Source organism: Paenibacillus xylanivorans (assembly GCF_001280595.1).
GTDB lineage: Bacteria > Bacillota > Bacilli > Paenibacillales > Paenibacillaceae > Paenibacillus > Paenibacillus xylanivorans.
Window position 1 is genome coordinate 102,235 of record NZ_LITU01000040.1, and the last position, 57,671, is coordinate 159,905.

At 43.8% G+C, this 57,671-nt stretch carries 62 protein-coding genes and 3 pseudogenes (1 of these 65 running past the window's edge); 6 read left to right on the plus strand and 59 right to left on the minus strand.

Features of this window, described 5'->3' with window-relative positions; translation table 11 throughout:
* The 10 genes from AMS66_RS06100 to AMS66_RS06145 all read right to left on the minus strand — a co-directional run.
* Window positions 1–1,018 (minus strand): lactate utilization protein B (locus AMS66_RS06100; protein ID WP_236703233.1); only part of this gene is annotated, 1,018 nt, incomplete at its 3' end.
* Entirely contained in the window at window positions 1,015–1,743 is a 729-nt protein-coding gene (locus AMS66_RS06105; RefSeq protein ID WP_053779939.1) for a (Fe-S)-binding protein, read from the minus strand. The genes AMS66_RS06100 and AMS66_RS06105, both read right to left, overlap by 4 nt.
* A 68-nt stretch (window positions 1,744–1,811) precedes the next feature.
* The gene (locus AMS66_RS06110; protein WP_053779940.1) at window positions 1,812–2,573 is read right to left on the minus strand and encodes a DeoR/GlpR family DNA-binding transcription regulator; all 762 of its coding nucleotides are present in this window, start codon (window positions 2,571–2,573) and stop codon (window positions 1,812–1,814) included.
* A 1-nt stretch (window position 2,574) separates the two neighbouring features.
* Window positions 2,575–4,068, minus strand: coding sequence for a rhamnulokinase (locus AMS66_RS06115; RefSeq protein ID WP_053779941.1), 1,494 nt, complete (start codon window positions 4,066–4,068; stop codon window positions 2,575–2,577).
* A 240-nt stretch (window positions 4,069–4,308) separates the two neighbouring features.
* A complete protein-coding gene (locus tag AMS66_RS06120; protein ID WP_236703234.1) occupies window positions 4,309–4,824 on the minus strand; it encodes a DUF2500 domain-containing protein in 516 nt (171 codons plus the stop codon).
* A gap of 108 nt (window positions 4,825–4,932) precedes the next feature.
* Complete coding sequence (gene pepF, locus AMS66_RS06125; protein WP_053779942.1) at window positions 4,933–6,735, minus strand: oligoendopeptidase F; 1,803 nt, start codon at window positions 6,733–6,735, stop codon at window positions 4,933–4,935.
* Between the two features lie 395 nt (window positions 6,736–7,130).
* Window positions 7,131–7,490 (minus strand): winged helix-turn-helix transcriptional regulator, encoded by a 360-nt coding sequence (locus AMS66_RS06130; protein ID WP_053779943.1) that lies wholly within the window; start codon window positions 7,488–7,490, stop codon window positions 7,131–7,133.
* Between the two features lie 258 nt (window positions 7,491–7,748).
* On the minus strand, window positions 7,749–8,312 hold the full coding sequence (hxlB, locus tag AMS66_RS06135; protein ID WP_053779944.1) for a 6-phospho-3-hexuloisomerase: 564 nt from the start codon (window positions 8,310–8,312) through the stop codon (window positions 7,749–7,751).
* 5 nt (window positions 8,313–8,317) lie between these two features.
* On the minus strand, window positions 8,318–8,950 hold the full coding sequence (hxlA, locus tag AMS66_RS06140; RefSeq protein WP_053779945.1) for a 3-hexulose-6-phosphate synthase: 633 nt from the start codon (window positions 8,948–8,950) through the stop codon (window positions 8,318–8,320).
* A 359-nt stretch (window positions 8,951–9,309) separates the two neighbouring features.
* Window positions 9,310–10,392 (minus strand): lactonase family protein, encoded by a 1,083-nt coding sequence (locus AMS66_RS06145; RefSeq protein ID WP_053779946.1) that lies wholly within the window; start codon window positions 10,390–10,392, stop codon window positions 9,310–9,312.
* A 214-nt stretch (window positions 10,393–10,606) separates the two neighbouring features.
* Between AMS66_RS06145 and AMS66_RS06150 the strand changes: the two genes are divergently transcribed.
* Window positions 10,607–11,536, plus strand: a complete 930-nt coding sequence (locus tag AMS66_RS06150) for an AEC family transporter (RefSeq protein WP_053779947.1) — start codon at window positions 10,607–10,609, stop codon at window positions 11,534–11,536.
* Here AMS66_RS06150 and AMS66_RS06155 read toward each other — a convergent pair.
* The 5 genes from AMS66_RS06155 to AMS66_RS06175 form a co-directional block, all read right to left on the minus strand.
* Complete coding sequence (locus AMS66_RS06155) at window positions 11,514–12,104, minus strand: DUF2062 domain-containing protein (RefSeq protein WP_053779948.1); 591 nt, start codon at window positions 12,102–12,104, stop codon at window positions 11,514–11,516. The two genes, AMS66_RS06150 and AMS66_RS06155, sit on opposite strands and share 23 nt — an antisense overlap.
* A gap of 58 nt (window positions 12,105–12,162) precedes the next feature.
* Window positions 12,163–12,621: an OsmC family protein gene (locus tag AMS66_RS06160; protein ID WP_053779949.1), complete on the minus strand. Its 459-nt coding sequence runs from the start codon at window positions 12,619–12,621 to the stop codon at window positions 12,163–12,165.
* 19 nt (window positions 12,622–12,640) lie between these two features.
* Window positions 12,641–13,408: a DeoR/GlpR family DNA-binding transcription regulator gene (locus tag AMS66_RS06165; RefSeq protein ID WP_053779950.1), complete on the minus strand. Its 768-nt coding sequence runs from the start codon at window positions 13,406–13,408 to the stop codon at window positions 12,641–12,643.
* Between the two features lie 151 nt (window positions 13,409–13,559).
* A complete protein-coding gene (locus AMS66_RS06170) occupies window positions 13,560–14,690 on the minus strand; it encodes an NADH-dependent flavin oxidoreductase (RefSeq protein ID WP_053779951.1) in 1,131 nt (376 codons plus the stop codon).
* Between the two features lie 206 nt (window positions 14,691–14,896).
* Complete coding sequence (locus AMS66_RS06175; protein WP_053779952.1) at window positions 14,897–15,574, minus strand: SOS response-associated peptidase; 678 nt, start codon at window positions 15,572–15,574, stop codon at window positions 14,897–14,899.
* 232 nt (window positions 15,575–15,806) lie between these two features.
* Here AMS66_RS06175 and AMS66_RS06180 point away from each other — a divergent pair, with 232 nt between their 5' ends.
* Window positions 15,807–16,328, plus strand: a complete 522-nt coding sequence (locus AMS66_RS06180; protein ID WP_053779953.1) for a zinc metalloprotease — start codon at window positions 15,807–15,809, stop codon at window positions 16,326–16,328.
* A 43-nt stretch (window positions 16,329–16,371) separates the two neighbouring features.
* Complete coding sequence (locus AMS66_RS06185) at window positions 16,372–17,046, plus strand: hypothetical protein (protein ID WP_053779954.1); 675 nt, start codon at window positions 16,372–16,374, stop codon at window positions 17,044–17,046.
* Window positions 17,047–17,432: 386 nt separating this feature from the next.
* On the opposite strand, the gene AMS66_RS06190 is transcribed toward AMS66_RS06185, so the two are convergent.
* From AMS66_RS06190 to AMS66_RS06205, 4 genes are all read right to left on the minus strand, one after another.
* The gene (locus tag AMS66_RS06190; RefSeq protein ID WP_144424425.1) at window positions 17,433–19,397 is read right to left on the minus strand and encodes an AraC family transcriptional regulator; all 1,965 of its coding nucleotides are present in this window, start codon (window positions 19,395–19,397) and stop codon (window positions 17,433–17,435) included.
* Between the two features lie 146 nt (window positions 19,398–19,543).
* Window positions 19,544–22,093: a beta-mannosidase gene (locus tag AMS66_RS06195; protein WP_053779956.1), complete on the minus strand. Its 2,550-nt coding sequence runs from the start codon at window positions 22,091–22,093 to the stop codon at window positions 19,544–19,546.
* 248 nt (window positions 22,094–22,341) lie between these two features.
* On the minus strand, window positions 22,342–23,373 hold the full coding sequence (locus AMS66_RS06200; protein WP_053779957.1) for a LacI family DNA-binding transcriptional regulator: 1,032 nt from the start codon (window positions 23,371–23,373) through the stop codon (window positions 22,342–22,344).
* A 199-nt stretch (window positions 23,374–23,572) separates the two neighbouring features.
* The gene (locus AMS66_RS06205; protein ID WP_053779958.1) at window positions 23,573–24,520 is read right to left on the minus strand and encodes a DMT family transporter; all 948 of its coding nucleotides are present in this window, start codon (window positions 24,518–24,520) and stop codon (window positions 23,573–23,575) included.
* Window positions 24,521–24,685: 165 nt separating this feature from the next.
* Here AMS66_RS06205 and AMS66_RS06210 point away from each other — a divergent pair, with 165 nt between their 5' ends.
* Window positions 24,686–25,561: a LysR family transcriptional regulator gene (locus tag AMS66_RS06210; RefSeq protein ID WP_053780033.1), complete on the plus strand. Its 876-nt coding sequence runs from the start codon at window positions 24,686–24,688 to the stop codon at window positions 25,559–25,561.
* A 20-nt stretch (window positions 25,562–25,581) separates the two neighbouring features.
* On the opposite strand, the gene AMS66_RS06215 is transcribed toward AMS66_RS06210, so the two are convergent.
* The 6 genes from AMS66_RS06215 to AMS66_RS06240 all read right to left on the minus strand — a co-directional run bounded on the left by AMS66_RS06215 (window position 25,582) and on the right by AMS66_RS06240 (window position 30,504).
* Window positions 25,582–26,064, minus strand: coding sequence for a tetratricopeptide repeat protein (locus AMS66_RS06215; RefSeq protein WP_053779959.1), 483 nt, complete (start codon window positions 26,062–26,064; stop codon window positions 25,582–25,584).
* A gap of 191 nt (window positions 26,065–26,255) precedes the next feature.
* Window positions 26,256–27,113, minus strand: a complete 858-nt coding sequence (cyoE, locus tag AMS66_RS06220; protein ID WP_053779960.1) for a heme o synthase — start codon at window positions 27,111–27,113, stop codon at window positions 26,256–26,258.
* Between the two features lie 155 nt (window positions 27,114–27,268).
* The gene (locus tag AMS66_RS06225) at window positions 27,269–27,832 is read right to left on the minus strand and encodes a hypothetical protein (RefSeq protein ID WP_053779961.1); all 564 of its coding nucleotides are present in this window, start codon (window positions 27,830–27,832) and stop codon (window positions 27,269–27,271) included.
* Between the two features lie 237 nt (window positions 27,833–28,069).
* On the minus strand, window positions 28,070–28,423 hold the full coding sequence (locus AMS66_RS06230; RefSeq protein WP_053779962.1) for a DUF3243 domain-containing protein: 354 nt from the start codon (window positions 28,421–28,423) through the stop codon (window positions 28,070–28,072).
* Window positions 28,424–28,552: 129 nt separating this feature from the next.
* Window positions 28,553–29,107: an MFS transporter gene (locus AMS66_RS06235; protein ID WP_053779963.1), complete on the minus strand. Its 555-nt coding sequence runs from the start codon at window positions 29,105–29,107 to the stop codon at window positions 28,553–28,555.
* Complete coding sequence (locus AMS66_RS06240; RefSeq protein WP_236703235.1) at window positions 29,104–30,504, minus strand: FAD-binding oxidoreductase; 1,401 nt, start codon at window positions 30,502–30,504, stop codon at window positions 29,104–29,106. Before AMS66_RS06240 ends, AMS66_RS06235 begins: the two co-directional genes overlap by 4 nt.
* Window positions 30,505–30,678: 174 nt before the next feature.
* On the opposite strand from AMS66_RS06240, the gene AMS66_RS06245 reads away from it, so the two are divergent.
* Window positions 30,679–30,867 (plus strand): hypothetical protein, encoded by a 189-nt coding sequence (locus AMS66_RS06245; RefSeq protein WP_053779965.1) that lies wholly within the window; start codon window positions 30,679–30,681, stop codon window positions 30,865–30,867.
* 131 nt (window positions 30,868–30,998) lie between these two features.
* Here AMS66_RS06245 and AMS66_RS06250 read toward each other — a convergent pair whose 3' ends face one another.
* The 21 genes and pseudogenes from AMS66_RS06250 to AMS66_RS06355 form a co-directional block, all read right to left on the minus strand.
* Window positions 30,999–31,928 carry an NAD(P)/FAD-dependent oxidoreductase gene (locus tag AMS66_RS06250; protein ID WP_053779966.1) on the minus strand — a complete coding sequence of 310 codons (930 nt, stop codon included), beginning with the start codon at window positions 31,926–31,928 and terminating at the stop codon, window positions 30,999–31,001.
* A gap of 197 nt (window positions 31,929–32,125) precedes the next feature.
* Entirely contained in the window at window positions 32,126–33,754 is a 1,629-nt protein-coding gene (locus AMS66_RS06255) for an S-layer homology domain-containing protein (RefSeq protein WP_236703237.1), read from the minus strand.
* A 150-nt stretch (window positions 33,755–33,904) separates the two neighbouring features.
* Window positions 33,905–34,507 carry a nitroreductase family protein gene (locus AMS66_RS06260; protein ID WP_053779967.1) on the minus strand — a complete coding sequence of 201 codons (603 nt, stop codon included), beginning with the start codon at window positions 34,505–34,507 and terminating at the stop codon, window positions 33,905–33,907.
* Between the two features lie 130 nt (window positions 34,508–34,637).
* Window positions 34,638–34,883, minus strand: coding sequence for a hypothetical protein (locus tag AMS66_RS06265; protein ID WP_082350589.1), 246 nt, complete (start codon window positions 34,881–34,883; stop codon window positions 34,638–34,640).
* 181 nt (window positions 34,884–35,064) lie between these two features.
* Window positions 35,065–35,835, minus strand: a complete 771-nt coding sequence (locus AMS66_RS06270) for an acyl-[acyl-carrier-protein] thioesterase (RefSeq protein ID WP_053779969.1) — start codon at window positions 35,833–35,835, stop codon at window positions 35,065–35,067.
* 55 nt (window positions 35,836–35,890) lie between these two features.
* Window positions 35,891–36,751 carry an AraC family transcriptional regulator gene (locus tag AMS66_RS06275; protein WP_053779970.1) on the minus strand — a complete coding sequence of 287 codons (861 nt, stop codon included), beginning with the start codon at window positions 36,749–36,751 and terminating at the stop codon, window positions 35,891–35,893.
* A gap of 158 nt (window positions 36,752–36,909) precedes the next feature.
* Window positions 36,910–37,458: a glutathione peroxidase gene (locus AMS66_RS06280; protein ID WP_053779971.1), complete on the minus strand. Its 549-nt coding sequence runs from the start codon at window positions 37,456–37,458 to the stop codon at window positions 36,910–36,912.
* Between the two features lie 305 nt (window positions 37,459–37,763).
* The gene (locus AMS66_RS06285) at window positions 37,764–38,294 is read right to left on the minus strand and encodes a DUF6886 family protein (protein ID WP_236703238.1); all 531 of its coding nucleotides are present in this window, start codon (window positions 38,292–38,294) and stop codon (window positions 37,764–37,766) included.
* Window positions 38,291–38,788: a GNAT family N-acetyltransferase gene (locus tag AMS66_RS06290; RefSeq protein ID WP_236703239.1), complete on the minus strand. Its 498-nt coding sequence runs from the start codon at window positions 38,786–38,788 to the stop codon at window positions 38,291–38,293. The genes AMS66_RS06285 and AMS66_RS06290 overlap by 4 nt, the downstream gene beginning before the upstream one ends.
* 59 nt (window positions 38,789–38,847) lie before the next feature.
* Window positions 38,848–39,483, minus strand: a complete 636-nt coding sequence (locus AMS66_RS06295; RefSeq protein ID WP_053779974.1) for a hypothetical protein — start codon at window positions 39,481–39,483, stop codon at window positions 38,848–38,850.
* A 53-nt stretch (window positions 39,484–39,536) separates the two neighbouring features.
* A complete protein-coding gene (locus AMS66_RS06300) occupies window positions 39,537–39,980 on the minus strand; it encodes a GNAT family N-acetyltransferase (RefSeq protein ID WP_053779975.1) in 444 nt (147 codons plus the stop codon).
* Between the two features lie 511 nt (window positions 39,981–40,491).
* Complete coding sequence (locus AMS66_RS06310; RefSeq protein ID WP_053779977.1) at window positions 40,492–41,133, minus strand: FusB/FusC family EF-G-binding protein; 642 nt, start codon at window positions 41,131–41,133, stop codon at window positions 40,492–40,494.
* Window positions 41,134–41,399: 266 nt separating this feature from the next.
* Entirely contained in the window at window positions 41,400–42,257 is an 858-nt protein-coding gene (locus AMS66_RS06315) for an MBL fold metallo-hydrolase (RefSeq protein ID WP_053779978.1), read from the minus strand.
* A gap of 158 nt (window positions 42,258–42,415) precedes the next feature.
* Window positions 42,416–42,862 (minus strand): hypothetical protein, encoded by a 447-nt coding sequence (locus AMS66_RS06320; RefSeq protein WP_053779979.1) that lies wholly within the window; start codon window positions 42,860–42,862, stop codon window positions 42,416–42,418.
* Between the two features lie 62 nt (window positions 42,863–42,924).
* Window positions 42,925–44,391: an amidase family protein gene (locus tag AMS66_RS06325; protein WP_053779980.1), complete on the minus strand. Its 1,467-nt coding sequence runs from the start codon at window positions 44,389–44,391 to the stop codon at window positions 42,925–42,927.
* 56 nt (window positions 44,392–44,447) lie between these two features.
* Window positions 44,448–44,863 (minus strand): annotated as a pseudogene (locus tag AMS66_RS06330) (DinB family protein).
* 557 nt (window positions 44,864–45,420) lie between these two features.
* The gene (locus AMS66_RS06335; RefSeq protein ID WP_053779981.1) at window positions 45,421–46,479 is read right to left on the minus strand and encodes an alpha/beta hydrolase; all 1,059 of its coding nucleotides are present in this window, start codon (window positions 46,477–46,479) and stop codon (window positions 45,421–45,423) included.
* A gap of 144 nt (window positions 46,480–46,623) precedes the next feature.
* A pseudogene (locus tag AMS66_RS06340) lies at window positions 46,624–47,046 on the minus strand (pyridoxal-phosphate dependent enzyme); the annotation flags it as partial.
* 77 nt (window positions 47,047–47,123) lie between these two features.
* Window positions 47,124–47,600: a GNAT family N-acetyltransferase gene (locus AMS66_RS06345; RefSeq protein ID WP_053779982.1), complete on the minus strand. Its 477-nt coding sequence runs from the start codon at window positions 47,598–47,600 to the stop codon at window positions 47,124–47,126.
* 62 nt (window positions 47,601–47,662) lie between these two features.
* A complete protein-coding gene (locus tag AMS66_RS06350) occupies window positions 47,663–48,217 on the minus strand; it encodes a GNAT family N-acetyltransferase (protein WP_053779983.1) in 555 nt (184 codons plus the stop codon).
* A gap of 223 nt (window positions 48,218–48,440) precedes the next feature.
* Window positions 48,441–48,977 carry a GNAT family N-acetyltransferase gene (locus AMS66_RS06355; RefSeq protein WP_053779984.1) on the minus strand — a complete coding sequence of 179 codons (537 nt, stop codon included), beginning with the start codon at window positions 48,975–48,977 and terminating at the stop codon, window positions 48,441–48,443.
* A 315-nt stretch (window positions 48,978–49,292) separates the two neighbouring features.
* On the opposite strand from AMS66_RS06355, the gene AMS66_RS06360 reads away from it, so the two are divergent.
* Window positions 49,293–49,640, plus strand: a complete 348-nt coding sequence (locus tag AMS66_RS06360) for a hypothetical protein (protein ID WP_053779985.1) — start codon at window positions 49,293–49,295, stop codon at window positions 49,638–49,640.
* A gap of 288 nt (window positions 49,641–49,928) precedes the next feature.
* Here AMS66_RS06360 and AMS66_RS06365 read toward each other — a convergent pair whose 3' ends face one another.
* From AMS66_RS06365 to AMS66_RS06430, 13 genes and pseudogenes are all read right to left on the minus strand, one after another.
* Window positions 49,929–50,387 (minus strand): GNAT family N-acetyltransferase, encoded by a 459-nt coding sequence (locus AMS66_RS06365; protein ID WP_330219292.1) that lies wholly within the window; start codon window positions 50,385–50,387, stop codon window positions 49,929–49,931.
* Between the two features lie 26 nt (window positions 50,388–50,413).
* Complete coding sequence (locus AMS66_RS06370) at window positions 50,414–50,860, minus strand: hypothetical protein (protein WP_053779987.1); 447 nt, start codon at window positions 50,858–50,860, stop codon at window positions 50,414–50,416.
* Window positions 50,861–50,942: 82 nt separating this feature from the next.
* Window positions 50,943–51,740, minus strand: coding sequence for a phosphotransferase (locus AMS66_RS06375; protein WP_053779988.1), 798 nt, complete (start codon window positions 51,738–51,740; stop codon window positions 50,943–50,945).
* A 12-nt stretch (window positions 51,741–51,752) separates the two neighbouring features.
* Window positions 51,753–52,031, minus strand: a complete 279-nt coding sequence (locus AMS66_RS06380) for a hypothetical protein (protein WP_053779989.1) — start codon at window positions 52,029–52,031, stop codon at window positions 51,753–51,755.
* A 65-nt stretch (window positions 52,032–52,096) separates the two neighbouring features.
* Window positions 52,097–52,903 (minus strand): N-acetyltransferase, encoded by an 807-nt coding sequence (locus AMS66_RS06385; RefSeq protein ID WP_053779990.1) that lies wholly within the window; start codon window positions 52,901–52,903, stop codon window positions 52,097–52,099.
* A 153-nt stretch (window positions 52,904–53,056) separates the two neighbouring features.
* Window positions 53,057–53,611 (minus strand): GNAT family N-acetyltransferase, encoded by a 555-nt coding sequence (locus tag AMS66_RS06390; RefSeq protein WP_053779991.1) that lies wholly within the window; start codon window positions 53,609–53,611, stop codon window positions 53,057–53,059.
* 153 nt (window positions 53,612–53,764) lie between these two features.
* Window positions 53,765–54,163 (minus strand): NUDIX hydrolase, encoded by a 399-nt coding sequence (locus tag AMS66_RS06395; RefSeq protein ID WP_053779992.1) that lies wholly within the window; start codon window positions 54,161–54,163, stop codon window positions 53,765–53,767.
* Between the two features lie 40 nt (window positions 54,164–54,203).
* On the minus strand, window positions 54,204–54,605 hold the full coding sequence (locus AMS66_RS06400) for an NUDIX hydrolase (RefSeq protein WP_053779993.1): 402 nt from the start codon (window positions 54,603–54,605) through the stop codon (window positions 54,204–54,206).
* A gap of 123 nt (window positions 54,606–54,728) precedes the next feature.
* Window positions 54,729–55,616, minus strand: a complete 888-nt coding sequence (locus AMS66_RS06405; RefSeq protein ID WP_053779994.1) for a class I SAM-dependent methyltransferase — start codon at window positions 55,614–55,616, stop codon at window positions 54,729–54,731.
* A gap of 18 nt (window positions 55,617–55,634) precedes the next feature.
* The gene (locus tag AMS66_RS06410; protein ID WP_053779995.1) at window positions 55,635–56,066 is read right to left on the minus strand and encodes a GNAT family N-acetyltransferase; all 432 of its coding nucleotides are present in this window, start codon (window positions 56,064–56,066) and stop codon (window positions 55,635–55,637) included.
* A gap of 33 nt (window positions 56,067–56,099) precedes the next feature.
* Window positions 56,100–56,522: a DUF1801 domain-containing protein gene (locus AMS66_RS06415; protein WP_053779996.1), complete on the minus strand. Its 423-nt coding sequence runs from the start codon at window positions 56,520–56,522 to the stop codon at window positions 56,100–56,102.
* A gap of 245 nt (window positions 56,523–56,767) precedes the next feature.
* A pseudogene (locus tag AMS66_RS34505) lies at window positions 56,768–57,007 on the minus strand (GNAT family N-acetyltransferase); the annotation flags it as partial.
* 236 nt (window positions 57,008–57,243) lie between these two features.
* A protein-coding gene (locus AMS66_RS06430) for a hypothetical protein (protein ID WP_053779998.1) crosses the window boundary here: on the minus strand, window positions 57,244–57,671 show its 3' portion. The gene runs 13 nt beyond the window's last position; only the last 428 of its 441 coding nucleotides appear in the window; the start codon falls outside the window, past its right edge — the gene reads right to left on this strand; it ends in the stop codon at window positions 57,244–57,246.

The following is a 57,671-nucleotide window of genomic DNA, read 5'->3' on the forward strand; positions in this document are numbered from 1 at the left end:
TGTACGTTCCACCGTAGGCATGCCCGCCGATATGACGATACACTGGACAAGCGTTCAGACAGGCACCGCAGCGAATACAGTTCAACAGCTCCTGGAATTCGGGATCACCCAACTGAAGCGAACGTCCATTATCCACGATAATAATGTGCATTTCGTCTGGCCCGTCCCCGTCTTCTGTTCGACGAGGGCCGGTTATGCCTGACATATACATCGTCAATTTTTGACCTGTCGCAGAACGTGGCAGCAGGGTTGCCATCACCTCGAGATCCGTCCAGGATGGAATGATACGCTCCATGCCCATTAAGGTAATTTGTGTTTTTGGCACGGTGGACACCATGCGGGCATTGCCTTCATTTTCAAATAGGACCATGGAACCCGTCTCCGCAATCGCAAAATTGCAGCCTGTCATACCGATATCTGCTTCGAGAAACTTCTCGCGCAGCTTTTTACGTACAAATCCCGCAAGTACGGTGGTGTCTGGTTCCAGGATTTCACCCGCTTCCTTGGACAACAGCTCCGCAATCTGGTAACGGTTCTTGTGAATAGCCGGAATGACGATATGAGATGGGGCTTCACCTGCCAATTGAATGATGTATTCACCCAGATCGGTCTCTATCGCTTCAATGCCTGCGGACTCCAATACATGGTTGAGATGCACTTCCTCAGATACCATCGATTTGGATTTCACCACGGTGGAAGCCTGCTTGTGGGCCGCAATATCCAGTGCAATCGCCGCTGCCTCTACCGAAGTATCGGCAAAATGAATATGAACCCCATTGGCACGTGCATTATTGACGAATTCATTCAGGTAATAATCCAGATGTGCGATCGTATGCAGACGAATCTGACGTCCACGTTCACGCCATTCTTCCCAGTTTCCATGTTCTTCGGATGCAGACTTCTTGCCATTACGCAATCGCTCTGTCGTAAACTTGACGGCTTTGCGCAGGAAATCATCATTCAATGCCAATTCTGCACGTTCTTTGACGGTAACATCCATTACACCGGGTTGACTCATCCTGTTTGCACCCCCTCATACAGCAGTTCGGCCAAATGCATCACACGCACCGGTTCATTCCGATACCGCAGATTGCCCGCAATATTCATTAGACAAGCCATATCCAGTCCTACCAATACTTCAGCTTCCGTCTCTTTGATATGATCCACTTTCTCCGTGACCATGGCACCGGAAATATCCGCCATTTTAATGGCAAAGGTACCGCCAAAGCCGCAGCAATCCTCTCCGAAAGGAAGGGGAACAAATTGTAAACCTTTCACAGCCGACAGTAATGCCATAGGTTCATCCTTTACGCCCAACAAACGGCTGCCGTGGCAGGAGGGGTGGTATGTAACCTTATGCGGAAAATGGGCACCCAAATCCGTGATGCCGAGCACCTGAACGAGAAACTGAGTGAACTCGTAAGCTTTGGCTTCCAAACGTTTGGCCTTCTCCAACCATACAGGTTCATCGGCAAACAGCTCGGGATAATGATGAATCATGTACGTACAGGAGCCCGAGGGACAAACGACAAAATCACTGTCATCAAAGGCTTCCAGAATCGTTTTGGCGGCTACTCGTGTTTCATCCCAATACCCGCTGTTGTAGGAAGGCTGACCGCAGCAGGTCTGCACGGGCGGGAATTCCAACCGAACGCCATAAGCGGCGAGCAATCTTACCATCGCCTCTCCCACACGGGGATATATGGCATCGCTGAGGCAGGTAATGAATAAGGAGACCTTCATGATTACACGCTCCTATAACTGAGGAATTGTTGTTATAACGCATATAAATAACGAATACCGGTTTGTTTTTATACCCTTGTGATTTGGATATCATAGCTGTTCAGACGTTCTATCAAATCATTATCAAGCGACTGATCCGTGATCACCGCATGAACCGCATTTAACCCGGTTACCCGTGCAAATGCACGAACCCCAAACTTGCTCGTATCTGCAAGCAAAATAACCTGGTCGGATATGCTGACCATTTTCTGCTTCAACCGGGCCTGAAGCTCATTGGATTCACTGATTCCGCCGCCTTCCAGATGCACACCTTTACAAGACAGGAACAATTTATCGACATGATATGTTTCCAGGGAACGTTCGGCGAGCGGTCCAACAAAAGACAGAGACCGCTGGGCCAGCTGGCCTCCAGTCGAGATGACTTCAATCTTGTCCCTGCTGCTCAGTTCAGTGGCTACCTGTATGGAGTTGGTCAATACAGTCAATGGCATATCCGGCATATTGGCCGCCATGTACCCTGCTGTCGTGCTGGCATCCAGTAGAATTCGATCACCCGGACGAATCATGGATAGAGCCGACTGGGCGATTCTTTTCTTTTCCTCTGCATGTGTTGTTTCCCTTACCCGGTATGGGATCTCCGGCTGCTCTTCCCTCACACTGACAGCGCCACCATGGGAACGACGCAGTCTCCCTGCCTGTTCCAGCCGGTCCAGATCACGCCGAATGGTCTCTTCTGTTACCCGGCAGTGCTCACTGAGCTCGGATACACGCATGCTGCCCTTTACATTAACCATCTCCACAATCCGGTCATAGCGTTCTGCTGCCAGCATGTTACACCTCGCTCCCGGCTTGTGATTCCGATGATGCGGTCAACCTTAGAAATCTGCCGTATGTTTCTTCCCAGATCGTTCTGTCCTTTGGCTCATAATCAGTAACTGGGAATGAATCGCGAATGACCTTGCGGGCTTCCCATATATCCTTGAAGGCTCCACTTGCCATCCACTGTACAGCCATGTTCCCGATCGCACTGCCTTCTGCCGGACCCGCCCATACCGGTTTGCCGATGGAGTTGGCCGTCCACTGACACAACAGACGATTCTGGATGCCACCACCGACCATATGCAATCCATTAAAAGATTGTCTGGACAGTTGTTCCGTCCACTCCAGCACTCTTCGATACTTCAGTGCAAGGCTCTCCAGAATGGAACGGGCAATGGCCCCCTGATCTTGCGGCTCAGCCTGCCCTGTATCACGGCAATACTGTTGTATACGAGTGGTCATATCCCCAGCTGGCATAAACCGCTCATCATCAGGATCAAACAAGCTTGCAAATGGAGGAGCAAGTTCAGCCCTGCTCAGTAACTCCGCATAATTGGTTCCCTGTCCCTTCCGTTCCCATTCACGCATGCATTCCTGCAAAATCCACAGGCCCATGATGTTCTTGAGCAAACGGAACGTACCTCCTGCCCCGCCCTCATTCGTAAAGTTAAGCGCCAGACTCTCGGAACTGATGGCAGGGTGATCAATCTCCGTGCCCATAAGCGACCAGGTTCCACAGCTCAGATAAGCAAATGAACGTTCTGTTGCGGGAACAGCCACGACCGCTGAAGCTGTATCATGCTCGGCCACCGCGATAACCGGGATGGCAGACAGGCCAAGATCATTGCAAATGCTGCTACGTAACTGTCCCACACGTGTACCTGGCATGACGGCTTCGCCAAACAGCGTCTCCGAAATGCCAATATGTGCAAGCAGTTCACCGTCCCAATGCCCTATGGTTGGATTATATAGCTGCGTTGTGGTGGCGTTGGTAAACTCATTCACCGCTTCTCCGGTGAGAAAGTAACGAAGCAGATCGGGGATCATGAGGAAACGCTCCGCTTCGTTAAGCAGTGGGGAGCCACTCCGCTTAAGCGTTGCTAACTGATACAGTGTGTTAAAACTAAGAAACTGTATGCCCGTACGTTCGAAAATTCGCTGAGAGGTCAATTCCTGGCGCACCTGATCCATCATGCCGTTAAATTGTGCATCACGGTAATGATATGGATTGCCCAACAATTCACCATGACTTCCAAGCAGTCCAAAATCAACCGCCCAGGAATCAATCCCCAGACTTTCAGGCTGCTCCCCCTTTTGTTTAACCAGGTTCAGCCCTTCAAGCAATTCATGGTGCAGCCTCAATATATCCCAATGCAGCCGCTCCCCCGCTTTTACCGGCTCATTCTTGAACCGATGGATCTCCATCGTCTCCATTCCCCGATCATTCAGATGACCCAGCAGTGCTCTCCCGCTTCCAGCACCCAAATCATACGCCAGCACACTCACTGTTCTTCACCAGCCTTTCATCCCATACTTTGTTTCTCGCTCAAACATTTCTCAATTGTATTCATGGCTGCACTGTACTTTATTCTTTACTTATTTGTTTGTTTATTTTTGTTTTATACTGTTTTGCTTTATTTTACGAGTATATCATCAATGTAAGCGTTTGAATACCCTGTGATTCGTTTCTTTTACCCATACCAAAAACGACTCTCTCCACTCGGGAGGAGCCGCTTTCCTGTTATTTTACGTATAAAAGCTGTTCTTGCTCGCACCAGACTGAGGTTGCATATCTCTTTCAAAATGCTTGAACCTTGTCCCTTGATACGTCAGCATGCCTCGGTCATTTTCCACAAACATCCCGTAATTTCTGCCGCCAACATTTAACTCCACACGGTCTCCATTATCCAATTCAAACGTGGCGTAATACCAGGTTGATGCACTGCTATCCCCGCTCCCACCTGTGACTTCTGTTCGCTTTGCCACAATCGTTGAATGCAAGGTTAACAGCGCTGATGCATTGTTCGATGACCATGTGCGTACCCCTGAAATAATGGCATAAACAATGACACCCGCAATGATAAGAAAAATGCCGCCAATAAAGATTGACCCAAACGCACTCATTGCACCAAACTCATTGAATCCAGCAAAAAAACCACCCTGATTGCCCTCAAATCCCGGAACATCATTCATGTCATCAAAAATACCGAAGCCGTCCATGCTTAACCATCCCAGCGATGAAGATATGCTCAATGACGTCATTCATCATCGTTCCCTTCTCCCTGCAAATTAAGATGCACCGCCCCCTGACAAGGAGACGGTGCACGCAGACAACCCTACAAGCCTTGTCCGTATACTATATGAACCTGATTACGAATACAGACGTTCAAGTTCATCAACCAGACTGCCAACATAGGCGACAGCAGCACGAATCGGCTCAGGTCCGGACATGTCCACACCCGCTAGCTTCATCAGCTCTTGCGGATCAAGACTTCCTCCCGCTTTCAATGCGTCAAGCCAGCGATCCACCGCAGGCTGTCCCTCTTCTCGAATTAGCTGTGCAGCGGCGGTAGATGCCGTCAGACCTGCTGCATAGGTATATGGATATAATCCCATATAATAATGAGGTTGTCTCATCCAGGTCAGCTTGGCCCCTTCGTCAATGACCAGATCAGGTCCCCAGAACTCGGAGAGGATATTTCCTTTTAGCTGACTTAACGTCTTCGCCGTAATCGGTTCATCCTTGGTTGCGAGGGCATACACCTGACGCTGCAATTCACCTTCAAGCAGATGCGTAACAAAGTTGTGGTAATACGTATTGAGCAATTGCAAAATGACCCAACGGCGCATTCTCGGATTATCCGAACGTTTCAATAAATGATCTGCCAGAAGCATTTCATTCATCGTGGAAGGCGCCTCTATGAAATAGAGGGACGGTCGTGTATTCGTAAGCCGTTGATAATGCCCGGCCAGCATGAAATGTCCGGCATGTCCCACTTCATGGGCAAGTGTGAACGCACCTCGCATATTGTTTGCCCATGAGATCAGGATATAGGAATGAGAACCATAGATGGACGAGCAAAAAGCTCCTGTCGATTTGCCAGCATTATCAGCATAATCTACCCAGCGCTCACTAAATGCACGTTCCACAATTCCGCCATATTCCGGTCCCAGCACGGCAAGAGCTTCACGAATGAGTGTGCAGGCTTCCTCATATGTAATAGCAGGACTGAACTCAGGGTCCAGTGGTGCTTTCAGATCGCAGAACATCAGTTTGTCCAGTCCCAACTCACGTTTCTTGAGCGCGGCCAGTCTGCGCATGTGAGGGGCGAGTTCCTGCTGGATGATATCCAGTACATTGTTGTACATCTCTTTGCTTACCTGCTGCGGACTGAGCAGCATATCCGTAACATCATCGTATCCACGCAGCCTGGACAAGACGACCTGCTTCTTCACTTCGGTGGCGTAACCTTCAGCAAACGTATTTTTGTAATCATTCAGCTTGGAGCTGAACGCGGCATAGGCAGAGCGGCGCAGCTTCGTATCCGATGACATTTCATAATTGTTCTCATAAAATGACCAGGACAGCGGACGGTTATTGTCATCGCCATCAAGTGCATCGTCAAACGTCATGTCTGCCAGTTTACCGCGCAGATAGATCCGGTATGGCGAATCCAGTACTTCCCCAAGGGAAGCGAGTACCTTCTCCGTTTCGGGCGAAAGACGATGGGCTTTTTCCTGAATCAGACGATCCAAGCTGCGAGCATACGGCTGCAAACCCGGAAGTTCTTCAATATAACGTTTAATCGTTCCATCGGGAAGATCCACGATCTCGGAATTCACAAAAGACAAGGATGACGACAAATTCGATAAGATATCTCCCGCCTTGGCTGAATTCTCAATGTTTGCGGGATTAATACTGTCCTCCGACTGTTTCAGCCGGGCATATGAAGCCGTCTTGCTAATGCGTTCCTGCAAAGCTTCGCGGGCATCGAGACAGGCCAGTAACTTCTCAGCGCCCTCTCCCAGATGTCCTTTGAATGTTTCGATATGGGCAGCAGCTTCAGGTAGTGATCTAAGCTCCTGCTCCCATTCTGCATCGGTACCAAACAAGTCTCGCAGATCCCAGGTGGTCTCTTGGCTTACTTCATCGCGTGTACGTATTTTTTCCATCGTTATATGTCATCCTCCTCGCATTTCCAATATCTCTCATCGTATCATATTCGGAGAATTTATACCTTACATTTCCTAAAATGAGCCTTTTGGTTTAAGGGATTACAGATTGGACTAAAGAATATTCACACTTACCACTTCCGATGACAGAACAACCTTCCGATCGCTGTTATCCCCAGATTTTTTGATTCAATTTTACAAAGGTGAAAATCTGGTGATAAAGGCGAAGCGTATGCTTCCGATGCAGCTTTCTTTCAGAAAGCTTTTAGCTCCGCTTTTTCAAGCTATTTCTGCCCGCTGCGTTTGAAGTAAACTGTTGATCCACTGACCAAAATTTAAAAAACCCCCGGGTGATGGAAATATCCATTTACCCGGCGGTTCGTTCTGACTATAACTTATTCAGCTTTCCAGATTACATTTTCGCCATAGTTTTTACCCCAGTTGTACATTGCATGCAGGACAGGCATCAGACTTTGACCATGATCCGTCAGCGTATATTCCACACGGGGTGGCACTTCTGCATAAACCTTGCGCTCAATTAGCTTGTCTTCCTCCAACTCACGCAGCTGGTTGGTCAGCATCTTTTGGGTAATATGAGGAATCAATCGCTTCAATTCACTGAAACGTTTGGTACCTTCAAGACCCAGATGCCATAAAATAATCAGTTTCCATTTGCCGCCAATAACAGCAAGGGTCAATTCTTTCTCACAGTTGATTTCTTTCAAGTTGATCCGTTCCTTGACTTCCACTGCCATGGCTCCGAGCCTCCTTTTCTTCCAATCAATCTTATATCGCTAAAATGCAATACGCATATCACAAGAACACTCCGTAACAGGAGAACATGCTGCCTCCTTTGTATATATAACGGGTTCATTGATTTAATACAGCTTGTATACATTCTACTACAGCATGACCCTGATGTTAAGCAGACCCGAACCAGACCACGGACAACGATAACAGAAAAGACCGGAACTCCCGCTTGTTCAAGGGAATTCCGGTCTTCCATCTATTCATTATTCCAGGTTCGCGTGGCGACCAAACATGTCCGCTCCGGTCATCCCCTTCATTTCCATCATGGTGAGCACCAGTGCATCCATGCTCAGCAGTAGCCCCTGTTCAAACAGGGAGCCCATAGGCTGAATGGTCACTGCAGCTCCGGCGGTCGCTGTATCCTCTTTGGCCGATGCCGAAAGACGAACTACGGTATCTGACAGTTGTCCAATTGTGGACTCCGGCTTAATCGTAATCAGACCCACAGGAGCACCTGCTTTACTGGCCTTCTGAGCCATCGCTGCCAGACTTCCTGTCTCCCCTGAGCCTGAGCATAACAAGAGGAAGTCCTTTGGACTGATACCCGGTGTAACGGTCTCCCCAACTACATATACCCGAAGACCCATCTGCATCAGTCTCATGGCAAATGTCTTGCCCATCAGACCGGATCTGCCTGCTCCTGCCACAAAAACCTGTTCAGCAGCCAGAATATGTTCCGCCATGGCCTGCATCTCCGAATCGTCGATCTGGCTTAGCGTACGTTCCAGCTCCTTCAAGATGTCAGCTGCGTATTGTCGGCTGCTCATCTGTCTTACCCTTGTTGAACCAGACGCTGCATCTCAGCTGCAACTTTGGCTTTGTCTGCTTGTCCAGTGATTCCGCCACCCACAATAACCAGATCCGGTTGTGCTTTGATTACTTCTGGCAATGTTTCCAGCTTGATGCCACCAGCTACAGCTGTTTTTGCGTTTTTCACCGCTTGTTTGATCGTTTTCAGATCTTCGAACGGGCTTTGTCCAACCGCTTGCAGATCATAGCCTGTGTGTACACAGATGTAATCTACGCCAAGAGCATCCACTTCACGCGCACGTTTTTCAAGATCAGCCACGTTGATCATGTCAACCAGCACGAGTTTGTTTTGTTTTTTCGCTTCTTCTACCGCGCCTTTGATGGTCATGTCGTTACTAGCGCCAAGGACGGTTACCAGATCCGCACCAGCTTCAGCAGCTTTCATGATTTCGTATCCACCCGCGTCCATAATTTTCAGATCTGCGAGTACCTGCAGATTAGGAAAGGCTTCTTTCATCGCCTTAACCGCATGCAGTCCTTCATTAATTACGATTGGCGTACCAATCTCAACGATATCGATATATGGTTCAACTTCTTTAACAAGTGCAATACCTTCAGGGATGTTTACTAAGTCCAATGCCAATTGCAATTTCACGATTCATTTCTCCTTTGTTGTTCGAGTATCCGTCTGTTCCGATGCAAACCATGTTTGTTATGGCTACTCATTCATTGTAGAACCTGACTATCCGTTCAGGAAGTACGCACTTTGAAGTCAGGTAGTTACTTGCACGATACTATTGGTAAAATAACGTTGTTATATGAATTTTAATTTTGAAAATAAGTTATCTTTCACAATTCACATATGAAGTCATCTGCAAATGCCTATGCTCTTCTCATCAAAAAAGACCCCGCCACAAGGGCAGGGTCTTCCCAAAATTTCAGGTCAACAAGATCATCCATATCGATCCCGAAAGCTTATTCAAATCTCTAAGTTCATCCATTCAAATCCATGGTTTACAGATATACAGGCTTCACACATACCGGCTTGGATACACCTGTGCTGTGACCTGTGTATTTCAGACGTCCGCTCTCCTGATCCACTGTAAAGGAAACGATATTGTTGGTATCGCGGTTAGCTGCAATCAGCAGCTTGCCATTCGGAGTCAATGCAAAGTGACGTGGGTGTTCACCCTCAGCAGACACATGCTCAACCAGTTTCAAATGTCCTGTTTCAGCGTCTACTGCAAATACGACGATGCTGTCGTGTCCACGGTTCGAACCGTATACGAAACGTCCATCGTTAGATACGGCGATTTCAGCTGTTGTGTTTTCACTGCCGTCATAACCGTCAGGCAATGTGGACACGGTGGAAACCTCTGTCAATGTGCCTGCTACTGCATCATAACGGAAAGAAGTAATGGAGGAATCCACTTCGTTAATAACATAGGCGAATTGACCGTTCGGATGGAATGCCAGGTGACGCGGTCCTGCACCCGGATGTGTTTTGGTTTCACTGTGCAGTACAAGTTCGTTCTTGTCTGTATCAATGGAGTAGATTGCGATTTTGTCCGCACCCAGATCCTGTACCATCATGTATTTGCCATCTGGGCTAAAGAATGCAGAATGCACGTGTGGCTTGTCCTGACGCTCAGGATGCGCACCTTTGCCTTCATGTTTCTTCTCATCCAGAAGCACTCCAACTTCACCGTTATCCGTCAAGGCTTGCAGACCTACCAAACCACCATGGTAGCTGGAAAGGATCAAGTAACGTCCGGAAGGATCACGTTGGATATGACATGGTGGAGCCGAAATGGAGTCATGACGATTCAGCAATGATAATTTTCCTGTAGAAGGATTAATGCTCAGAGCTACAGCTTCAGACATTTTATTGCCTTCGGCAGACGCCGTCTCACCGATTGCATACAGTTTGTTACCTTCAGCATCCACGTTTACAAACGTTGGATTTTTCACGCCGGAGATGCCATCAAGCTTGGAGAGGTTACCTGTATCCTCATTCAATTCATATGCGTAAATGCCCTCATTTTCCGCTTCGGCATAAGAGCCGACCAATACGAGCAAGCGTTTTGATTCACTCATTACAGTTTCCTCCTCTATGTGTATGTAATCTGGTTGCACCTCTTCTATAATAAATCTGCCATATCAAAATAGCAATCCACCGCCCCTGCGCATCCATCAAAGAAGTGGCCTCAAACATATGCTCATACGTAAGACAACACCAATATCCATTCCGACAAAGGTCAACTTCTGCTATGATAAAATAGGTTTTTCATCCAGAAAGGACTGAATTCGGTTGTTTAATTCATTTCTGCTCACGTTATATCATGTATTTCTACCCATATCGCTTCCCGTGATCGGAGGCATATTGTTAAAACGGTTCAAAAATTGGGATACTCGGCCGCTATCGACCTTTTCCCTCTATATTTTGAGCCCTGCGCTTATCTTTGATACACTGCTGCATGCTGATATTACATGGACAGACGTAACGGGCACATTCTGGTTCTCCATCATTAATTTGATTGCCCTGTGGGCACTGGCTGAACTGCTGAGCCGAGTATTCCATCTTGGGGCAAGCGAAAAAGCGGGACTTACCCTTGTCTCCACGTTTACGAACTGCGTGAATTATGGGCTCCCGCTTGTGTTGCTTGCCTTTGGACAGCTTGGATTGGATAAGGCTTCGGTATATGTCATCGGACAGATGATCATTGTAAACACGGTAGGTATCTTTTTTGCTGCCAGATCCGAATTCACGGTCCAAAATGCGATTCTGTCCGTCTTCCGTATGCCTTCCATCTATGCTGCTGCGATAGCCATCATCCTGCGTGCATCCAATCTGAGCTTACCAGTGGCACTGGATGGAGGCATCTCCATGCTCGCAGCCGGTTACTCTCCTGTCGTACTGGCCATTCTCGGTGCACAGATGCTCAGATCACGTGGTTCGATCGAACCTTGGAAACCTAACGTTCGCAAAGCGTTCTGGACTGGACTTGTAGTAAGGCTTGCCGCAGCACCAGTACTTTCGTATCTGATCCTAACCGCGCTTCAAATAGAAGGAACGTTATTCAGTGTGCTGCTGATCTTGGCGTCCATGCCAACCGCAGTGAACGCAGTCATTTTGGCCGAGCAATTCAATGCGTCTCCGCAGTTTGTGTCCCGTTGTATTCTATGGACAACCGCTGCCTCCATGGTCATTCTGCCGATTATGATTGTGATGTCTTCCTGATCAGCACGGAAGCTGAAGTTGGAGACATCGCTTCCTGCTTGCGTTTCTCCAATCGGCGTTCAAAGCGGCGGTTGAGTGCTCTGACATAGAAGAACTTGACGACAAAGTAAGAAATCACGCCGAGGATGACTCCAAAGACGGACATGCCTGCCAGAATATCCAGACCACCCAGCAAAAGTTCACTTAGCGCGGACCAGTTGCCACGAAACAGCTCCATAAAGGCACTCTCATGAACAAGTCCCTGCCCCATGCTGTGTGCCGGCAAGATCCAGGAACCAATTTGCTTGGCAAGCGGCATCAATATGATGGGCAGGAATGTTAGCTTGCCGACCACGTTGCCCACAATAGCTGCTGGCAGCGAACCACCGGACAAACGTACAATCGGATAGAACACGAGATAAACCAGTGAAGCTGTCGAAATGACGATCAATTCAAGACCAAAACCCAAAGCAAACCCGGTAGATACTTTATGTGCCCCGCCGGGAGCACGTAACAATTTGAGAAAATTAAGCTTCAAAGCACGTGTTAAACGCGCAAAACGTGAGTTTTTGCTTTTCTGTAGGTTCATACCGAACTTCCCCTTATCTTACACAAATGACGGCTCAAGCCGCCTATTCTTCAGTATATCACACCGCGTTAACGCCTGCTGTTATAATCACTGGCTGTGTCTCGATAGCAACATTGCCAGCTACAGCTCTGGAGATCATGCAGGACTCTTCTGCTTTATGTGCCAGGCGATCTGCCTTTATCACATCAGCATCAGATACATCCGCTTTGAGCACAATACGAGGTCTGTGTATAATCCGTTCATACGTAAAAACGTTATTGGTAACATCCACCGTCGCTTCGGACTCCAGTGTCAGCTCATCCGGTGTAATATCCGATCGCTCAAGCATCGCTGCCAGTGTAATCAAATAACAGGTGGACGCTGCACCTAGCAGCATTTCATCGGGATTGGTGCCAGTACCCGGCCCACCCATCTCCTGTGGAATCGAGATAACTGTTTTTAACCCGCCTGCATCAATATGCCCTTCACTGTTACGTCCACCATTCCAAACGGCTTTCAGGTGAAAAGGATGTTTCATTATATTCATTCCTCTCTAATTAGACACGGACACATGTTATGGATTGTTCATTCAGTGCGCTAACCTGTTCTTCATCTAAGCCCAGATCAGTTATTACTTTTGCCACACTGTTAAGTTCCGCCACTCTTGTAAAAGCCTGCACGCCAAATTTGCTCGAATCCGCCAGCAAAATAACTTCATCCGCAATGCTGATCATCTTCTGCTTCACCAGTGCCTGCAATTCATTCGACTCGCTGATGCCCTTGGTCAGATGTACACCTTTGCAGGATAAGAAAACTTTATCCACATGATAGGCATCCAGCGAACGTTCAGCGAGCGGCCCTACAAAAGACAAGGACTTCGAGGCAAGCTGCCCACCTGTGGCGATCACACGGATGTGTTCCTTGCTGCTCAGCTCAGCCGCGACCTTAATGGAATTGGTCAAAACAGTGAGCGGTATGTTCGGTAGTCCTGCCGCCATATACCACGCGGTTGTGCTCGCATCCAGCGCTATCCGATCACCATGGTTTACCATTCTCACCGCTTCGTCCGCAATTCTGCGTTTCTCTTCTGCATGAGTTACAGCCCGCTCCGGATAAGGGATTTCCGACTGCCCCTCGTCTTTATATTTTACGCTGACAGCCCCGCCATGGGAACGTCTGAGCCTTCCCGCCTGCTCCAGCTTGTCCAGATCACGTCGAATCGTCTCTTCCGTCACACCGCAGCGCTCACTAAGCTCGGTTACGCGCATGCTTCCCTGCGCATCTACCCATTCCACAATTTTCTCATAACGTTCAGCCACGAGCATCTTCATTCACTCCAAACCGTTGATTATCCAAGATGAATCCTGTTCATCTCATCATACCACAGTGCTCCCGGAAGGAGAATTTCATCAAGGTGCAGTGGGCGCAAAAAAGAGGGAGCTCCCGCTCCCTCCATTTCCAGTAAAATCATGTATCTTATTTATCGTCAGCCATAGGGAACCAGCCCGGTGTGTGAATGATGGCATTCCACAGTCCGTCAGGGATAACCAGACGCTCCTGATCCGATTTGGTGAGAATCGTCTCGATATCTTCTTCACGTCCGCTTTCGATTTTCTCGACCCAATCCGGCTCGATAATTAGCTCACGACCAATGGCAAGCAATGGCACGCCACTCTGAAGAGCTTCGGCTGCCTCGTCTGCGGTGTGGATGGAACCTACGCCAATGACAGGTAGTCTACCGCCCACACGGTCAAGGATAAATTCAATTCTGGAGCGGGTATCTGCTTCACCTCGTCTTGGCTTGGACCAGAACTCGTTGACGGATACATGTAGGTAATCCAGATTTTTATCTTTCAGCGCATCAACCAATGCATACGTCTCTTCCATGGTCAGTCCCGGTGTTTCTGGCTCTTCCGGGGAGAAACGGTATCCAACGATAAACGGCAGTTTCGTATGTGTAGCTACAGCCTTCTGGACTTCATCCACCACAGCGAGTGGGAATGTGAGACGTTTCTCAATGCTTCCACCCCAGCGATCTTCACGTCGGTTGGAATGTGGAGAGAAGAACTGTTGGATCAGATAACCGTTCGCACCATGAATCTCAACACCGTCAAATCCAGCTTCAATGGCACGACGGGTTGCTTCCCCAAAGTCCTTGATGATGGACGTAATTTCGTCATCAGACAACTCTCTTGGTACAGGAGACCCCGGACGCTCACTGGCAACAGCGCTTGGAGCAGCGACTTGACCCGCAGGTACCGCTTGTTCTGGCGTGAGACGACCTGCATGGAAAATTTGAAGTACGGCTTTGGAACCTTGCTGCTTAATCGTATCGGCCAGACGTTTCAGACCGGGAATAAAACTGTCGTCATAACTACCAAATTGAGCCGGAAAACCAATTCCATTCGGAGTTACATGGGTTACTGCTGTAACAGACATACCAGCACCGCCGGTACGACGTGCATAATAATCAAGTTCAGCGTCTGAAACAGTACCATCGGGATTCGAGGACATATGAGTCATGGGAGCGAGCACGATCCGGTTTTTCAGCGTAATGCCGCTTGGCAGTGAAACTTGTTCAAACATCGGGCTATACTTTGGATTCATTCGTGTTTCCCTCCTGATTAAACATCTCTTTTAATAGATATATGAATATATGCTTTCTATTACTGTAATTATTATAGTTACGTTTCATTCACATTGCAACTTTTCATTTTTTTTCAACACTTCTTCATTACACTTTATTTTCGCTGCTCAACCCAAAAAGACGGAGTGTCCTGTGACTCTCCGTCTCATTAAACCGCTTGCTCAGCTTAGAAACTGCGTACGTATGCCAGCTTCTGGTCCATCTCTTCCACACATTCATAACAATCATGCTCATCATTGGCTACCATTGGAGTAACCGGATATAGATTCATCTCTGTACTGTTGTAGGATTTCAACAAAGGCAGCAGCTGTGTCACTCGTGTGTTCGCCGGATCCAGCCAGGTATTGATCTCTTCTTCAGACAGAATCGCCGGCATTTTGCTGCCGAATTCGCGTGTAACCATGTTCGCCCCTGCCATCAGCATCGTGCAGGTACGCAGCGGCTGTTTACGTGTATCTTTCCATACCTCGTATAATCCCGCAATGCCAAACAATCCGCGATCCGGCATAACGACACGCACCGCATAGCTTTTCTTGCCTTCCTGACGCCAGTAATACAAACCATTACATGGAATAACACAACGCTTCGTCTCTACCAGCTTGTAGTAGGATGGATTCTCATGCACCGTCATGAGATTGGCGTTGACTGCATCGCGTCCCCAGAATGGAATAAATCCCCACCGGAACTCGTCCAATACGCGCTCTCCGTCCTGATGCAAAATAATCGGTGTGTGCTGAGTTGGGCTGATATTGTAACGGTTTTTGTAATAATACATCACCCGTTCAATCTTAAAATGATCTCTGACCTCATCCAAATCGGCTGCCAATGAAAAACGGTTGCACATGCTCGTGCACTTCCTTTCCCTGTGTGAAGTTGAATGTATTGTATTGTTTGTTATTGCAGGGAAATTATGCATGCATATATGGACAGCAATCGATTTTTTCTGACGAAAACAAGGTCTAATCCAGCAAAATCCTTTGTTTTCAACACGAAAACAAAGACTTAAGACTCATTTCAACAGCTCTATTCCTTGTTACTATAATAGAGAAAAAATACAATTATTGGAGGTTTTAAGCATGAAAAGGAAGTTTCTCATGAGCATCATGTTGTTTTCAGCCATCGCGATGTTCGGCAGTACCATTTATGCGGCAACTTTTCTAACTTACGGCTACCCGAGCTCCACCATCCCGATTCGTACTTACAACTACGCCTCCACATGGCAAGCCCCCATGGATGCATCCCTCAGCAACTGGAACAATGCCGGTGCCAAAGTACAGTTTACCAAAACGAGCAATTCCCCCAACACCATTACGGCCGGAAACTTCAATAACACGGCATATGGTGTCAACTACGCCTCGGTGTCTGGCAGTCAGGTCGTAAGCTTCCGCATTGAATTGAATGCAACCACCATTACGGCCGACGCAACCAACTTGTCCAACTTTATTCAAAGCGTATTCGTTCATGAGCTCGGACATTCAGTCTGGCTTGGAGACAACCCAACCACCACCAGCCCTTCCATCATGCTGTACTCCCGCAACCGAAACACAATGACTAAACCCCAAACCTTCGATATCAACAACGTCAGATCCAAGTATTAATCCGCTATTCTCAAACCCCTAAATCCAAGGAGGATTCCTACCCATGAAGAAAATTCGAGTATTAACGATGCTGGCCTCTTCCATTTTCATTTTGTCTGTTCTAGGTTGCTCCTCAGTTACGAGCAATACGGCTGCCAACAAGGATGAACCCATTACGATGATTGCTTCCGAGGACTTCCCCAGTTACTCCAGCATCGGCGATCTATCCGAGAGAGCAAACACCATCGTTAGAGGCAGTGTCATCCAAACACGGGTTGAAGCATTGAATGACATGGTACAAGCCCCTGCTGTAAATGAAAGTGCTCTGGATGAGCAATTGAACCCGGGCGGTGAGGATATTGTTCCTTTTGATAAAATCTATACGATTTATACGATTAAGGTTACTGAATCCTTCAAGGGAACTCCTGCTGCGGGGGACACTATTGAAGTGAAACAGCTCGGCGGACATCTGGGCAATACCGAGATTATTAACGATGACAATATCAAATTCATTCCCACCAAAGATTATGTGCTCTTCCTGGAAACGTATGAGGACACCCCGGCCAGCCTGCTGAATTCCGTGCAAAGCCTGTATGTGATCAAACCCGCAGCCAAATCGACTCAACCGGGTGAGCAGCAATCGAAGTCCGAAGTTGTTGTAAGCGCGAACCCTGAGAATGATCTCACGCTAAGCATCGAAGAGCTGCAAGAAATCCAGAACGAAGGTCAGAACAAATAACCTCATTGGACATGCACCGTCTCCCCCTCCTACTGTTCAGTCATATAAAGCAGAAACGTGCCGCTCAGTAGAAACTGGGCAGCACGTTTTTTTGAGTTTATGGTAGACTATGCCTGTTTGGTACGTATGAATCACTCACATATTTATTGGGAAATTTATTTACGTCCTGAACCTGTCTCCATTCCTTTGCAAGCTTCATACACCAGTGCATTGGATGGAACTATGCAAGGACCTCGATTGGAACTGGGGCCTTATGATATCGAAATCTTAGAGATTCAATAAAAAGTAACATCTATGAAGCTTAAAACAAAATGAACGATGAAAAGGCCCGGGTATGCACATAAAGTGCATCCGGGCCTTAAAGAATTGGCAGAAACAGCCTATCCTCATTGTGTTTGCTTATTCATTTTAATAATCCATTCAGCCAAATCCTGTGTCTGTTTCAGTAGAGCAATCGGATCACGGAACCAGGACTGCTCCTCCGTCCATATGTACACTCTTCCGTTTTTGACCGCAGGCAATGACCCCCATACAGGGTCTGCTTGTAAATCTTTAAGCTGTGATTCACTGGTCAGAATGATATAATCCCCAGCATATTTGGAGAGCAGCTCAATTGAAAATTCATGATATGCACCTTGCATTAACTCGGCAGGTACAACTGCGGGTGCTTGCAAACCAAGCAACTCATAGATGTTACGCCCGCCTCGGCCCGATTGATTACCAAAAATAAATACTTGGCGATCGTATTCCTGCATCACGGAGAATGTAGTATTAGCGGGAACGACGTCATGCACTTCCTGCTTTATTTTAGCAATTTCTTGATCGAATTCCGCCAGCCATTGCTTCGCCTCAGCTTGTTTGCCAAGAACCTCGCCAAAATAATCAACCTCTTCCTTCAGCGTAGGGAAAGTAATGGATGCGATAGAGACTGTTGGGGCAATCTTGCTGTATTTTTCAAAAGCAGTTTTGTCCGGATTCAAGGTAATAATAAGATCCGGTTCCAGTTCCATTAACTGTTCAATGGAGTCACCTATCGTTTCAAGTCCATCCATATGCCCTTCCAGATAAGGGCTATTCATGAGAAATTGTCCTCCAGCAATGGGTTTGACACCAAGAGCAAGGACCGTTCCCAAATAGTCAATTGCAGCGACTCGCTCCGGATGCACAGGAACCTCTACCTCTCCAAAGGTGGTATTTACGGTTTTCGTATCCACAATTGCCGGTTGTTCGGGTTCAGCCGCAGTGTCTGGTGTTCCTGCCTCTTGTCCGGTTGTCCCGCAAGCACTTAATGTAAACACAAGCACTAGTGACATGATGGCTGATCTTAACTGGTTAAACATGTTGATTTCCTCATCTCCATTATATTGATAATGATAATCATCATCAATTAAAGGATAACGTTCTGTTCCTCCTGTTACAATGGATTCATTTGTTGCATTTACTGTACTTTTTGAAACTCTATCCTTGTTCTCCCGTTGCTTTAATCGATACTGCCCTGGGGTGATGCCCATCTCTTTCTTGAACATGCGATTAAAATAAAAGGGGTCCGGATAACCCACATACGTTGCAATCTCTTGTAATGAAGCTTCCGTAGCAGAGAGCAGGGACCTGGCCTCTCCAATCCTCAACCGAATCAAATACTCGGTCGGTGTAACGCCGGTCTGTTCTTTGAATTTTCGTGACAAATATTGCGGGCTATAATTCAACGACTGAGCGAGCGAATCAAGCGAGATTGATTCACGAAAATGAGTTGTGATATAACGCAAAACCTGATCCGTTAATGAGAGTTGCTGATCTTCATTTCCCACTCGAATCTGCTGGTTCAATATAAGCTGTATCAGTTGAAAGAAGTATCCTTTCACCTCGATTTGGCCCAGTTGATCCTGTCCGGTCCAACAATTATGTATATTTCGAACAAGGTCATGCAGCTGAAGCGCGTTGTCCGGCTCTATTCCCCAGGAACGCTCAAAGGGATTGCTCTGTAACAGCATCATCCGATAGTCCAGAAGAACGTTGGAGGGCAGTGTTGATTTGTAAAAAATCAGATATACCTCTATAACTCCGGTTGCTTCAATAGTCAGACGCCTTCCTTTGCCTCCGTGCACCAATAGAAATCTGCCTGTAGACCACACCTCTTCATCCAACCAAATTTGCCCCTTGCCACTTACATACACAAACGCACTGGTTGGTAATATATAATTTCGATAACTTTCGTTTGTTGTTAATGATATAAGACGGACATCAAGCACGCGTACCTGAACCTGATCCCACAGCTTGATATCATCCTGAATTCCCATATAGACTTCCTTTCCTAAGCGATAGAACACGTCCAATGCCGACCATTGCGACAAAGAACCCACCTATAATTGATAATGATTATCAATTATAACAATGTTGGTCATATCTTTGAAGCCCATTTCCATTTTGGCGCTCAAAATAAAAAATCGTTGAAATCCCCCTACGGAAGATCTCAACGATTATGATGTTTAATGTATAATTACATTTTGATAAAGTCAGCCATGGAACGAACCTGGATGGCCCCCGCCTTGGAGATAGCGCCATCAGATCCTTGTAATTCCCCTCTGGATGTGAACTTAACCTTCACCGGAATGCCAGGAATGAGGTCGAAGAAATTGTCCGAGAACACGCCTTCTGCCTCTGTAGAAATCCACACTTGTTTGGCAAGCACATCACTTTCCAAGACCAGATGCACGCCATCGTTCTCGGTAACTTCGGTTACTTTAATTTGCGCTGGTTGCAGTGCAATGTCCTTTGATGGTGCAAAATAATGCTCCTGTGTGATGTCGGCTGCCCCATCCTGCTTCAAATCAATACGCAGCAATGTTGTTGCAGCATCGCGACCTTCCAGCCATTCCGCCTGGCTCAATGACAGCACCTGTTGACCAGAGTTGGATGCTAGAGCGACTTCATGCTCTTCCTCACGATATACCGAGCCATCAAAGCCAATCAGGCGTACCTGGAGTTTGCCTTTCACAGGTTCAAGCTGATCCGAGATTAGATAAATATCCGTCACGTCATCCTTCGTACCATCTACCGATACCAAGATATCGCTGAAGCTGCGTTTCGCGTAATATTGCAAGGCTTTCCAGCGTCCAAAGTAATCCATCCCCGCCCATGAAGCCACCGGCCAGCAATCGTTCATCTGCCAGTAGAGCGTTCCCATACAGAACGGTTTGCGGCGACGGTGCGCCTCAATCGCTGTTTTCATCGCTTCAGCCTGAAGCACTTGGCTCATATAGAGGAAAGATGGGAAATCCTTCGGTTCATGCATGTACATGTCCATGTATTGCTTGATCAGACGATTACCTGCCCCGTTCTTCTGATGCGCCAGCATGACTTCGGACTCCAGTGCCAGATCCTCTTCCTCCGCATACTTGCGAACCGAATCATACTCAGGGAAGGACTGGAAGCCATACTCACTCATGAAGCGTCCAACATGAACGTTGTAGTTCTCAAATGGCTCTACATTATGCCACACACCCCAATAGTGGATATCCCCTTCTGACGTGGAGGGGTGAGCATGCTGTTTCTCGTCTCCCGACAGTGATACCAGTGGTGAAGAAGGCCAATAATCCACACCAGGAGCATAGATTTCCACCACTTGCGGCAAAAGATCATGGAAAATAGCTTCGTAATCCGCCCAAATGCGTTCTCTTTGCTCTGCGTTGTAATCTTTTTTCCAACCCCAGCCGCCATCCTCAATGTAATGCGCCCACGCTGAATCAATCTCGTTATTACCACACCACAGCACGATGCTTGGATGATTACGCAGACGTTTCACATTATCAATCGCCTCATGCTTCACACTGTTCAGGAAAGCCTCGTCTCCAGGATACATGCTGCAAGCAAACATAAAGTCCTGCCATACGAGCAAACCATATTCGTCACACAACTCGTAGAACACGTCTTCTTCATAGAAACCACCACCCCATACACGGAGCATATTCATGTTCGACTCGGCAGCAGACACAATCTCATGCAGATAACGCTCACGTGTCACTTCTGTTATGAAGCTGTCATTGGGAATGTGATTTGCCCCTTTAGCAAAGACAGCAACTCCATTTAACTCAAAATAAAAGGATGCTCCCGCTTCATCTTTGTCACGAACCAGACGAATGGACCGAATACCCGTTTTGACTGTGGACTCAGCCACAGCCTGTTCACCCTGGATCACTTCCGTATGGAAAGAATACATATGCGGGTCACCCAATCCGCGACTCCACCACAGCTTCGGCTCAACAATCGAGATTGGAACTTCCACAGTCTGGACGCCCGGTTTCAGGGTTACAGCCTGCTCCCAGCTCTGTTCATCCGTTCCTACTCGAATAATCGCTTCTATGGATTGCGAAGTCTCTACTTCCACGATCGCAGTGAGCGAAGCGGAAGCAGCGGTTACTTCATTTTGCTGAATGAATACATCATTAACTCGTACGTCCGTCCAGCCTTCAAGGCGTACTTCACGCCAGATTCCGCTGGTTACAAAACGTGGACCCCAGTCCCAACCATAGTGATACGGGGCTTTCCGTGCAAAAATACTCACTCTTTTGTCGCCTAGTCCCCCCACATCAGATTGGTCATTCGAGGCAGGCAGTGCATATCTAAGCTTCTCCAGCTTCGGCAGGTCTTCATTTATTGGGGAACGAAAACGTATTCGGAGTATGTTGCCACTTGCCTTTACAACCGATTTCACGTCAGCTGTCCACACCCGGAACATATTATCCGCCGACAATACATGTTGTTCATTCACGTACACATCTGCATACGTATCCAGACCATCAAAGACCAGCTCCAGATGTTGTTGTGACAGCAATGCTTCATTAACTTCAAATTCGGTGCGATATTCCCAGTCTTTCTTGTCGATCCATTGAATTTCTTTTTCATTAGTTCCATAGAAAGGGTCCGGTATTTTACCCATTTTCAGCAAATCCGTATGCACACAGCCGGGTACGTGAGCCGGCATCCATTCTTGATCCTCACAGGCCTTGAATGTCCAATTCTGAAAAGTTTGCGATTGTATTTTGCTCATGACAGCCTCCGTTATCATTGAAGTCGTTTCAAAAACATTTTGTTAGGTTTTGTTATTATTAAAACGAATAACTTACAAAACAAAATTAACACGATATGCTTAATCCAGTCAATCTGTTTTGTGAATTATTTCTAAAAAACCATTTCCCACAAACAAAAAAGACATGAAGCCCAATCTCTCCATGTCTTTTCACCCCAAGTTTATATCATCCTGACGTGTGTTATTCGTATCATTCTAAATTCGCGTCGTTAACTTCCGGGCAAAATAGCATTGTACTCATCACGTATGATTAATTTTGAATAGATCAGCTTTCTTTCAAAAGGCCCGTCCGGATGTTCCATGCGCCACAATAACTGGTCCACCGCACGTCTGCCTAGATTCTCCTTGTCGATATGAACCGTAGCAAGAATAGGCTCTTCTGTACGGGTATTATCGAACCCGGTTACTGCACAGCGCTCCGGCACCTTGATGCCCCTGCTTTGGAGTGCACCAATCACAACAGCGGCCATGTGGTCGTTGGCACATACCATCACTTCGGGTATGTCCTCCATCTTCATGGCAACAATCGATTCCCGAATGTGTTCCAGATCGGGTCCCAGCAAATCTGCTTCTTGCGAGACCTGCAGCTGCATCTCTTCCAGTACCGAACGATAGCCAAGCCATCGCTCTCTGAAACTGGCTGCATCAGGCAATTCGCCAGCAAACTGTAGCCGCCTGTAGCCCTTTCCAACAAGCATCAGCACCAGTTCCTTCATGCATTTCATGTTATCTGTAAATACCGTATCTCCATGTATTGCCGGGTCCTCATGGTCAACCATCACAAGTGGAATATGTAGTCGATAGATCTCGAGCAGCACGGATGTGGAAATCGAACCGACAGTAATAATACCGCTGATGGCTTCGGGATTAAGCACCGAAAACATGCGATCCGAGGAAGGTTCCGTCAAGGTTAAGATATCCATGCCCTTCTCATTCAGGCGTGCAGATATTCCGTCAAATATGGGACCCCAGTACAGGGAGGAACGGTTCTGCGAACGAATGTTGGGGAATAAGATCAGAATAGTCCCTTGTCTATCCAGCTTAACCTCCTGTTTAGCAGGGTTTTCCATCAGATAACGCTTCGGTTCAGCTTTGAAATATCCGAGCTGTCCTGCCGTTCTGACAATCATCTCCCGGGTATGTTCACTGACACCGGGTTTGCCAGTCAACGCACGAGAGACTGCGAATTTGGATACGCCCGCAGCATCAGCGATTTGCTGCATCGTTACTCTTTTGCCCATCCTTCTCACCCGTTTTTCCTTTATTTTTCATTTAGTGTAGCATAAAAAAAGGGATTCAACAAAACAAGTTATGAAAAATTTAATTTTGTTAGGTTAATTTACTAGAGATTTTGAAAATCTCCTGGGTGAAATAACAAAAAAAGTTCCTCCACCACCTTCACGATGAAGATGATGGAGGAACTCTTACTTTAGTTCAAAACTATATGCCCGGTGCTCCCTGATCTCCCAGTTCGGTCTGTAATGCTGTCCGCTTTCTGCGCCAGAATAACGGATAAGGGACTCTGATCTCCGTAATCAGAACACCAATGAGCATCAGTGCCGCACCCGCATATCCTTGCATCGTAAGGGACTCCCCTTGAAAGGTAAACGCAAATGCTGCGGCAAACAACGGTTCGAGCGAAAAGATCAGACTCGTTCTCGTTGGTGAAGCATGCCGCTGGGCAAGTGTCTGCAAAATGTAACCAATCCCGCTGCACAGTACCCCCAGTCCCAGAATGGCAACCCAAGATTGCGGCGTATCAGGCAGTCGCGGTGTCTCCAGCATAAATGTCGCAGCCACTCCCCACAAGGCTGCCACGCCTAATTGAACCGTTCCCAGGATTAGCGGATCGTGCTTCGGCGTATACTTGCCAGCGATCATAATGTAGACCGCGTACATTAATGCTGCGAGAATGCAAAGGATATCTCCCATATGGAGACTGAGCTCATGCTGAAGTGTCAACAATGCAAGCCCGGCTACCGCCACGAGAATACTTAACGTTAACCGCAAATCTGGCAATCTTCGATGCTGGATTGTCGTCAGGATAGGCACGAAGATCACTGCCAAACTGATCAGAAATCCCGCCTGCGAAGCCGTTGTGCGCTGAACTCCATAAGTGATAAATACAAAGGCAGCAAATAACGCTGTTCCCATGATAACCCCTGCCACAAGCGTTCTTCGATCTATTCTGAACAGTCGCCGATGGAAAAGGACAGCTGCCGCGATAAAGGCAATGCCAAACCGAAAAGCGACCAAATTCAGCTCCTGCATGGACTCCAGTCCTGATTTCATAAACAGATAGGATGATCCCCATATTACCGTTGCGAGCAGCATCTGCAAATCCGCTCTTCTTGTTGCCTGACCTTGTGGTGCACGTACTCCGTTCATCTTGCTTCTACCTTCATTCTATGTATTGTAATCGATCCGAGGCTCTGTCGAACTAACTCGCCTTGGCAAGTATAAACGATCTCTTTGCATTATAAAAATGAATATTTATAATAGTTAATATGAAATAAACTCATGTATGAAATGAAGAGAGGAACGGAATCTTTCATGTCATTGGTCAAATATGAAATTTTGAATGCCGTAGTGGAATACGGCAGCCTTACGAAAGCAGCAGAAGCACTGAATATTACCCAATCTGCGGTCAGTCATGCGATCGCCAGCCTGGAGAACGAGTGTGGTTTTTCGCTGCTAAATCGAGGCCGCTCCGGTGTACGACTTACTGCCGAAGGGGAACGGATTCTGGGCTATACTCGTGAAATTCTGCGTTGGACGGAACTGATGAACCAGGAGATTTCATTAATTCGCGGCGCCGAGATTGGAACCGTTCGTATTGGCACATTCGCCAGTGTATCCACACAGTGGCTGCCTGGTATCCTGAAGCAATTTCGCCTGCGTCATCCTGGAATTGAAATTAAGCTGTGGGAAGGGGACTACGCAGAAATTGAAGGCTGGCTGGCTGGAGGCGCCATCGATCTAGGCTTTCTGTCCCTTGGTGATTCTTCGCCTTTTGAGACGATTCCATTACAAAAAGACAGGATGATGTGCATCCTGTCTCTAGAGCATCCACTCGCTTCGGAGAGGTCTCTCTCATTTGATGTATTGCTGGAACAGCCCTTTATTCTGCCCAAATGGGGCGGTGATAACGAAATCGAACGATTGATCCGGCAGTATGCAGCCAAGCTGAATGTGGTCTATGAAGTCGCCGAGGATCAGGCCATTATGGCGATGGTTCGAAACGGCCTTGGCATCAGTCTTTTGCCTGAAATGGTTCTTCAACACCATACCAACGAGCTGGCGCTGGTTCCACTCAATGGAGATCCCTATCGTACGATAGGCATAGCCTGCCCATCTCTCACCAACCTGTCCCCCGCCTCGCGCCGTTTCATTGAAGCGGTACGGGAATGGCTGACTCCATCGTTCTAATCGGTCAACCGTTACTCAGTTTACTCCCACACCCGGTCCAGCTGATCTGCGTAGAAACGGATTGCTCTGCTGTAGTCGGTTATTCCCTTATCCCTTGATGTATCTACCAGTTGTACCAGTAGCCGCTTCATTGCCTCTGCATGCTCCCCCAGATTGTAGAGCACCATAGCAAGAAAAACTTCAAATTCCCGGTTCTCCGGGAATTCACTTAACCCCTTTTCGAACCAGACCTTTGCCTGCGCATACTGCCCCAGAGTCCGATATGTGCTGCCAAGTCCAAGTATGGCACCTGCCCTGTCCTCACCAGATAGCGCTAGACTTAAGGCCTTCTCATAATGCGGTACCGCTTCCCGCTCCAATCCAAGTGAATCATGAGCCCAAGCCAGTTGGTACCAAACCTGAGCATTATCCGGTTCTTGTAATGCCTGTTCCTGCAATAGCTCGATCGCCTCCTGCATTTTCCCCTCTTGCCTTAAGAGAATAGCCTGCTCCAAATCATTCATATACTGCACTTCCCATCCTTCCAAAACCCCATTTTCCATAGTATGGAAATAATTATAGCAAAAAAACACCCCACAAAACAGGCTGGAACAACCAGAGGTTGTCCAAGCCCATTCTACAGCGCGCTTCTTCGTAAGGTGCCAACTACCTTGGCATCTTCATATTCAAGTAATGTACAACAGTGATGATTCGCTCAGGACCAGGTTGTGTTAACCACCATTACGATAAATACAACCATGAGATAATTGACGGAGATCAGAAAGTTAACCTTTGCCCATTTCTCATCATCCTGAGTTTTCAATCCGCTTAGTGTATGTACAAACCAGATCAGACCACCAATAGCGGAGACAAGTAGAAACACCAGACCAACGTAGTTGTAGTAATACAACAGAAATACAGCAGGAAGCAACAGAAACACGTAAGGAATCATCTGCAACTTCGTACGCTTCACACCTTTGATTACCGGCAACAACGGGAAACCGGCTGCACGATATTCCTCCACTCTGCGAATCCCGAGTGACCAGAAGTGAGGCGGCTGCCACAGAAATAACAGCGCAAACAGTAACCAGGCACCTACATCAATCTGATTGGTTACCGCACAATAACCGATTACAGGCGGCATTGCCCCCGCAATTCCACCCAGTGAAGTGCTCCAGGTAGAGCTCCGTTTGAGCCACATCGTGTAGATCACGATATAAGCAAACCATCCGACCAGTGCCATCCAACCAGACAACGGATTAACCAGGAAGTACAGAAGCACAAAACCGACCACACCGAGAACAATTCCATACCCCAATACAAACTTGGGACTGAGGTGGTTGATGTAATCAATCCGTTTTTTGGTGCGCTCCATCTTCTGATCCAATTCACGGTCCCAGTAGTTGTTAATTACACAAGCCGAAGCGATGACCAAGGTTGATCCAATCAGCACCATGAGCAGAGATATCCACGAGATATCCCATTTTGAAGCGACCCAGAACCCTACCGCTACCGCAAACACATTCAACCGCAGTAGTCCGGGTTTCGTTAATGCAATCATGTCTTTAAGCATGAGAAGCCTCCTGAACTATGTAAAAACACCATTCCTATAATGATACCTGTACATACCATGAATTACAATCTCCTTCATGAATTTGTCATAACCAAAAAGCATCCCTCCCGGTATGGAACCGGAGGAATGCTTAACAATTATAATTTGAATTGCTTTTATGGAATGTACTGCTGTACAATTTTGATCACTTTTCCGTCTTGCACAGTGAGATGATACGGGAATACGGACAGATCAAGAACTTTGGTATTCTCATACAAGGATTCGAACTTGCTGAGCGCTACTGGTTCATTCCATTGAATGTTGGTGCCCTGCACCGTACCATCGCGATCATACAACTGCATCAACACTTCAGCGTTAGCACTGACTTCCACTTTTTCCTGCTCTTTGCTGTCATTGACAATATAATATCCATCAGGAGCACCATCTATACCGGAGTCCGGATTCCGTTGTTCAAAAACTTTATCAGCCTCTGTCCCCTGGTACCAGCCGATCTTGTCTACAATCAAGTACAATTTACCATCCTCATGCTGTATGTCTTCCACATACGCTGTAAACATCTCAGAGTTTGCAGCCTGCGCTTTGGCAGAAGCCTGTACAGAGTCTGAGCTCTCCTCAGCGTTCGCTGGTGTAAGCAAATATGTAGCAAGCACAATCATGCCAAGCAGTGCAACAGCCGCACCCAGCAATCGTAATTTCCATTGTTTCGCCGCGTTCTTCATAGGCAGCATCTCTCCTTATTATGAACGTTACTATTCCTTAACCGGAAGGCTTTCTCTTCAAACGCTCATATGAATATTTAATCTTTCTTTCTACTCTCCCTATCATACTGGGTGTACACACTGTAAAAGTATCAGCCAGATGAAAAATAGTTACAATAGATGTCATCAAAAAAAAGAAACCCTGCATGCTTTGGCATCCAGAGTCTCTATTGGCTAGCTTTTAGTTTTAGCTCGATGTTAATGATTCGGGGTTGTACCTTGTGCCAGACGCACAAGCATATGAGCCAGCATATGACGCTCTTCCTCTTTCCCGACATTCCACAATTCCTGCAGCAACTTCTCTTCACGGTTACGCGGTTCTTCCCGAGCTGCCAAGTAGTCGGCTACCTTCTCAGCGATTTTGGCCATCTGCTCCTCGCCCAGTCCAATCGATTCTCCCATTGCAATTCGTTTGCCCAGATATCCTTTAAACGCATCAAAGTTCTGTAAAATCTGTTCCCGTTCATCTGGTGCAATTTTATCAATTGCATTGTCTACCTTGTCAGTCGTAACTTGGCCATCTTTATGGATAACATGATTTTGTTCACTCATCTGAAAAACCTCCTTGGAAATACTCGCTTTGTGGAATGTAAGCAAAATGCTTAATCACACCAGGTTATCTATAATATAAACGTCTCGCTGGAGATTAATCAGACCATTTCTATCCTTTAGTCAATATCCTTAGCCATCTATCGCTTCATCAGAAATGCTTCGTAATCGCCATACTGCCAGTGCTCCCCATATATACAGTATGGCACTCAGATAAAATAATACATCGATCGTCAACCAATCAACCAGCACACCGCCAACAATAACGGCAAATCCTGACGCGGCGGATGTCCAGAAATGATAGTTACCTACAGCTGAGCCCCGTTGTCCAGCCACCGTATAATCGGCGAGCAACACCCGTTCACTCATTCGCTGCATCGCATTGCATATCCCCATCAACATTTGCAGTAGCAGCACCCACATGTAGGAAATGACCCACGGAAATGCAATCATGGCTGCGGCCATTCCCACCGAACTTACAATGAGCCACTGCTTGGCGTGTCGATCCATCCGGGGAGCGAGCCATTGCGAAGCAGCAGCCGAGCTGATTGTAAATACAGCAAAGGCAAGCCCATATTTGGAGAAGCTGTTACCCAGATTTTTGAGAAACAAAAGATAATACGGATAAATCATGCCTGATGCGAGCGTAACAATACTTTGAGATCGAACAAGCCACTTGATATTCATGGATGATTTCCTCCATACTGCTCCATAAAATAATTCATAAAGAGATGATCGGGGTCAAACTTTTCTTTGTCTGCAAAAAACTCATTCTTCCGCGGGTAGGCTTGTTCGAATTGCTCTGAAGTCGCATAACCTGCATAGGCCAGATAATATGTTCCTTTATACCGAAGAACGGCATCTATCAGTTGCTGCATACTGTCCTTGAACTTTCCTTGTTCTGCATCGGACAATGAAGCGTGAAATAGACAAACGAGACCAAACATATCCTGCGTTGCATATGAAAGCACAGCTTCTTCATCATGTTTCACATACCTAACTGTAATATTAAGCAGGTCCAACTGCTCCTGGGAAACAATATCTCCCATTTCCTGAACAAATGCCGGGAACGTATCCACGGGAATAAAATATTCCTGCAACAGATCATTTTCGCCCGGCTGATGATACTCCATGAAAGCAGACGCAGAAGCCATGGCATTGTTGCGGCTCAGTCTTTTACCATCCTGCGACTCGAAGTACCGCTGTTGCAGCGGCCAAAACCAGGCCCGCACCCATTCGAATTCACGGTTCAGGTTGAACAAGAGTTTGCTTGTGAGCACGCCCCTTTCACGTTCATCCAGATGATTATATTCATCCAGTGAAGCCGTTGGATCAATGACATAATTCAGTGCGTACATCTCACGAAAGTAGCCTTCACCAGGCTGAACTGAAATTCGGGCCAGATGCATATGCATCATCGGATCTCCAAGAACGCTCTTTTGAAAATAAGACGGATAGTCCTCAACCTGCACCTGTTCCGTCGTGAGACGATAGACTTCATCATCCGTTAACGTCAACGTAACGTCCAGAATCACGCCAAACAGTCCGTAACCCCCGAGTACAAGCGGGAAAAGCTCGGCATTCTCGGTGCGACTCACTTGCCGAATCTGACCATCTGCCGTCAAGAGATGAAAGGAATCGACACTTTCAATCAATGAACCCTGATGAAGCTCTCGACCATGTGCATTTACACTGATAGATCCGCCTACGGTGAAAATATTTTGGGACTGCATATTTTTGACCGCCAATCCATATGGGTTAATGGCTCGCTGTACGTCAGCCCAGGTCGCCCCAGCCTGCACACGCACCTTTTTGGCATCGGTATTGACTTCCAGCACTTTGTTATACGAGGTCATGTCTATGACAATGCCGTCTTTATAATAGGTGTGTCCCCCCTGACTATGCCGCTGCCCGGCAATGGATATTGTCAGGTTCCGCTCTCGGGCATCCTGAAGCAGTTCAACGAGCTGCTGCTCTTCATGACCTTCCACCACACGTTCAACCTTAACCGGATGAAGACGGCTGTAGTCGGTAATCAGATATGGATTCTGATCATCGCTATCCGTTCTCCAATATGTCCACACACATAAAACCAGAAGTAACAGGAGCATGCTCGTTTTTTTGAACAGATGAACTCCTCCTCCCCTAACACATAGCGTTTCAATTTGATTCCATTGGGTAATCGTTTACATAAACATTACAAGGATTGGATATGTTAAGGAACACCTTAAACATACCTGAATAAGGAGGGATTTTCCATGAGTAAACATAAAAAGGAGCGAAAAAACAAGGATCTCGAACCTGGTGTTAATACCATTCTTCATCCGGACCCTCACAATCCTGGACCGACGGACATGATTGAGGAAGCTGTAGGAGATATCGTCGACAACATCACCCATCCTCACAAATCCAAAACAACCGAAGCCCGCAATACAAACAGCAAATAAATCTTGATCATCCTTATGCAAACCGTTTGGGCACAACGCAAAAAGTCCTCCAACCTTAGTCATGGTCGGAGGACTTTTATATTGTTTTTTCTATGAATGGAGCTGTTCACCATCTGCATTTAAATTTTCGTTTAGATCTGATTCACTTCGTTTTCCTTTTTCATCTGTTGCAATGCTTTGTGAATCCAGATCGCTGCAATTGAACCTTCGCCCATGGCAACCGTAGCTTGCTCCGCGTGCAGGCCCAGATCCCCGGCAATCCATACATTAGGCGCGGCCTGCATGCTTCGTGCGTTAGCTTCCACGTGTTTATTATCCGCGATGACAGCTCCAAGCTGCTCTGCCAGTTCATAATGTACACGATTGCCTCCAAACGCGATAAATCCACGCTCCGACTCAAAAATCTGTCCATCTTCCGTCAATACACCTGTAATATGGCCATCTTGCATCTGCTGTACTTCTTGGACCGCCGCCTCAAGATAACGAACTCCCGCCTCTTTCATGCTGCGATGAAGCTCAGCGGAGATTGGCGACTGCTCATGGTTGATGTACAACAGCTCAGTGGTTCGTTGAATTAAAACCATAGCCATGTTTGCACCGGCTTCGCCTGCACCGAGCAATATCGTGCGCTGATCCTGAATCTCATATCCATCGCAATCCGGGCACACATATACCGTTCGTCCCAACGTAGGCGTTAATCCCGGGATGTCTGGTATCCTGTCCGTTAGTCCAGTTGCCAGTAAGACTGTTTTTGCCATATATTCAGAGCCGGAAGAACCGAACAATTGAATCTGTTCTCCCCGGCGTCCTGCCTTTATGATACGGTCTTTCTCAAAAGACACTCCAGTCTGCTCTGCCTGCATTTTTCCTTTGGAGCGCAGCTCTTCACCAGATACTCCATCAGGAAAACCAAGAATATTATGATAGGTTCGGCATAACGTTGATCTGCCTTCTCCTGCGTCCACTACCAACACCCGATGGCAAGAGTAGCGCCCCATCTGAATGGCTGCCTGAAGTCCTGCGAGTCCTCCACCTACTATGATGCAATCATACTCTCGCATGCTCCATCTCCCTCCTATGCTTCTATCTCTTATATGTTATTGGACAGTTCACTATCCTTCTATCCATTTACACCGTTCAACCAAAATCAAACGTGATCCATTACAACTTAGCTTTTACCAAAATAAAACAACCCAAACCATCCGTCAGAATAACGGTGCGTTTGGGTCGATTTTAGGAAGGGTTATAATACCGGAATTTAGAAAATGTATGATTCAAATCGTGAAGCATTCGAAATGGCATTCCATACATCTGCCGTCTCTCCGCCCATATACCAGTAGGCCAATCCGGCAATGTTACGTTCTCCGCTCATCATTACTTTCGCGGATAATGAACGACTATCCTCTGCCCATATATATCTTGGCGTACCGTTACTGTTATATCCAATGACATATTGAACCAGAGATGCATCCCACCGCCTTACAGAACCTGAAGCTCGTGCACGTGTTCCCTGTTCTGCCAGGGTGATATCCCATGAACTGGCTGCTGGATTAACGGAAGACCAATCCCGTGTATATAAAGGCAGGGCCAGAATTGTTTTAGAGCGAACCACCTCAGCGAGCATCGTATCCAGAGCCTTTTTAACCCAAGGAAGAGATGCCACAGACCCTGCTTGCGGATCGCCGTTCCAATGTTCCTCATATCCCATCAGAACCATGTAATCCGATACGGCGCCCAATTGGGCATAATCAAATGCATCGGTCCAGTCTGTCCCCAGATCGGGTGATACATCCACGGATACAACGGCCCCCAGCGCATGCAGAGCCGTTGTCAGCGAAGTAATAAATGCGGTCATTCCTTCACGATCAGCTGGCAATACATTCTCGAAATCCACGTTGATACCATCCAGTTTATATGTTTTTACAAAAGATGTGACTTGTGAGATCACAGCCGCCCGGTTGGCTGAACTGGATAACATCTGGTGGGTAAGGTCCGGGTTCGAACGATTGCCAAGCAATGGCCATACCTGTCTGTCTGTAGCAGATGCCCAGGATAATAGCGATGTGTCCGTGAGATCTGTGACTTTCATGCTGCTATTCAGGAAAAACCAACGAGGAACGAGTGTGTTTGCTTCCGACTGTTCAATCTGTTTCTTGAACTCAGCAGTAGAGGCGTTATATTGCCATCCCAGCTGAATACCGAGCTGGTCCTCGCTTTTCAGCTGGTCTGACCAGGTTTTCTTTTGCAAAATGGCATCCAGCATAACTGCTGCCTCTTCTCTGGTGACCTGGTTATGCGGACGAAACCTGCCGTCACTGCCGCGCATCAGGCCAAGCTGATATACGGTCTGCACATAAGGACGCGCCCAGTCGGATATCTCAGCTGCGTCTTTATACGTGGATGACAGGAGATTCGTTGATTTGGAGGATTGTTTTAACATCCTCACTAATAGAGCAGCCGCCTCTTCCCGAGTGATGGAGGCGTTTGGCTGGAACACTCCCTGACTCTTGCCTTCAAGAATGGAAAGATTGGTCATGGCTGCGACGTTGCCGTAATACCATGCGTTCATACTGACATCGTTATAGGGATTAATATTGTTTTTAACGGGCTTCAAACCCAGCAGTCTCACGGCAAATGTTGCAAATTCAGCACGCGTGACCGCCTTTTTGGGTTCAAACGTATTCTCGGAGGTTCCAGCAGCAATTCCCGCCTTGACCAGGTGTGCAATGGCATCCTTCGCATAGCTGGAGGTTGTATCCTGGAAAACCTGCTGAGCTGCTGCCTCAGCTGTGGGGTTACCGATGGAGATTGAGCCTATTGCAAGTACACCGCACAAAATAGCATTCCATAGCTTTCGGCGGGTACGTTTGTTTATTCTATTTTTCACATCAAAAGGCCTCGCTTCATTGGAGTACGATCTACATCATCGTATCAAATTGAAGCGAGGCCGTATGTGGTTAAATATTGGGAAATTCGCTGACGCGATGCACCTCAATATTTGATGAATCGAGGTCACATTCGCGTTCGGGCGAAAGTCTTACTTGTGTACTTTTACACGTTGTTCAATCGGTTGGAATTCTTTCTCGCCTGGTGTTGCTGTTGGTTTGCCGAATGGCATTTGAGCGATCAGTCTCCAGTTCTCCGGAATGTTCCATTCCGATTTGACCTTCTCATCAATCAGCGGGTTATAGTGTTGCAGGGAAGCACCCAAACCTTCTTGTTCCAGGGCAGTCCAGATCACCAGTTGCAACATACCATTGGATTGGTTCGCCCAGAGCGGGAAGTTATCCGCATAAGCTGCAAAATTTTGTTGAAGCTGCGCAATCACATTATTGTCTTCGAAGAAAAGTACTGTACCGTATCCGCTACGGAATCCGGCCATTTTCTCAGCTGTAGATTGGAATGCTTCTTCATTGCCAACCACTTCACGCAAAATTTCTTCCGTGTGATTCCACAGCTTGTCGTGTTGTTCACCGAGCAATACTACGGCACGAGATGTTTGTGAGTTGAATGAAGTTGGAGTGTATTTTACCGCTTCTTCCACGATTTCCTGGATTTTAGCATCCGAAATTGTGGATTCCTTGCTGATTCCATAATAAGATCTTCTGTTTTTCAACGCTTCAAAGAAAGATGTAGACATAAAACATTCGCCTCCCAAAATGGTATTTCCTAATTTGCCAACACAGTAACTATAATATAGTAACATACATTAGTCAACAAACTATTTTATTTTCACTAAATGTGCATTTTATTCATTAGCATGAATCTGATCACTGCGACTCGCGATAATCCGCTCGATATTTCTCTTCCGTTGACGAATTGCTCTTGGTCTGATCCTTATTCTTCTCTTCCTGCTTCTCCATATTCAGATCTTCCATCGGAATGGGGTCCACCGTCTGCTCTTCTTCATGCCGATCAAGCAAACTTTCCTGCTCTGTCGGATACTGCTCCGGATTATCATGGGAACGATCCTTATGTGCATCCTTGTTATTTTGATCCGGTGTGCGCTCTTTCATTCGTGATTCCTCCTCTGTTTTCATTTAACCTTCTTTTACCTTTTCTGTCTGGCTTCTAAACACGAAGCAGATATGAGATGAACGTAAGAGGTGCATTCCATGTCTGCATCAGGAGGCAAAATAGCAAAAAGCCAACCAGAACAGACTGGTTGACTTTGATCTACTTGTATTCAACTATATTTTATTCAGCAGGGGGCGATGTTCCGATATCCCCCAGGCTCAATTTGGCTTCAAAAATAATACTCTCATTGTCTGCAGCCAATCTTCCTCGGACCCACACAGCTCCATCCGTATTCGCTGAACGCTCAACGATCATTTGCTCCTGCATGCGAATCTCACGGTGATATGATATTTGCAGACGGATTATACCTGCGGCCAGTTCATCTCGTGTTAGCGCATCACAACACACGTCTGCATATCTGGCATTATTCATATGTCCATTACTGTCTGTGCTGCTATATTGTACAGTTAGACGATATTGTTCCTGCAAGCTCAGTTCAGAGGGAACCGTCACTTTAACAGAGGGCTCACCTAATGATAAATCGGGATGCGATTTCACTTCAAAAGGCAGAGCTGATGGTCTGACGACCCTGCGTCTCTTTAGATCGACCAATGCCCAAGCCGTGCGAGCCTCAGCCAGATGTGCTCCCTCTTGATCTGTAAGGATATAATCCCTTAACCAGGTCACACCTTTATTTTCTTTATGCCACGTCTGCAAGGATACTTCTTCTTCCAATTGAGCTGGGCGCATGATCGTGACATCTGTCGTTAACAGCATCCAGCCGAATCCCTGATCCAGCATCTGCGACACGGTAACGCCCATGCCTGCTAAATCACGGTCTGCTGCCAACTGCATATGCTCCAGTAAGGCAGATGGACGACATTGTGATCTATAATCGGCATCGGCTGATCCAATTCGGTAATGAAGCTTGAATGGTTGTTCAGATTGCATTGAATAAACCTCCTCAGGCTGTGCTGCATGTAATCTCTCTGGACCATAACCTACATTAATCAAGCGTTCGATGTATACGACTGCGGTACAGATCAGGTGCACACCCTACACTTTGTTTGAACATTCGACTGAAATGGGATAAACGTTTGAACCCGGCCAACCGGCTGGCCTCTGTCACGCTGATATCCGGCTGGAACTGGAATAACAGCTTGGCCTGATTAATGCGGCGGTCATACACATATTTAAATATGGTACTGCCCGTCATTTCTTTAAACAACCCTGCCAGATAAGGTTTGGACAGATGAAGCTCACTTGCCAGATCATCCAGACCGATGTCCTCCATGTAATGGGTGTCCACATAACGAATGATATGTTGTACATGCCGCTCCTTCTCGGAAGAGGGACTGTGGTCCTCGACCCTGCCTCGGCATATCCCAGCTATAACATACAGCAGATCACATAAACGAACGTTCATGCGTTCCTCTTTGAAATCCCCCGGATTCACCATAAGCTGATGAAGATTCAGCAGCAAGGTTTCGAATTCGGAGCGGATATTCCCTGTCAGATTGATGCGGTAGTTTCTCAGTTCTTCAAATGGTCTTAGTACATCGCTTACCCTATCTGGATGCAGACTGCTGCGGAGAGCCGTAGGATCGAAATGCAGCGTCGTTCGCACATACGGCCTGCCCGGCATTGGATGTGGCCGATGAAGGGTCATGCCATGCATGAGGACCAGATCACCGGGTTCAAGGTTGTACACTCGATCTCCAATAAGATAGGTGCATTCTCCATCATGAAAATAATACACCTCGTAATGCGGATGCGAATGAAATCCGTCCGACACTCCAGGGTTGTACGTGTTGGTGGAGCGGTAGTTATATTCCAATGGACCACTAATTTGCATGATACTCGGCACGTTCAAGCACCTCCTGTTCTGGAGAGGTTTCTTACTATTTTACCCGTTTCACAACATGTCGGATAGTACTGGGCGGAGTTTGAAATATAGAGGGCCATGCACATATCCGTTTGTATACACGGTACGTGTCATGGCCCTTTGGGATTGTGAAAGATAACTTACAGAAGCTGTTCAATACTCGCCTGGATCTCGTCGATCGAGTCAACAGGTTCAAAACGCTTGACCACATGCCCTTCCGTATCAATCAGAAACTTGGTAAAGTTCCACTTGATTGCATCACCATGCAACCATTCCGGTGCTTTGTCCGCGACCATCAGCTTCAGCAGTTTCGCTTGTACATCTGACTCATCAAAGCCTGCAAATGGTCCCGACTTTTTCAAAAAGTCATACAGCGGGTGTGCCGCTTCGCCGTTGACATCCATTTTGGAGAACATGGGGAATTTCACGCCATAGTTAATCTGACAGAAGGATTCCGCCTCTTCGCTGCTTCCCGGCTCTTGCTCCGCAAACTGGTTACACGGAAAACCAATGATCTGAAGCCCTTGTTCCTTGTATCGGTCATAAAGTTTCTGCATGTCGTCGAACTGATGTGTGTACTTGCACTTGCTCGCTGTATTCACGATCAGTACAGGTTTTCCTTCGTATTGATAGAGCGGGAAACGTTCGCCACTCGTTTTGGTTACGCTAAAGTCATAGATGGTTGGCATAAGATTGGTGCACCTCGCGATGTTATGTAATTATACAGACTCATATGAATTTCTATTATATACGAAATAGAAGATTCTGTATCGCAAAAAAAAGCCTATAACTACTGTAACGCTACGAACACATCAATCTCATTATCGGGATGATCAGGTTGATATCGTTCATCCCAAATTTCAAAATCATAGTCCTTCAGTTCGTATCCCGTTTCACCAATCCATTGGCCATATAAATACTCGTAATGATCCCCCTTCCTTTTTACAACATGTCATACTCGCCTTTGGTACCATTACAGTGAAGAGTATCAGCTCTATATTTCCGTTGCATTATTGAATCTATGGATTCCAAATTCTTTGAAATCCGATGTAAGTATCGACTCTCTCAGCGAGTACAGATTTGGAGTAAATCTGAGTTCAATTCCTTTCTTGAATAATCTGTCCATTAAACAATCCATACGGTCTATATGTAGAGGCTTTGTAACCTGATAAGAAATGTAGTATCCCGCCGTTGAGTCAAAAAGCTCGAAATTGGTGTCATCAAAATGATACCTGTACATGATCTGATTCGTAATCCTTGAATACCATGAACTTTCAACCGTAACTATGATATCTGCATTAGAATGTTTGAAAAACTTATCCTTATTCTCATCACTTATCGTGTCTGTTTTTTTGCAAATGATTCTCGGGCAATCTCTTGGAAAGTAGTATGAATATTCATGCTCTTCATCAATGGCCCACACCACTGCAGGGAATTCAGCTCTGTTTTGTTTCTCCCTTGGAATAAAAGCTTGGATATCTGAAACCTCGCTAAAATGATAAAGCATTCCAACACCTCTCATCATTTAGTTACGATTAAATCTCCGACTAATGCTTTCCAATTCCCGTCACTTAAAACAACAGAGGTCTCGATTTGTCTTTCGGGAACGTTCCAGTATTGTGTTAATAACTGCTTCTTCTCCTCCGATGAAACCAGTGTAAAGCCATTTTTCAAATAGAATTTGATAGCCCATTCTGCAGAATCCCAGGTTCCTATTAATATCGGTTTATCGGTTGATGCCGCCAGATGAGCCAACAGCTTTGTACCTATTCCGCTCCCCCGTTGGTGAGTTCTTACATATGCGTGCCTGATTAAAGCAACATCGCCTTTATCCTGAATTCCCATAACGCCCCATAATCTATTATTTTCTTCAAACCCCCAAAATACAACGCCATCACGGATTTCCTGATTCAATTCTTCCAATGGCATATAGGGTTCATGATAACGATCCTCAGGAATTACACCCTGGTAAGCCTTTGCTGCATCATTAATGATCTCAACCATTGCATCTGCGTCCATACTGTTGCACAATCTGATCATGGCATAAGCCTCCTGAAGGTTATAGTCTATTAATTGAACTACTGTAATGGATATACCAACTCAATAGGTTCATTAATCAATTCCTCTTTGAAAATATAATTATGATCTGCTCCCACAACACATAGAATTTTCTTACCCGGATTCGAATGATACGTGTTCTTCACACGTTGAATCATGATCTGATTTCGTACGATCCATCTAAAGTTATTTGCTTTTGGATTAATCTGATCCAACCATTCATATTTTTGTTTGGTCATGTTATCAAACGCATCCGAGTTAAAGGGAATCGACCCAACGTCATGTGTATTCATTTGTTTAGCAAACCATTCATCATCGATCTTCTCCAACGCTTTACGCTCCTCTTCTGAGAAGCTGTTAAATGGATCAAAATCATTCCAGACATCTAACTCAAACCAGTCAATAGGCACAAACTCTATATTCCGTTCTTCGCATAATGGAAAGATAAGCTCCCAATATTCACTGGCTGGCTCCCCCCAATATCCCTTATCCTGCTTATCCTTGATATACTTCTTCCAGCTTAGGGGATGGACTTCACCACAGATGATTTCCGGGTTGAACTCTGTAATTAGATCCTCATACAAGGTAAGTGAACTATTATATTTCTCTCTTAATTCTTGATTATGAATTGTCCCCAAGATTCCAATGACGGTCATATCATTTCTCCTTTGTAGATGTTATATAATGTTGCTGAGATTCCTATGTAAGTCTATAATCTTTTCTTCAAGAAGTACTGAATAATTCCTTCAGGGTATTCATCTATTATTCCAAACACTTCGTAACCCATCTTCTTGTAAAATTCAGGAGACTGATAAGAAAATGTGCTTGTATGTGAAAGTTTGCAGCCCTCACTAACAGCAATGCTCTCTGCTTGCATGATTAATGATTTCCCATACCCATTTTCTCTGTATTCTTCATCAATCCAAAAGTTATCAATATATAAAGTATAACAGTACGTAGCACAGAAGATCCCACCTACTGCTTTGCCTGTCTTATCCCTTAGAAACAAATTGATACTTTTTCCAGGTTTCTTTAACAGACCATTTGTTTCTCTTAGATTGTAGTGATACAGATTGCTACAGACAGCATGGTAATCCTCCTCATGATCTTCAAATACAATTTTCAATTCATCGTTAACAGCAGGGTTATTCATTTTTAACGTCCTCACGATTTCATAGTATTTGTCTTCACTTCTTCAATAGAGCACAGTCCCAACTTTATTTGAGTTTAAATGATCTGTATATAAAGAAACCTATGGAACTAAAAAAACGATAATGAATATGACAACGGGCAACCAATTATGATGAGTGACTTTGTCCCCACTTGAAAACTCCATGATCATCCAACTGATATAAATAAAAAATATGGATATCTCCGTCTTCATCAGATTAATCATGAGCCGTGCATTTTTATATTGTCTCTCAGCATTCTCCATATTCAAATTGAGGTAATTATACATATTTTTTTCCAGTAACGTTTTTGGGATTGTTATCTTTGGACGATCTTTGATTTCCAATTTCCCACCTCTTCTCTGGTTACACGCCGTATGATTACATGTTAACAATTATCAACCTCTTTTTCCAATGATTTCTGAACACCCTTTAGGAATGAAATCATAAGCAAAAAAGGCCGCCTTTGCAGGCAGCCCTTTACTTAATTTAACCTTATTTACGAACGGAGAGAATGAACTTCTCCAGCGATTCTGTATTGGTAATGCTGTGATTACATCCTTGGTTCTCCATGCATACGTATTGACCAATCGCAGAATAATTATCCGGTAAAGCGTTCTTGGTCTTGACCGTGAAGAATGCAAGCTCTTGATGCCGATTACAGAATAGGCAATACCCCTTCTTGTGTGTCGGCGTTATTCTTCCCTCAATACCGATAAACTGTCCTTCGAACGGATACACAACGAATAATTTGTTCGTTGCAATATCTACCCAGCTCAGATACGTTACATATCGAAAATCAATGGATGTTAAATCAGGCATTTTCATCTTTTTGTTCTTCGGAAATAACTTCTGAATTTGTTTCAACGTAATCGGTGGATACAACTCCAGGTATGGTTCTAGTGCTTTCATATACCGTTGAAAATCGTCTGTTGTCTCCAACGACGAGATTTGCTCCAGCATTTGCTGCTGGTTCTCTGTCAGATCCGTAAATGCTTCAACGATGTTTGTTGCAGCACTGTATCTAACAGTCTCCAAGACCCTGCGATCCGCGGCGGATTGCACAGTTTTGCGAACAAATTCCGCTTGTCTTTTAATCAAATTATATTGGTGGTTTCTAATAAATGGTGTACTCATAGCTTTCAGCTCCTTATTTTTCGTAGAAAAAAAATCAATAAGGGCAAAGCCTGTTATTAGAAACGATAATATTAAGTATGGGCGAAAAAATCTAAGCTATCGCGCCCCACGCAAAGTATCGCCCCCGATCAGGCTTTGCATGAGTTATTTCTAGCTAACGAGCAATTCAGCATTGCCATCTGAGTAACCCCCAATCAAATATCATGCGAAAAGTATATCAGAGAACTTCACATGGATCAATTGAAATGAGTTTTCATGGATGTCTTTTATTCCGTTACTTTTGATTGTAATAGCTGATCATTCACGAATCCTTGTAAGAAGAAAAGCTCATTGTCATTTGCTATTCGATCATTGGCTGCCTCAAATCGCTCGATTGCTTCCTCTAAGGATGTGGATTTCACAGCATTATTGGCCGAGACGAGCTCTCTCCAATACGTATCCATCTCCTCCACGTCACAGATCGACTCATGACCAAGCAAGAAATGAACGGCATCATATTGCTGAATGTCCTCAATCATAGGCAATAACTTGTCTTGCTTGATATGATATAGCGAATTTGTAGTTGTGTTGTAAGCACTGTCGCCCAGAAAAATGACCTTTTCATCGGGAATATATACAATGGTTGAATCATCCGTATGTGTACTTCGAATGGTTTCAAGTACACAAACTTTATTGCCCAAGTCCACGTGCAGAGACTTTTCAAAAATGATATCCGGGTGGCTTAATTGAAATGTGTCTCTGTCCGGTATTTCATGTTGTATCGTTTCCATGCACAGTGTGTTCATCTTCTTGGAATCCACATACTCTTGAAGAGAGCGGTCATCATAAGAATAGTTCCACCAATCATTCATCTTTTGGCTAGTTAGACTATTCATAATAATCGTAGCTCCGTATTCATTCATTCCTAAAAAATGATCCCAATGGGCATGAGTGATGACCACATATTTAACGGGCGGAACGTTTAACTTCTCTATTTCATGTAAGAAATCCCTTGCATGTTGAACCGAATTTCCAGCGTCAACGACAAGGCTGTATTTATCACCGCAAACTAACCCCAATGTCGGTCTTTCTTTATCATTTTGGTTAGATAAATAATAGATGGATTCACTTAATTGATTTAGCATGTTCATTCTCCTCTATAATAAATTCTTGATCCATAAGAGAGAAAATCTACATGCTTATTTAAATCAACATTTAGATTTTCTCATTTTATTTGTTTACCAATGGAATCACCTCCTTTGTTTTTTCATATGAACTGAATGTTCCTCATCTCACCAGGTGCTCATTCTTCTTTTGCATTAAAAAATGTATCATTGGTGATCTGAAATATTCTGTCTGTTGCCTCATGATTTATCGGATCCCTGACCAACATACTAAATATTTCTCTAAGTTCTTCTATTCGTGATAAGACTTTGTCTTTGGATCTTTCCTCTCTAAGTGAGATATATAATTGGTTCAAACTAATATCTAAATCATCATTCAGTTTCTCAAAAGAAGTTAGTTCCGATATCGCAGCTGCATTAGACACACTTGATATCATTGATCTATACGTATAATCATTAACAACCATACTAAAGCTGTGCTGGACATTACTTATTTCATATCTGAATGAATTATCAATAGAATTCTGAAGCTCTTTTCTTTGATTTTGAGATTCAACAAATTTAAAACCCAGAATGATTAAGCTCAATGTTAATAAAATTATAATATAGGTACTTTTTTTCTTCATTATTGAATAGCTCCTAATAACCGAAATTTTAACGATGCTATATATTAGACGCTCTTTCGATGTTATAATTTCGGCTTTTTTCTATGAGCTGTTAGCTGTTCAAAGGCAAATGCAATACGAATCAATACCGACTCACTAAAGGCTTTACCAGCAAACGTAATTCCAAATGGCCTTCCATTTTCCTTGTATCCCGCAGGTACTGCGATCGATGGGTACCCCGCTCTTGCACTAAGATCAGCACCAACGTAAGAGGGGAAAACAATGGCGTCCAGTCCAAATTTATGTACAGCATAATCTATGCCATTATTTTGCGAATGATATAGATCCGTTATTAACTCCAAGATGTAATTCGAATTATTTAATGGATTATTCAACTGTTCTCTATATTCGAGAAGGTTTTGCCCATATTTTAAAGCCCTTTCTGCATTTTGCTTGTTCCACTCGATTAATTCACTGAGGGTATGGACAGGTAGATGAGATGGAAGACTTTGCAGATAATGTTCCACGCTATGCTTAAATTCATTATTCAACTTATTCCACTCCCACTGCCGGTCAAACGATGGGATGTCTATATCTTCAATAATGTTAGCCCCAGCTTCTTTAATCTGGGTTACAGCGTTCTCAAAAAGTACTTCATCATATTCGTCGTTATCACGATATCGTGTAATGGGGGCTTTTCTGAAGATTCCTATGTTTGCATTTTTCAACCCATTGAGGTCTAAACATGTTGTGTAGTCTACTGTAGAATACGGATTTTTCCAAGTAGCAGGGTCATCCTCGTCTTTTCCTGAAAGTATCCCTAGTAGGATTGCTGCATCTGTTACAGTCCTTGACATTGGACCAGCAGTATCTTGCGAGTGTGAGAATGGTATTATTCCAGCACGGCTTATTAAACCGACAGTTGGCTTTATACCAACAATAGAGTTCTGAATGGATGGACTTAATATGGAACCAGATGTTTCCGTTCCTACGGAAACCATCGTAAAGTTTGCAGCTACCGCAGCAGCGGAACCCGTACTCGAACCCCCTGGAAAAAAATCGCCATAAGGATTTAAAACTTGTCCCCCTCTAGCGCTATATCCTGCCCACATATCCGAAGACATGCCATTTGCCCATTCTGTCATATTTGTTTTTCCAAGTATGACTGCTCCGGCTTCCCTTAGCTTAGTGACTAGAAAAGAATCCTTAGAACTAATATGAGCTTCCAAAGCCAGCGCTCCAGCAGTTGTATGCATTTTATCCTTGGTTTCTATGTTATCTTTCAACTGAACCGGAATCCCGTGTAGAAGTCCTCTCCGCCCCACTGATTTCCTTTCAGCATCCAAGGCCTCCGCAATAAAAATCGCATCCGGGTTTATTTCCAACACGGAATTGATCTTTGGCCCATTTTGGTCATATTGCGCAAGACGATACAAGTAATACAGAACCAGGTCTCTTGAACAAAGCTCTCCCTTTTCCATGGCAGCTTGTATTTCAAAAATCGTGTTTTCCTCAACATGAACATGGTTCAGTTCAGATAAATTTTCCATACCCTCACCTCTTCTTTGTGCCTCATCTTCTCACCACACCGCTTTTTCATCGTTCTTTAGTAGGCTTCATGATACCATCTTCGATGTTGATTAATGTGGGCTTGATGATAACGACTATGGTCAGCAATATGCCATATGCCCCAGCGTATGGTCGCTTGCTTCTCATTCTCATGTCCAAAAGTGACAATCCTCGCTAGATCATCATCCTTTAATTGTGTACACGCTTCCTTCAATAGGTTATGACACCTTCATATGTCGACATAAGTGTACTCAAAGATATTCCTTGAACCATCGGAAGTCTGCCATTTTCATCAATCATAGGGCCATGTTGCTCTCTTAAGTTCTGAGGAAGTGGTAGTCCCTTTATTCGATAAACCCAATTCATATCGACGTAGGTGATATGTTTTATTAATTGAGCAGTACTATTGAGGTTGTTATTAGGTCCTTTATAATCTATTTCTTCTTGCGACATACTGGCTTCGCCTTTTAAATCATAAAGCCCCTAACGCCTCCACGTTATTGTCTTCATCGTTCTTCCCTTAGAATCTCCTTGATCTCTCTTAATTCTTGCAATATTTCTTTGGTATACTGGTTACTCTTGGAATTATCCATTCCGATTTTCACAACAAAAATACCAAGAAACAAAGACACTACCAACATTAATATAGTTTCCAATAGTTACCATCCATCCTTTCCTAAAGCAACAGGACTTGCCATGCTATGAGTTGATGCTGTCATACTTAGATTTTTTCAAGTTGATTTCCATGAAACACCTTCAGAATAAACTCTCTGTCTGGAACATTTAATTTTTCAAAAGATCTTAGAAATTCTTTTAACGAAGAATGTTCATTTACAGGAATATACATTATTTGTATCTCTTGAACGCCCGGAACAAATCCAAAATTAAAATAAACTGACTCTGCATCATTCCATGACATATAACCGTAGAACTGGATACTTTTCTTTAAGTTCAGTCATGGCTCTTTGCAACATGCGTAGCTTGTGTTTTCTAAACATCTCTAGTCCTCTTTAAATAACTTGTCCTTTACTATTTACTTGATCAATTCCATTTTTAATCTTATTTTTCAGCAGTTCATGAAATTTATTTTCTTTCTTTTTTAAATGCTCCTCAAGGAAAGCAGCAATATACTTATTAATAGTGGAATGCTTGTGTTCTATCCCATCTTCATTGTAATGTATCGGGATATCGCTAAAAGTCATATGATGAGCACCGTTTAGTTTAATAAATGAACTATTCAGATTACACGAGTTAAACAAAGACTCATACCCACTTAGTAACAAAGGTAATAGTTCGGGAGAAATTTCATTTTCCAATTCTTCAAACGAGCATTTCTCTTGTCGAGCTACCAATAATGGAACAGATACTCCTTCTGCTTTACTCGCCGTTATTAAATGAAAACTGGGATCTAATAGAATACTAGCCTTAATTCTCTTGTCTCTTTTGAGCAATTCATAAGCAGCAGCCCCACCCAATGAATGACCAATGATCCCCATTTCATTCACATCGACTATAGCCCTAAGATCCTTATCTGAATCCAAGACTTCATCTACATTTCTCACAACCCAACGAATATCTTCAATTCTAAGCTTCAACAGTTGTTTCCAAGAATGGATATCTAAACTGTCTATTTCGGATATCTCATTGGATTGCTGGACAAAGCGGCCGTCAGGAAAAATGGAGAATATAGATTCATGAGTCGCTCCTACAGTAATAACAGCAAATCCGGACTCCACTAAATGTTCTACACAAAAGGAATACATATCTCTAACTACACCAAAAGCCGGAGCTATAAAAATAATGGGACAGTTTTTAGCAGTAATATCAACACTCTCATCATTATGTATTTTTGTATCCAGTTTACAAATATAATCCTTATCAACTCCCATACTACAGAGCATATCAACAGCTAGAGAGATATTAGGTTCAAATAACGAAATATACTTCGACTCATGTTCCACGGGATTAGAAGGATAGTATATGCTAATGAGCACTTCTCTGGTTTCTTTACTTATTGGATCAATACGTGATTCATCCTTAAAAACAAAAACTTTTCTTCCAACAGTCATCGCATTCACCCTTTCTATATTTTTGTTACTACCATGCGGTTTGGTGGTTACTTATTTCGTTTTTGACGCCCTCACCCCTTTATTTTTCCAAAGAAAACATCAACGAAGCGATTAAAAGTAGTGAGGGCGGCTCATTAAGTTCATTTATGCTTCTGGATAAAGGTCTGTTGATAAATATCGTTTCCCTGTATCTGGGAATAGAACAACTATACTTTTATTTTTATTCTCTGGCCTTTTTGCAATTTGCACTGCTGCATATGCAGCAGCACCAGACGAAATACCGACTAATAACCCTTCGGATTTAGCTAAAAAACGAGTTGTTTCAAATGCATCTTCATTTCTTACCTGTACGATCTCATCAACTACAGATCTATTAAAATTGTCGGGAACAAAACCGGCACCAATTCCTTGAATTGTATGCATTCCTTTAGTTCCTCCAGAAAGTACCGGGGAATCCGAAGGCTCTACAGCTATAATTTTCACATTTTCTTTTCTTTGTTTAAGTGCTTCGCCAACTCCAGATATGATTCCACCTGTACCAACTCCACCAATAAAAATATCCATTTTATGCGACATGGAGAGGAAGAGCTAATCCCCTGAGCTAGGAAATCTTTGCTGTAAAACTCCCCTTCTTAAGAAGGAAATCAAAGTTCCAATATTGTTATAAGCTCGTCGTGACACACTTCACCATTTTCATGAAATCCGAAGCTCTCATATAGTTTTTTGGCAGCAAGGTTATCAGGACTAAATGGAATCCAACAATAAAGTGCAGGTCCAGCTGGGAAAGTTCGAATAAACTCCAATATTTTCTTTAAAGCTTCCCGGCCATAGCCCATGCCTTGGTGCTGCTTGTCAATCATCAGTCGCAAAATACAATAGCTATTGTCAGCAATAACAGGGAGATCATAACCCGTGATTCCGTAAGTGATCATTACAAAACCTACAGGTTGCTCATCTGCGTAAATTGCAAGTGGAAACGGTGAGCCGCCATTGGTTGCAAGAACATAACATGAGGCTACACTTGAAAGGTTTGATGCAACATATTGTCGCTGTTCTTCTGAAACTTCCAAGTTAAATATAGAACGTCTGTTATCCAGTGTTATTTTTCTGAGCGTTATCATGCAGAATCTCTCCTCACCAAACATCATGGATTTAAGCGGTTTCAAGATAATACCCAGTTATCTTACTTAATCTTCTTTCTCATATACAAAGCTATTTCTTCGTTTTGATTATTATTATTTGAATATAGTGATACATCAATCCCTTCAATTTGATAACCACATTGCATATAAAAATGAATGGCAGGAACATTCGTATTCTGGGTTTCTAACGTGATAGCTCTAAAACCTTGTTCCTGGGCAATCTCATTTACTTTATTGATTAACAGTCTCCCATATCCTTTTCTTATGTATTTTTCATTAACTTGAAGATGCCATATCATCAGCGTATTATTCCAAGTTTGTGGTTCTGAAATTGCGAGTGCTATTATTTTCCCATCCATATATATTCCATAAGAAAATCCCAGTTTTATGATTTCTTCATATCGTTCCAAATCATCTGCACTGTTCAATTCTTCTTTTTCGTATATGTCATCCAAATTTATTAAGGCTAATTGCATACTAAAAGAGCCTTGTGTCTCTTCTCTTGTAAGCTCATATTTTTGAGTTGATTTATATCCAAAGCTTCCAAGTTGAAGCCAATCTTCATTGGATAGATTCTTTATTTTTTTGATCTCCATTACATCACCCCAGAAATAATATACTTTGCGACTTGCTAATAACCTTGTTTCATTCTTATATATCTCTTCTTTCGACCTTAATTTCCGTATTCCTGCATCCTTACTTATTGATTCCTATATTCAAAATTATGGACTGTCAAAGAAAATAATAATAATCCCGACAGGACAAACCTGGCGGGATTTCGTTTGAATAGACGGTTCTTTGAAAGCTGTTTTTTATTTGTTACGTAGCAACCACATGGTTCATCTCTTCACTTGCCATAAAGTCAGAACGATTCACGTAATACAAATCATAAATTTGTTCCGCATAATTTATTGAGTTATACACTTCGTGGTATATATCAGTTGCTAATTTGACGTAAGACAATTTCCCAACCGCTTTCTTAGAACGAATGTTTTGTTTTCGAATTTTAAGAAATACCGTTTCAATTTCACGTTGAAGAAACAACTCAGCGAAAAACGCTTCCTTTGCTCGTTGATTGTAACCTTTTCCAAAATAAGGGGCTCCAATCCATGTCGCAAGAAAACCTGTCTTATTATCCATGTGATATAAATCAATGGTTCCGATAGGATGTCCCAGCTCATTAAGGATCGTTCTCGAAATACATGTGTTTTGCGCTTCTTCATCGATCACCTGTTTAGTTGCAAATAAATATTCTTCATAAGATCGGCACTTATGACGAACGTATGGAAAAACAGCGGGGTCCACCATCAAATCATGCAGTGAGTGGCATTCGTGCAAATCTCGTTTTTTTAACATTTAAACGACCACCTAGTCCTTTTAGTTCGCTGAGTCAAACAAACTAAGTATATAAAAGGACATGTGGAATTTAATGAATTCTACATTGCTTTTATGTAAAATTCTTCATAGAAATGTTTTCCAGATCACTTGACTGAACGTAACGGATATCGCCTGTTTACAGTCTGATTTTTGGAATCATTGACCGCCGAAACATCCTCACTATTATCGATTTAGCTGGTACCCTCATCTTCGCTAACAGCATTTCATGCCCATGGATAAAATTTTTGGTTCGAGGAAACATTAATCATACTACTTATCCCTGGGAGTGATGTTATGCTGTACCTTATCAGCTTTGTGCTCATGTTTGCTGGCTTAGCCTGTATCAACATTATTTTTTCATATCAAAGCAAGCATATTGACACTCAGTTCTGGTCTACGTTTAAATTCCATCTTTGGATGCTGCCTTTATTTTTCGCAGCTAATCTGAGTGTCGGATATGGCGTCAAGTTTGGTATGAAAGCCGCCAGCCAACTGGGCTATGTCCTGGTCATTGCCAAATGCATGGAAGTGCTCATCTCCATATGGATGGGATACTGGTTTATGAAGGAAGTTCCTTCTTGGAAAACATGGATTGGGCTTGTGGTCATCATCATCGGTGTTGTACTAGTTAAGCAGAAGTAGGAGGTCAGTTACAAGTGCTCCCATCTGCGTAAATGCAAACGAAAGGGAGCCCTCCCTGGGTTAAAAAGGACAACACGATACCACACTTGAAATTTGATGCAACATATTGTTGCTGCTCTTAAGTTAAATATGGAACGTCGGTTATCAAGTGTTGGATATATCGTTGGTTGAAAACATTTTCCGAAATAGGGTTTCCCAATCGATTCCGCAAAAAAACTGTCATAAAAGTTGAGATGTTTTCCATACGGCTCTACTCAGGCGGGCTCCGAAAGGGACCTCGTCGTTAAATTAAAAAACGAACCGATATACAATTTCGTCATCATATACGTCTCCGGTCTCAGCAAACCCCATTTTTTCATAAAGCTTTCTTGCAACTTCATTATCTGCACATACCGTTAAATTCAAACACTTGCTATGGACATAGTTCTCTCTTATATATCTAATAACCGAATCTATCGTTGCATTTCCATATCCCTTACCTTGACAACTTACATCGATCATAAAACCATTCAACCAATAGGACCAAGCTGTCGTTTCATCGAACGTGATCATGACAAAACCCACTAAGCTATTCTCCGTATTATATATGCAAAATGGCAGATACTTGTACTCATCCCCATCTGGACGAATGTGCACTTTCGCTAGCGACACGGCTACTGATGGAACATAATGATTTTGATTGGCTTGAACTTGTAAGTTTAATGCATCTTTCCAGTTCTCTCTTGTAGTAGGTATTATTCTGATCACAATAATATCACTCGTTTCGTTTTGTTTTACATATCCGATGGAAGTTCATTTTCTGTTACATTCTGAACAGGATAATCAAGGCCGGCCCACAGCCTGTTAATGATGTTGTCACTGGTTATTCTACCTTTAAATCCGGTCGAAGTTGTAAGTGTCCCTCTCTCATACATATATACAAGTCTGGAGCCGTCATTCTTATTAAATATAATGGAATAATCTCCATCTAAAGATAATCCTTCGTCCTTCGGCTTTATTTCACTTAAGTTGGTTAATACGTGAGCGATATCTTTTGTTTCAGTTATATTAATCATTTGGAGATCACCGTCATTAGAAGGTAAAACAAAATTATATATTTCAGCATTAACAACTTCGTCAGGCTTTATTAATACAATGCTTTCGTCTCTAACTTCTGTTAAAGAAACAATGAGAAGAACCACAGCAATACAAAAAACAAATATTAAATATCGCTTTTTCATACTATTTCACCTCCAACGATAACAGCTTGATTCAACCTAAATCATCTTCCCCACAATCGCTTCTCTAGCATAATACGTGTGATTAACTCCAGTCACCGAAATGCTTCTCAAGGAACCTTACTTCATTCTCATAATGAGCCAAATGACCCTCTTCAATCATTTTGATAAAAGCAGTCTCCCCAGACGCAGCCCGATCAGATAATGTAGTACACATGAAATGAATTCGAGAAATCACCCACTCCTTCAAATCTGTCGGCACGTCCATACCATAAGCATTAAAAAATAACGCTATACGTCTTTTCCGCTCAGATGCATGATCCTGTTTACGATATGGAACGACTTCCCTTTCATCTTTACCCGGTGAAAAACCCGCTAGTGGGACAGAGGTATACAAGCTGTAAACGATATCCCATAGACGCGGACCAGGCCCTGCCATGTCAAAATCAATGATTCCTACAGGAAGTCGATCTTTAAACACAACGTTATACAATGCAAAATCGTTATGGCAGACTACTTCTTCCTTTGAAGATATCCTTGGACAGGTATTGGAAGACTCGGTACATGTGATAAATCCCACTGTAGCATCATGATAGCTTTTTAAAAGTTTCGCTACTTTGTCTAAGGTCTCATCAGACCACATATAACTTTCAATCTCAGGATAGTCATTTCCCGGAACTACACCATCCAGGTAAGAAAGAATTTCTCTACCCTGCTCATCTACTCCCAAATATCTAGGGGAATACGCATAGCCCACCTTTTCAAGGTGCATAAGCAATTCATATACATACGGATTCGGTATTGCTTCACGCCGAACTGTGCTCCCAACTTTTACAACCTTGTTCACATTGCCTCCGTTCAGAATCTCCTCGTGTTCCCGCAAAATGAACTCCTCCTATGGTCGGTTTTGGGTATATCTATTGGTTTTATCCTTTCTGGAATTCCCCGGGAATCCGGCAACCAATAGTACAAAGCCGACCAAGAATAATAAATATACGAGTATACCCGAAAAACCATTATCGCTAGCTGGTATTAACTCACGCGCTTTCCCACCTGAAGCATAACCAGCTTCTACTATCGCTATGGATATTCTATCCGAAATTCTATCTAGGGTTGAAATAAAAACGCTGCTAACCATTAGAACCGCACCCAGGATTTTATTTGTATTGTTCATGAGCTGCCTCCTATTTCCGTTTATGATTATAATCATTTTTAATGCCAAGCCTCGTCAACTGGTTCTTATCTTTCAGACCACGCGGTTCGGACATATCCCAACTTCATTCCAACATGCTCCATATTTCGATGGCTTTGTGATAAAAAGGAACATTGCCCCACCACCAGATTACATTCCTTATTCATGGCTTCCGTTATTCTCCTATTCAAAAGCTGCTGATGTACACCCTGATTTCTAAACTCAGGTAATGTTGCTGCAAAGGTTAAGGAAGCCTTTTGATTTTTAATAAACAGAACACTTACCGCTGCTGGGATGTCATTGACATATGCGATGTAAAATTTCCATTCTGGACGATGATAAAGAACCTTATTATTCTGCGCGACATAAGGGATACCGTCATCCGACAAACCGGTCCCCCTGCAATGGATGGTAGCGTACAGGTCGAATTGATCCTCTTCGAGTTCTTGAATTCGGATATGATCTAAGTGATTGTTTTTTTCTTCAGGTTTGATGACTAGGGATGAATGAAATCCCGATGCATACAGACCTAAGTCGGTTAAGCGTTTCAGAAAGTTCTGATCCACCACGCTTGGAATGACTTCGATCTGAATCTTCCGATCTCGCTGTCTATAAAAATCGATGATAGCATCCATGTGTTCCATATCATTATTTGTTAAGCCCTTCACCGTATTGAAAGTGGGCCATGGCATGGTCTTACTGTAGAAGCAGATGGCATTTCCAAATTGCTGAATCTCAATTCCTTCCGGATTGTTGTCCCGACCTTGTATAGCAAGCATGCGATCTGTCATATAATCGATTTCCGAGATTTCAATTTCTTTAATTAAATCTAAAGATGGAATTAGTGTATTCATATCTTCACCTCCAATATATAACAACAGAATTTGCATATGGTCTTAGAGAATCAGGTCGGAACTCAGCCGAATTCTAACAATCGACCCATGACAGTAAAGCTTTTTTACCCGGTTTAATTTTCAATATGTATTCCTCCGCGTTGAATTTGAAATTTATTCTTTCATTTTATTTCTCACTATTCCGTAGTAAATCAGATCCTCATACCGGTCTTCTTTCTTGACATGATCCACCAGCACCCCTTCTTTCTTCATGCCAATTTTCTGTATTACTTGTCCGGATGCCGGGTTAGAAGCAAAGTGTCGCGCATATACCTTATGATATTTTCTCACATCAAAAGCGAAGTCCAAGATCGCCTTGGCAGCTTCCGTTGCATAACCTTTTCCCCAAAACGGCTGACCCACCCAATAAGATAACTCACCGTTATCGTAACGTTGTTGATTAGATAATGCTATTGCCCCATATAAATCACCTGTTTCCCTATCACAAATAGCAAATTCGTATAACTTATCCGCATTAAAATTTTCGCTATGGTGTTCTATCCATGACAAAGCACAATCTAATGTATATGGGTAGGGTAGTGTGAGTGTGCTCTTATATATGTTGTAGTCATTACATAGTCTGGTAACGGTTTCAGCATCTGCTTTCGTAAATAATCTTAACAGTAACCTCTCTGTGGTCATCGTTTTATTGATATCGTCGTACACCATGCTATCCCACCTTTTTTATTAAAATGGATCATTATGCCTCCAAAATGGCTACTAATCGACCGCTTATATAGATATTGGATTCATTTAAATATCCTCTTAGTTTCTTAATCTTATTCTGTTAAAGGAGTTGAAAAAATTACATGAGTCATATAATCAAACTATCATTCCTATTGTATCGATTACGTTATATTTTTTAAAATCATTTAAAATAGTTTGTGGTAAATAGTCATATAACTCTGATCGGGTTGCCCACATATACTCGCTATGTTTTTCTGAAAGTATCACTTGATCATCTATTGCTCTGCACAAATATGTCAGTAATACGATCTGTCTATGCGGATCCGTAAAAAAAGTAGCAGCAAATAGTAACTTCTCAACACTCACTTTAAGCCCAGCTTCTTCTTTCACTTCACGAGTCAAAGCTCCTTCTAGTTCTTCTCCAAAATCGATCTTTCCACCAACGGTTTCCCAGCTCCCAGCGGCAACTTCATCTGCACTTGAACGTTTTAATATCAATACCCTGCCTTTATTTTCAATGACTCCCTTAACCACAACAAACGATGTTGTTTTTCAAGATACCTTCACCCATATGTTATTCAGAGAACTCAACTAAAATGGGATGAGTGCTCTCATCCAATGCTTTGTGAATTCTCTCCTTGAAATTCCCCCAGGTTATCATTTCATTGGCTTGTTCTAATGTAAAGAAACCAACCTCATCACTTTCAATACTTGTAGTTAGAGTTCCTCCAATCGGTTTTCCAGTGAATATATTGTTACATACTCCCCGCGTAGTATTCTGATATAGGCCACAAAACTTAATAAGTTCAATATCAATGCCAGTCTCTTCCTTCACCTCTCGAATAGCAGCTTGTGTGATGGTCTCGCCTACTTCCACACAGCCTTGAGGCATTTCCCAGCCTCTCCGTCCCTTCATAAGTAAGATTTCATCGTTCTCATTAAGGACAATCACACTTGCAGACACAATAAATTTCATTTAAAGACCCCTTTTTATGTTCTAGATTCAATACATCCAAGTAAAATTATAAGCTCCCTTTAATCAAAAGGTCCTCTGCATTCAATTAGCAATAACAAAGTGCAATCCGTGAACCCACAGTTCTTATCCCCCTTCCCTTCGGACCGTTCCAAATGAAATCTTCATGCTGGCTGCATAAGTCAACCAAGATTCTTCATCAAATACTTTGGAGAGTGTTAATTCAGCTTCATACTGCGCCTTTGCTTCATTTTGGGTTATGCCCCGAGTTGATAAGCATTTGGTTACCTCTACTGAATCTCCAGGATCCTGTCCTATACCTTCTTCTTTCAGTGAGTGATAGAGAATGTTTTTTCTGGCAGAGTCCAGGTTTTGATCTAGAAAGTTGACCTTATCACTCATTCTACATTCCACATTCGTTAATCCTAATTGACTCATTACTATGGGCAATCGCATTCCAATATTTCCATCTTTACCTGTACGTATATGATCTTGTTCAAATAACCTCTGTAAAACGCCTAGTTTAATGATTTCACTTTGTTCAACGCCTTCCACATGATAGTTCGCCATATTTCCAATCCAGTGAGGTTCAAAACAAATGATTCTTCCACCATCCAACACACTTTCAATCATCTTTTGGAGTATTTTCACAGAGTCATCCATATGCAATAAAAAAGCATGACTCAATGCAATGTCATACTTCCTCTCCAATACAACGTCTTCTATATCACAAGTAATAAATTCTGTATCATAAGGAAGTTGGGAGAAAATTGTCTTAGCTTCATTGATTAATGTTTCACCCTTATCTAATCCAGTGTAGGTTGACCCTTTTGGTAACAAAGGTAGCAGTTTAAGACCCAAATAACCAAACCCGCACCCATAATCAATAACGCTTAGAGGTTTATCTATCTTCCAAACAAATTGCACTAAAAATTGTAGGTAATCGTCATTGTAATAAAGCCATCTCGTATTTTTTAGGTATTCAATTTTATTATCCCAATAATATTCAGACATTCGATTGCTCCTTTTGGTTTATAGTTTCTTTTGAAGCAATACTTCTTCTGTTCTCGCATAGTTTGATTTTACGTATGTCTTTATAGCCATTTCATTTCTTTGGCCTGTCAGAATCTTTACATTGGTAACACCTCGTTCTCTAAGTTCCTCCTCTATAAAAGCAATTAGCAACGTAGCCAATCCTCTTCTCCGGGCAGCTTCGGCAATATACATTTCTGTGATTTCTCCCTGGAGTCCACGATAACAAAAAGATTTAAAATATTGAGCACAAGCGAACCCAACTGCCTGATCGTCAATTACGGCTAGAGCAATCAACTCATTAGATAAAGCAAGGCTATCTATTACTTCTTCTATGGATGTACCTACTCCATTAAAAGCATCATTGAGCTTTAGAAGCTCCTCTGCATCAGTTGCGTTAGCCCATCGTATATGAATGTGCTCTTCTTTCATCACGTGACCTCCAATAATAACAGTGAACAGGAATTAATGATTCGGATAGGTTTCTTTCAAGAACCTGATGGATTGGTTGATCAGAGCTTGTAATACATCTGTATGGATATCTGCAACTTTATTGATGTATACACATGCTTTTCCTGTCGTATGTTTTCCAAAGTCCTTTAATAAATTCTCTCGCTCTGTGTCACCTGTCGCAAAATACAAACTGATTTTTGCTTTTCGGGGAGAAAAACCCACCAGTGGTGCATCTCCTTCGTGACCAGAATCATATTTGTAATGATAGGCGCCGAATCCAATAATACTCGGTCCCCACATCTTTGCTTTATACCCTGTTGTTTCAGTGAAAATATCTAATAGCTGATACGCGTCTTCACGTTTTTTGGGACTATCAACACTTTCAATAAATTCAATGACGCTGTTGTCTGTTTCTTTTGTTTTAAGTTTGTACATTGATAAAATCTCCCTTTATATCTTTCGTAGTTGTAACACGTTAAACAGACTTAATATCAGACCAACAATCAGAAACAATATCCATTGTTCGTAACTAATGATTAGAATCAGTTCCCAAAAGCTTGCCGGCCCGGAGTTTGGTTCATCACTGAAGGGATAGGCAAAAATAGCTGGTAGTACTCCAAGGGCTATAAAAACTATCCCGATGATCAAAGAAAGAAAATAAACAGTTCTCTTCAACGTCATCACGCCCTCAAATAATCAGGAAGTCTTATCATGAAGCGTTCACTATTTCTATTAAATTGATATTGTTCATATAATTCATGTGCATCTAATGTTCCGAGTAACCCCATTAAATCTTTAAAGCGATCCAATTGTGTTATCACTTCAATTAGTTTCTTACCAAGTCCTTGGCCCCTATATTCCTCATGAATAAAAACATCACAAAGCCAATACATTGTCGCATCATCTGTGACAACCCTTGCAAAACCAACTTGAACTTCTTCTTAATAAACACCAAAACATATTGAAGAATGGATAGACTTTTCAATTTTTTCATCGGATCTCTTATTGGCCCAATAGCTTCTAGATAAGAAACCCTTTACCGCATGGATCTCCATAAGTTCTTTGTTATCACTGATAAGATATTCTCCATATATAAAATCCATCAATCCAGCTCCTATCAAATATTTTTGTGAAGATTCGTTGATTTCTACTCATGCTAATATATCATTATGCCTTCGATTTCCCTTATCATTAGTATTTCTTGATTATCTGTTGTTTTAATGATTCCCTCTTTTTCATGAGTAATTGTTACTAGCCATTCTTTATTATTTTTATAAAAACATAGATCTTCTAGTAATTCTGGTTGTAACCATTCATATAGTCTATCGACTTTTCTTAATAAGATCTGTTTCAATTCCTCGTTACAATCAAAATAAAAAACATCTGCGTAATGGCCAAATAATTGCGTCCCGGGCCATCCCTCCTGCTTTTTAATCTCTTTAATATAAGGCTTTATTTCTTCAATAAATCTTTTTCCATCTTCATTTAATTCAATTTGATCTCTTTTGACCAATATGAACTCATCACACAGGCTAAAAGCCAGAGATACCAATTGTTTATATGCTACTCCTGTTGGTTCTTCTA

Coding starts and splice junctions, on each gene's coding strand:
- AMS66_RS06105 (WP_053779939.1), bottom strand. CDS start 1,743: ATGAAGGTCTCCTTATTCATTACCTGCCTCAGCGATGCCATATATCCC.
- AMS66_RS06110 (WP_053779940.1), bottom strand. CDS start 2,573: ATGCTGGCAGCAGAACGCTATGACCGGATTGTGGAGATGGTTAATGTA.
- AMS66_RS06120 (WP_236703234.1), bottom strand. CDS start 4,824: ATGACGTCATTGAGCATATCTTCATCGCTGGGATGGTTAAGCATGGAC.
- pepF (WP_053779942.1), bottom strand. CDS start 6,735: ATGGAAAAAATACGTACACGCGATGAAGTAAGCCAAGAGACCACCTGG.
- AMS66_RS06130 (WP_053779943.1), bottom strand. CDS start 7,490: ATGGCAGTGGAAGTCAAGGAACGGATCAACTTGAAAGAAATCAACTGT.
- hxlB (WP_053779944.1), bottom strand. CDS start 8,312: ATGAGCAGCCGACAATACGCAGCTGACATCTTGAAGGAGCTGGAACGT.
- AMS66_RS06145 (WP_053779946.1), bottom strand. CDS start 10,392: ATGAGTGAATCAAAACGCTTGCTCGTATTGGTCGGCTCTTATGCCGAA.
- AMS66_RS06155 (WP_053779948.1), bottom strand. CDS start 12,104: ATGAACCTACAGAAAAGCAAAAACTCACGTTTTGCGCGTTTAACACGT.
- AMS66_RS06160 (WP_053779949.1), bottom strand. CDS start 12,621: ATGAAACATCCTTTTCACCTGAAAGCCGTTTGGAATGGTGGACGTAAC.
- AMS66_RS06165 (WP_053779950.1), bottom strand. CDS start 13,408: ATGCTCGTGGCTGAACGTTATGAGAAAATTGTGGAATGGGTAGATGCG.
- AMS66_RS06170 (WP_053779951.1), bottom strand. CDS start 14,690: ATGAATCCAAAGTATAGCCCGATGTTTGAACAAGTTTCACTGCCAAGC.
- AMS66_RS06175 (WP_053779952.1), bottom strand. CDS start 15,574: ATGTGCAACCGTTTTTCATTGGCAGCCGATTTGGATGAGGTCAGAGAT.
- AMS66_RS06180 (WP_053779953.1), top strand. CDS start 15,807: ATGAAAAGGAAGTTTCTCATGAGCATCATGTTGTTTTCAGCCATCGCG.
- AMS66_RS06185 (WP_053779954.1), top strand. CDS start 16,372: ATGAAGAAAATTCGAGTATTAACGATGCTGGCCTCTTCCATTTTCATT.
- AMS66_RS06195 (WP_053779956.1), bottom strand. CDS start 22,093: ATGAGCAAAATACAATCGCAAACTTTTCAGAATTGGACATTCAAGGCC.
- AMS66_RS06200 (WP_053779957.1), bottom strand. CDS start 23,373: ATGGGCAAAAGAGTAACGATGCAGCAAATCGCTGATGCTGCGGGCGTA.
- AMS66_RS06205 (WP_053779958.1), bottom strand. CDS start 24,520: ATGAACGGAGTACGTGCACCACAAGGTCAGGCAACAAGAAGAGCGGAT.
- AMS66_RS06210 (WP_053780033.1), top strand. CDS start 24,686: ATGTCATTGGTCAAATATGAAATTTTGAATGCCGTAGTGGAATACGGC.
- AMS66_RS06215 (WP_053779959.1), bottom strand. CDS start 26,064: ATGAATGATTTGGAGCAGGCTATTCTCTTAAGGCAAGAGGGGAAAATG.
- cyoE (WP_053779960.1), bottom strand. CDS start 27,113: ATGCTTAAAGACATGATTGCATTAACGAAACCCGGACTACTGCGGTTG.
- AMS66_RS06225 (WP_053779961.1), bottom strand. CDS start 27,832: ATGAAGAACGCGGCGAAACAATGGAAATTACGATTGCTGGGTGCGGCT.
- AMS66_RS06230 (WP_053779962.1), bottom strand. CDS start 28,423: ATGAGTGAACAAAATCATGTTATCCATAAAGATGGCCAAGTTACGACT.
- AMS66_RS06235 (WP_053779963.1), bottom strand. CDS start 29,107: ATGAATATCAAGTGGCTTGTTCGATCTCAAAGTATTGTTACGCTCGCA.
- AMS66_RS06245 (WP_053779965.1), top strand. CDS start 30,679: ATGAGTAAACATAAAAAGGAGCGAAAAAACAAGGATCTCGAACCTGGT.
- AMS66_RS06250 (WP_053779966.1), bottom strand. CDS start 31,928: ATGCGAGAGTATGATTGCATCATAGTAGGTGGAGGACTCGCAGGACTT.
- AMS66_RS06260 (WP_053779967.1), bottom strand. CDS start 34,507: ATGTCTACATCTTTCTTTGAAGCGTTGAAAAACAGAAGATCTTATTAT.
- AMS66_RS06265 (WP_082350589.1), bottom strand. CDS start 34,883: ATGAAAGAGCGCACACCGGATCAAAATAACAAGGATGCACATAAGGAT.
- AMS66_RS06270 (WP_053779969.1), bottom strand. CDS start 35,835: ATGCAATCTGAACAACCATTCAAGCTTCATTACCGAATTGGATCAGCC.
- AMS66_RS06280 (WP_053779971.1), bottom strand. CDS start 37,458: ATGCCAACCATCTATGACTTTAGCGTAACCAAAACGAGTGGCGAACGT.
- AMS66_RS06285 (WP_236703238.1), bottom strand. CDS start 38,294: ATGATGAGAGGTGTTGGAATGCTTTATCATTTTAGCGAGGTTTCAGAT.
- AMS66_RS06290 (WP_236703239.1), bottom strand. CDS start 38,788: ATGGACGCAGATGCAATGGTTGAGATCATTAATGATGCAGCAAAGGCT.
- AMS66_RS06295 (WP_053779974.1), bottom strand. CDS start 39,483: ATGACCGTCATTGGAATCTTGGGGACAATTCATAATCAAGAATTAAGA.
- AMS66_RS06300 (WP_053779975.1), bottom strand. CDS start 39,980: ATGAATAACCCTGCTGTTAACGATGAATTGAAAATTGTATTTGAAGAT.
- AMS66_RS06310 (WP_053779977.1), bottom strand. CDS start 41,133: ATGAGTACACCATTTATTAGAAACCACCAATATAATTTGATTAAAAGA.
- AMS66_RS06315 (WP_053779978.1), bottom strand. CDS start 42,257: ATGCTAAATCAATTAAGTGAATCCATCTATTATTTATCTAACCAAAAT.
- AMS66_RS06320 (WP_053779979.1), bottom strand. CDS start 42,862: ATGAAGAAAAAAAGTACCTATATTATAATTTTATTAACATTGAGCTTA.
- AMS66_RS06325 (WP_053779980.1), bottom strand. CDS start 44,391: ATGGAAAATTTATCTGAACTGAACCATGTTCATGTTGAGGAAAACACG.
- AMS66_RS06335 (WP_053779981.1), bottom strand. CDS start 46,479: ATGACTGTTGGAAGAAAAGTTTTTGTTTTTAAGGATGAATCACGTATT.
- AMS66_RS06345 (WP_053779982.1), bottom strand. CDS start 47,600: ATGATAACGCTCAGAAAAATAACACTGGATAACAGACGTTCTATATTT.
- AMS66_RS06350 (WP_053779983.1), bottom strand. CDS start 48,217: ATGGAGATCAAAAAAATAAAGAATCTATCCAATGAAGATTGGCTTCAA.
- AMS66_RS06355 (WP_053779984.1), bottom strand. CDS start 48,977: ATGTTAAAAAAACGAGATTTGCACGAATGCCACTCACTGCATGATTTG.
- AMS66_RS06360 (WP_053779985.1), top strand. CDS start 49,293: ATGCTGTACCTTATCAGCTTTGTGCTCATGTTTGCTGGCTTAGCCTGT.
- AMS66_RS06370 (WP_053779987.1), bottom strand. CDS start 50,860: ATGAAAAAGCGATATTTAATATTTGTTTTTTGTATTGCTGTGGTTCTT.
- AMS66_RS06380 (WP_053779989.1), bottom strand. CDS start 52,031: ATGAACAATACAAATAAAATCCTGGGTGCGGTTCTAATGGTTAGCAGC.
- AMS66_RS06385 (WP_053779990.1), bottom strand. CDS start 52,903: ATGAATACACTAATTCCATCTTTAGATTTAATTAAAGAAATTGAAATC.
- AMS66_RS06390 (WP_053779991.1), bottom strand. CDS start 53,611: ATGGTGTACGACGATATCAATAAAACGATGACCACAGAGAGGTTACTG.
- AMS66_RS06400 (WP_053779993.1), bottom strand. CDS start 54,605: ATGAAATTTATTGTGTCTGCAAGTGTGATTGTCCTTAATGAGAACGAT.
- AMS66_RS06405 (WP_053779994.1), bottom strand. CDS start 55,616: ATGTCTGAATATTATTGGGATAATAAAATTGAATACCTAAAAAATACG.
- AMS66_RS06410 (WP_053779995.1), bottom strand. CDS start 56,066: ATGAAAGAAGAGCACATTCATATACGATGGGCTAACGCAACTGATGCA.
- AMS66_RS06415 (WP_053779996.1), bottom strand. CDS start 56,522: ATGTACAAACTTAAAACAAAAGAAACAGACAACAGCGTCATTGAATTT.